At 26.9% G+C, this 57671-nt stretch carries 52 protein-coding genes, 7 tRNA genes and 2 rRNA genes (2 of these 61 cut by a window edge); 24 read left to right on the forward strand and 37 right to left on the reverse strand.

Features of this window, described 5'->3' with window-relative positions; translation table 4 throughout:
• Positions 1-926, reverse strand: the 5' portion of a protein-coding gene (locus PRV_RS02855; RefSeq protein ID WP_022768867.1) for a hypothetical protein. The gene continues 124 nt to the left of window position 1, outside the view; only the first 926 of its 1050 coding nucleotides appear in the window; its start codon is at positions 924-926; the stop codon falls past the left edge of the window.
• A gap of 242 nt (positions 927-1168) precedes the next feature.
• On the opposite strand from PRV_RS02855, the gene PRV_RS00350 reads away from it, so the two are divergent.
• A complete protein-coding gene (locus PRV_RS00350; RefSeq protein ID WP_022768870.1) occupies positions 1169-2614 on the forward strand; it encodes a hypothetical protein in 1446 nt (481 codons plus the stop codon).
• A 90-nt stretch (positions 2615-2704) separates the two neighbouring features.
• On the opposite strand, the gene PRV_RS00355 is transcribed toward PRV_RS00350, so the two are convergent.
• The 16 genes from PRV_RS00355 to PRV_RS00430 all read right to left on the reverse strand — a co-directional run bounded on the left by PRV_RS00355 (position 2705) and on the right by PRV_RS00430 (position 15816).
• Positions 2705-2923: a hypothetical protein gene (locus tag PRV_RS00355; protein WP_144062284.1), complete on the reverse strand. Its 219-nt coding sequence runs from the start codon at positions 2921-2923 to the stop codon at positions 2705-2707.
• Positions 2924-2954: 31 nt separating this feature from the next.
• Positions 2955-3668 (reverse strand): V-type ATP synthase subunit I domain-containing protein, encoded by a 714-nt coding sequence (locus PRV_RS02860; protein ID WP_022768877.1) that lies wholly within the window; start codon positions 3666-3668, stop codon positions 2955-2957.
• A 441-nt stretch (positions 3669-4109) separates the two neighbouring features.
• Positions 4110-5174 carry a hypothetical protein gene (locus PRV_RS00365; protein ID WP_022768884.1) on the reverse strand — a complete coding sequence of 355 codons (1065 nt, stop codon included), beginning with the start codon at positions 5172-5174 and terminating at the stop codon, positions 4110-4112.
• Positions 5175-5276: 102 nt separating this feature from the next.
• Positions 5277-11651, reverse strand: a complete 6375-nt coding sequence (locus PRV_RS00370; RefSeq protein WP_022768888.1) for an ABC transporter permease — start codon at positions 11649-11651, stop codon at positions 5277-5279.
• Positions 11652-11865: 214 nt separating this feature from the next.
• A complete protein-coding gene (locus tag PRV_RS00375) occupies positions 11866-12696 on the reverse strand; it encodes a hypothetical protein (RefSeq protein ID WP_022768891.1) in 831 nt (276 codons plus the stop codon).
• A gap of 45 nt (positions 12697-12741) precedes the next feature.
• Positions 12742-12815, reverse strand: a tRNA-Gly gene (locus tag PRV_RS00380).
• Between the two features lie 30 nt (positions 12816-12845).
• Positions 12846-12933 (reverse strand) — tRNA-Leu (locus PRV_RS00385).
• 68 nt (positions 12934-13001) lie between these two features.
• Positions 13002-13076, reverse strand: a tRNA-Lys gene (locus PRV_RS00390).
• A gap of 48 nt (positions 13077-13124) precedes the next feature.
• A tRNA-Lys gene (locus PRV_RS00395) sits at positions 13125-13199 on the reverse strand.
• Between the two features lie 2 nt (positions 13200-13201).
• A tRNA-Gln gene (locus tag PRV_RS00400) sits at positions 13202-13276 on the reverse strand.
• An 8-nt stretch (positions 13277-13284) separates the two neighbouring features.
• A tRNA-Tyr gene (locus PRV_RS00405) sits at positions 13285-13372 on the reverse strand.
• Positions 13373-13430: 58 nt separating this feature from the next.
• Entirely contained in the window at positions 13431-14123 is a 693-nt protein-coding gene (locus PRV_RS00410; protein ID WP_022768894.1) for a hypothetical protein, read from the reverse strand.
• Positions 14101-14649, reverse strand: coding sequence for a translation elongation factor P (locus PRV_RS00415; protein ID WP_022768898.1), 549 nt, complete (start codon positions 14647-14649; stop codon positions 14101-14103). The genes PRV_RS00410 and PRV_RS00415 overlap by 23 nt, the downstream gene beginning before the upstream one ends.
• Positions 14649-15185 (reverse strand): dUTPase, encoded by a 537-nt coding sequence (locus tag PRV_RS00420; RefSeq protein ID WP_022768902.1) that lies wholly within the window; start codon positions 15183-15185, stop codon positions 14649-14651. The genes PRV_RS00415 and PRV_RS00420 overlap by 1 nt, the downstream gene beginning before the upstream one ends.
• A 55-nt stretch (positions 15186-15240) precedes the next feature.
• Positions 15241-15585: a 50S ribosomal protein L20 gene (gene rplT, locus PRV_RS00425; protein ID WP_022768905.1), complete on the reverse strand. Its 345-nt coding sequence runs from the start codon at positions 15583-15585 to the stop codon at positions 15241-15243.
• 6 nt (positions 15586-15591) lie between these two features.
• The gene (locus PRV_RS00430; RefSeq protein ID WP_022768909.1) at positions 15592-15816 is read right to left on the reverse strand and encodes a large ribosomal subunit protein bL35; all 225 of its coding nucleotides are present in this window, start codon (positions 15814-15816) and stop codon (positions 15592-15594) included.
• 116 nt (positions 15817-15932) lie between these two features.
• On the opposite strand from PRV_RS00430, the gene PRV_RS00435 reads away from it, so the two are divergent.
• Positions 15933-17240 (forward strand): lysylphosphatidylglycerol synthase domain-containing protein, encoded by a 1308-nt coding sequence (locus tag PRV_RS00435; RefSeq protein ID WP_022768912.1) that lies wholly within the window; start codon positions 15933-15935, stop codon positions 17238-17240.
• Here PRV_RS00435 and PRV_RS00440 read toward each other — a convergent pair.
• The 15 genes from PRV_RS00440 to PRV_RS00510 all read right to left on the reverse strand — a co-directional run bounded on the left by PRV_RS00440 (position 17155) and on the right by PRV_RS00510 (position 30498).
• The gene (locus tag PRV_RS00440) at positions 17155-17781 is read right to left on the reverse strand and encodes a sigma-70 family RNA polymerase sigma factor (protein WP_022768913.1); all 627 of its coding nucleotides are present in this window, start codon (positions 17779-17781) and stop codon (positions 17155-17157) included. The genes PRV_RS00435 and PRV_RS00440 overlap by 86 nt on opposite strands.
• Before the next feature lie 64 nt (positions 17782-17845).
• Positions 17846-20227 carry a preprotein translocase subunit SecA gene (locus PRV_RS00445; protein ID WP_022768914.1) on the reverse strand — a complete coding sequence of 794 codons (2382 nt, stop codon included), beginning with the start codon at positions 20225-20227 and terminating at the stop codon, positions 17846-17848.
• Between the two features lie 82 nt (positions 20228-20309).
• On the reverse strand, positions 20310-20516 hold the full coding sequence (locus tag PRV_RS02985; protein WP_144062285.1) for a hypothetical protein: 207 nt from the start codon (positions 20514-20516) through the stop codon (positions 20310-20312).
• Positions 20517-20704: 188 nt separating this feature from the next.
• Positions 20705-20917, reverse strand: a complete 213-nt coding sequence (locus PRV_RS00455) for a hypothetical protein (RefSeq protein ID WP_022768920.1) — start codon at positions 20915-20917, stop codon at positions 20705-20707.
• A gap of 172 nt (positions 20918-21089) precedes the next feature.
• Positions 21090-21818 carry a hypothetical protein gene (locus tag PRV_RS00460; RefSeq protein ID WP_022768924.1) on the reverse strand — a complete coding sequence of 243 codons (729 nt, stop codon included), beginning with the start codon at positions 21816-21818 and terminating at the stop codon, positions 21090-21092.
• A gap of 112 nt (positions 21819-21930) precedes the next feature.
• Positions 21931-22602, reverse strand: coding sequence for a hypothetical protein (locus tag PRV_RS00465; protein WP_022768927.1), 672 nt, complete (start codon positions 22600-22602; stop codon positions 21931-21933).
• Between the two features lie 97 nt (positions 22603-22699).
• Positions 22700-23512 (reverse strand): hypothetical protein, encoded by an 813-nt coding sequence (locus PRV_RS00470; protein ID WP_236608069.1) that lies wholly within the window; start codon positions 23510-23512, stop codon positions 22700-22702.
• A 16-nt stretch (positions 23513-23528) separates the two neighbouring features.
• Complete coding sequence (locus PRV_RS00475; RefSeq protein ID WP_022768933.1) at positions 23529-23951, reverse strand: hypothetical protein; 423 nt, start codon at positions 23949-23951, stop codon at positions 23529-23531.
• Positions 23921-24625: a hypothetical protein gene (locus PRV_RS02865; protein WP_022768937.1), complete on the reverse strand. Its 705-nt coding sequence runs from the start codon at positions 24623-24625 to the stop codon at positions 23921-23923. Before PRV_RS02865 ends, PRV_RS00475 begins: the two co-directional genes overlap by 31 nt.
• Before the next feature lie 183 nt (positions 24626-24808).
• Entirely contained in the window at positions 24809-25633 is an 825-nt protein-coding gene (locus tag PRV_RS00485; RefSeq protein ID WP_022768940.1) for a hypothetical protein, read from the reverse strand.
• A gap of 20 nt (positions 25634-25653) precedes the next feature.
• Positions 25654-26580 (reverse strand): hypothetical protein, encoded by a 927-nt coding sequence (locus tag PRV_RS00490; RefSeq protein ID WP_022768944.1) that lies wholly within the window; start codon positions 26578-26580, stop codon positions 25654-25656.
• Positions 26581-26802: 222 nt separating this feature from the next.
• On the reverse strand, positions 26803-27630 hold the full coding sequence (locus tag PRV_RS00495) for a hypothetical protein (RefSeq protein WP_144062286.1): 828 nt from the start codon (positions 27628-27630) through the stop codon (positions 26803-26805).
• Positions 27631-27639: 9 nt separating this feature from the next.
• Positions 27640-27966, reverse strand: a complete 327-nt coding sequence (locus PRV_RS00500; protein ID WP_022768951.1) for a hypothetical protein — start codon at positions 27964-27966, stop codon at positions 27640-27642.
• A 92-nt stretch (positions 27967-28058) separates the two neighbouring features.
• Complete coding sequence (locus tag PRV_RS00505) at positions 28059-28721, reverse strand: hypothetical protein (RefSeq protein WP_144062287.1); 663 nt, start codon at positions 28719-28721, stop codon at positions 28059-28061.
• Positions 28722-28815: 94 nt separating this feature from the next.
• A complete protein-coding gene (locus PRV_RS00510) occupies positions 28816-30498 on the reverse strand; it encodes an MIP family Ig-specific serine endopeptidase (protein ID WP_022768958.1) in 1683 nt (560 codons plus the stop codon).
• Positions 30499-30639: 141 nt separating this feature from the next.
• Between PRV_RS00510 and PRV_RS00515 the strand changes: the two genes are divergently transcribed.
• Positions 30640-31923, forward strand: a complete 1284-nt coding sequence (locus tag PRV_RS00515; RefSeq protein ID WP_022768962.1) for a hypothetical protein — start codon at positions 30640-30642, stop codon at positions 31921-31923.
• A 7-nt stretch (positions 31924-31930) separates the two neighbouring features.
• Positions 31931-33496 (forward strand): hypothetical protein, encoded by a 1566-nt coding sequence (locus PRV_RS00520; RefSeq protein ID WP_043896025.1) that lies wholly within the window; start codon positions 31931-31933, stop codon positions 33494-33496.
• Positions 33497-33542: 46 nt separating this feature from the next.
• On the opposite strand, the gene PRV_RS00525 is transcribed toward PRV_RS00520, so the two are convergent.
• The 3 genes from PRV_RS00525 to PRV_RS00535 form a co-directional block, all read right to left on the reverse strand.
• Positions 33543-33821, reverse strand: coding sequence for a hypothetical protein (locus PRV_RS00525; RefSeq protein WP_022768970.1), 279 nt, complete (start codon positions 33819-33821; stop codon positions 33543-33545).
• Between the two features lie 5 nt (positions 33822-33826).
• Complete coding sequence (locus tag PRV_RS00530; RefSeq protein WP_022768973.1) at positions 33827-34228, reverse strand: hypothetical protein; 402 nt, start codon at positions 34226-34228, stop codon at positions 33827-33829.
• A gap of 61 nt (positions 34229-34289) precedes the next feature.
• The gene (locus PRV_RS00535; protein ID WP_022768977.1) at positions 34290-35186 is read right to left on the reverse strand and encodes a DUF6856 family protein; all 897 of its coding nucleotides are present in this window, start codon (positions 35184-35186) and stop codon (positions 34290-34292) included.
• Positions 35187-35284: 98 nt separating this feature from the next.
• On the opposite strand from PRV_RS00535, the gene PRV_RS00540 reads away from it, so the two are divergent.
• Entirely contained in the window at positions 35285-35779 is a 495-nt protein-coding gene (locus PRV_RS00540) for an inorganic diphosphatase (protein ID WP_022768980.1), read from the forward strand.
• On the opposite strand, the gene PRV_RS00545 is transcribed toward PRV_RS00540, so the two are convergent.
• A tRNA-Arg gene (locus PRV_RS00545) sits at positions 35780-35856 on the reverse strand.
• A 529-nt stretch (positions 35857-36385) separates the two neighbouring features.
• On the opposite strand from PRV_RS00545, the gene PRV_RS03095 reads away from it, so the two are divergent.
• The 9 genes from PRV_RS03095 to rrf all read left to right on the forward strand — a co-directional run bounded on the left by PRV_RS03095 (position 36386) and on the right by rrf (position 46128).
• Complete coding sequence (locus PRV_RS03095; protein ID WP_022768984.1) at positions 36386-36625, forward strand: hypothetical protein; 240 nt, start codon at positions 36386-36388, stop codon at positions 36623-36625.
• 7 nt (positions 36626-36632) lie between these two features.
• Positions 36633-36959, forward strand: a complete 327-nt coding sequence (locus PRV_RS00555; protein WP_022768987.1) for a thioredoxin family protein — start codon at positions 36633-36635, stop codon at positions 36957-36959.
• A gap of 8 nt (positions 36960-36967) precedes the next feature.
• A complete protein-coding gene (locus PRV_RS00560) occupies positions 36968-38008 on the forward strand; it encodes a hypothetical protein (protein WP_022768990.1) in 1041 nt (346 codons plus the stop codon).
• 14 nt (positions 38009-38022) lie between these two features.
• The gene (locus PRV_RS00565) at positions 38023-39306 is read left to right on the forward strand and encodes a glycine--tRNA ligase (protein WP_022768994.1); all 1284 of its coding nucleotides are present in this window, start codon (positions 38023-38025) and stop codon (positions 39304-39306) included.
• Positions 39284-41221: a DNA primase gene (gene dnaG, locus PRV_RS00570; protein ID WP_022768998.1), complete on the forward strand. Its 1938-nt coding sequence runs from the start codon at positions 39284-39286 to the stop codon at positions 41219-41221. Before PRV_RS00565 ends, dnaG begins: the two co-directional genes overlap by 23 nt.
• An 86-nt stretch (positions 41222-41307) precedes the next feature.
• The gene (gene ruvA / locus PRV_RS00575) at positions 41308-41931 is read left to right on the forward strand and encodes a Holliday junction branch migration protein RuvA (RefSeq protein WP_022769002.1); all 624 of its coding nucleotides are present in this window, start codon (positions 41308-41310) and stop codon (positions 41929-41931) included.
• 6 nt (positions 41932-41937) lie between these two features.
• The gene (gene ruvB, locus PRV_RS00580; protein ID WP_022769005.1) at positions 41938-42897 is read left to right on the forward strand and encodes a Holliday junction branch migration DNA helicase RuvB; all 960 of its coding nucleotides are present in this window, start codon (positions 41938-41940) and stop codon (positions 42895-42897) included.
• Positions 42898-43028: 131 nt separating this feature from the next.
• Positions 43029-45973 (forward strand): 23S ribosomal RNA (locus tag PRV_RS00585).
• Positions 45974-46018: 45 nt separating this feature from the next.
• Positions 46019-46128 (forward strand): 5S ribosomal RNA (rrf, locus tag PRV_RS00590).
• 198 nt (positions 46129-46326) lie between these two features.
• Here the strand turns inward: rrf and PRV_RS00595 are convergent.
• Positions 46327-48324: an MIP family Ig-specific serine endopeptidase gene (locus tag PRV_RS00595; RefSeq protein ID WP_022769009.1), complete on the reverse strand. Its 1998-nt coding sequence runs from the start codon at positions 48322-48324 to the stop codon at positions 46327-46329.
• A gap of 257 nt (positions 48325-48581) precedes the next feature.
• On the opposite strand from PRV_RS00595, the gene PRV_RS03025 reads away from it, so the two are divergent.
• The 10 genes from PRV_RS03025 to PRV_RS00640 all read left to right on the forward strand — a co-directional run.
• A complete protein-coding gene (locus PRV_RS03025) occupies positions 48582-48725 on the forward strand; it encodes a hypothetical protein (RefSeq protein ID WP_022769013.1) in 144 nt (47 codons plus the stop codon).
• Between the two features lie 8 nt (positions 48726-48733).
• Positions 48734-49027 carry a PIN domain-containing protein gene (locus PRV_RS00600; RefSeq protein ID WP_269077122.1) on the forward strand — a complete coding sequence of 98 codons (294 nt, stop codon included), beginning with the start codon at positions 48734-48736 and terminating at the stop codon, positions 49025-49027.
• Positions 49028-49138: 111 nt separating this feature from the next.
• Positions 49139-49390: a 5'-3' exonuclease H3TH domain-containing protein gene (locus PRV_RS00605; protein ID WP_022769021.1), complete on the forward strand. Its 252-nt coding sequence runs from the start codon at positions 49139-49141 to the stop codon at positions 49388-49390.
• A 13-nt stretch (positions 49391-49403) separates the two neighbouring features.
• The gene (locus PRV_RS02910; protein ID WP_022769025.1) at positions 49404-50570 is read left to right on the forward strand and encodes a restriction endonuclease subunit S; all 1167 of its coding nucleotides are present in this window, start codon (positions 49404-49406) and stop codon (positions 50568-50570) included.
• Positions 50571-50612: 42 nt separating this feature from the next.
• Positions 50613-51200, forward strand: a complete 588-nt coding sequence (locus PRV_RS03100; protein WP_022769029.1) for a type I restriction-modification system subunit M N-terminal domain-containing protein — start codon at positions 50613-50615, stop codon at positions 51198-51200.
• The gene (locus PRV_RS00620; protein ID WP_236608070.1) at positions 51088-52455 is read left to right on the forward strand and encodes an HsdM family class I SAM-dependent methyltransferase; all 1368 of its coding nucleotides are present in this window, start codon (positions 51088-51090) and stop codon (positions 52453-52455) included. The genes PRV_RS03100 and PRV_RS00620 overlap by 113 nt, the downstream gene beginning before the upstream one ends.
• Before the next feature lie 106 nt (positions 52456-52561).
• Positions 52562-53053, forward strand: a complete 492-nt coding sequence (locus tag PRV_RS00625; RefSeq protein ID WP_022769037.1) for a restriction endonuclease subunit S — start codon at positions 52562-52564, stop codon at positions 53051-53053.
• Between the two features lie 181 nt (positions 53054-53234).
• Complete coding sequence (locus tag PRV_RS00630) at positions 53235-53735, forward strand: restriction endonuclease subunit S (RefSeq protein WP_022769041.1); 501 nt, start codon at positions 53235-53237, stop codon at positions 53733-53735.
• Between the two features lie 41 nt (positions 53736-53776).
• Positions 53777-56917: a type I restriction endonuclease subunit R gene (locus PRV_RS00635; RefSeq protein ID WP_022769045.1), complete on the forward strand. Its 3141-nt coding sequence runs from the start codon at positions 53777-53779 to the stop codon at positions 56915-56917.
• A 68-nt stretch (positions 56918-56985) separates the two neighbouring features.
• Positions 56986-57671, forward strand: partial view of a restriction endonuclease subunit S gene (locus tag PRV_RS00640; protein WP_022769050.1) — the 5' portion only. It continues 139 nt past the right edge of the window; 686 of the gene's 825 nt are visible here — the first part of the coding sequence; the start codon lies at positions 56986-56988; the stop codon falls past the right edge of the window.

Here is a 57671-nt window from a genome sequence, read left to right on the forward strand (position 1 = left end):
TGTAATTCTTCATAAACTTTTTCTAATTTTTGTCTCAAATTATTTAATTTTTCAATCTCTGAATTAGATTTATTTTGTAAATTTTTTATTCTATTGGCAAATTTCTCTGTTAATAAATTTAACTTAAGAATTACATCATTATTTATGTTTCTGATAGATATTAAATTAATTTCTTTAGATATCAAATTAGTTCTCAATTGTGCATTTTTATAAAACTCTTCAATTAATTCTTCTCTTTTCTTTTTTAATTTTTCTTTGATATCATTTAATGTTTTTTTAGCTTCTAAACCACTTGAATTACTTAAGTTTGAAGAAATTTGTTGTCCCCCCCCATCCGAATTAGAAATTAAACTTGTATTTTTTGGTTCTCAAGCAATTCACGATGGATTTAATTTTTCACAATTTTGTGAATTATTTTTTTCTTTTTGTTCGCTGTGTTCAATTATGCAAATAAATTTGCTTAAAAGCTCCCCTTGACTTGAAATTAATTTTTTAATTTCCAGCAATAAAGAAACTAAATTTTCTAAAAGATTCAATTCAATTAACAAATTTATTTTTTCAGTCGTTTGTTTAGATAATTCCTGAGATATTGAATCTAAATCATTTAAAGTTTTTAAATTTTCTTCATAAAAAGAAATTAATTGTTTTTCTGCTTCAAAGATGGATTGAAATGTTTTTTCAATAATTTCATCTTTAATTTTTTTAAGTTCTTGCGCTTTTTCTTTAGAGAGTTTTAAGTTTTCAAATAATGGATTTAATAAACTCAATTGTTTATTTTCTTCTTCTGAAAAATGTTCTGTATTTTTATTTTCATAGCTAGAAGAAGATTTTTGAAAAAATGTATCTAATTTTGTATTAGTCTTTAGAAAATAAGGAATTAAAAAAGTAGATAGGCCACAAGAACTTGAAAGTAAAGTTCCAATCATTACTATCTTAGAAAGTAGAAAAATTGTTGATTAAAAAATGACTTTATTTAGTTTGATTTTTTGTATCTAATAAGTTAAAAATACCTTCAGATTTTAAAAAAATATAAAATTTTACTTCCCTTATATATTTCCCTTAAATAATTTAATTAATCTAAATTGTTTAAAATTTTGTTTTTCAAATATTCCACTTAGTTTACATGCTTCCAAAATAAACCAGACAAGAATTTTAATTCCTTGAGGTCTTGCGGGGCAAGCTTTGGATTTCTTTAACTGGTCTTTTTTCTTTATTTGGAATTTCTATTACAACTCATGTATTTTCTTGAGGAGGAAATAAATCCTTAAAACCTGCTCAAACAGAAAATAATTATTTTAAAGATGCTTTACATAGCTTAAAACTTGCAGATTTTAGAAGTGATAAATTTGTTAGAACTAAAAATAGTAGTTTAGATAAAAATCATTTAGGAACTCTACAGTATGAGAGCGAAGGCTCTCATACTCCTTGATATTTTGTAACTAAAGACAATCAAATTATTAAGATAAGTCCTAGTCTTCATGGACAGAAGAAAAGAGTAATGAGAGATGGTATTTTCATTGATAAACAAAATGTTTGATTTGGAGTGAGAAATAATAATATAGAGCGGGTTTCGATAGATTCCATTAAGGATGTAAAAATTTATAAAAACTTTTTCAAAAAATTAGATAGAGAAGAATTAAAAACATTACAAAATTGATGAAATAGTAAAAGTGACAACGATAAATGTGAAATTCTAAATATAGTAATTGGTTGTCAAGAATTTAAAGAAATTTTAGGAGATAAAGAACAAAAACAGGAAATAAATAAAATATTAGAGCTTAATATTGAGCAGATTTTAACTTTGTCTCAACAATATAAAGGAAATGAAATAGCGCCATTAAAAGAAATTATAGGGCAAGATAAGGTAATGAATTTCCCAAAATTAAGTAATAATGTTGGCTCGCTTATTGGAGATCCTATAGATAAATGATTAAAAGAATATTTAAGTGGAGAGGCAAAGAGAAAGGAGGAAAGCGGCGAAATTAATCCTTTTTCTTTATTAGCAAGATTAACTATAGGGGATAATGCTTATCAAAAATGTCAATACGATAACAATGAATTAATTAAATACATATATCCTGAATGTTTTGCAGAAATAAAACACGTTAAAAATAAACATATCGGAAATCATAAAAATGAAAATCAAATCATTCCTCATGTAAAAGAAGTTATTAAGGGTGGGATTGTAAAAAAATGATTGTGATTGCCAAGTATTGTAAAATTTTCTAAAAAATTTGACAAAAAAGAAAAAAATTCTGAAAAAGAAGCAAAGCCCATTACTTGAAAAGATTTAGGAGATGCTGGAAATTATACAGCAAAAATTATTAAGGATTGGGAAAAAACAGGAAGAAGTGGAAATTTAATAGATTTAAAATGTCAATATTTAGATTGACAACTTTTAAAACTTTTTAATATATCGGGAGGAGAATCACAAGGATGTCAATTGTTATTAAAGGTTATTTTTAGTGGAAATATTGATGATAAAAGATGATGTCTTTTTGAGATAAATGGCGCTAAAAAATATATTAGAGAATATGAATTTAAATTTTTATCCTCTTTTAATTGATATGATGGCAATAAATTTTGAGCAAAATGCTCATCCTACAATATATAAATAATTTTCAATAAAAAATAATAAAGGGTTTTTAGCCCTTTATATCAAAAAAACTTTAAATAGAGTTGTTGATTTTAATTAATTAGTTTGCTATTTGATATTATTTTTTATTTTTTTATTAATTTTTTTAGCATTTTTAGATTTAACTTCCAATTTTAAATCTATTTCTTGTGCATTTACTAATAGCTCTTCAATTTCTTCATCTAATTCTTTATTTAATAATTCAATAAAAATATTCATTAAGTCATAATAAAAATTATCAATTTCTTCAAAATCTCATTCACGTCGTTTTTTATTCGAAAAAAACATTTTGAGCTCTTTTTGTTTTTTCAATTTTTAATTATTTTATATTTTCAATACAACTGACTTTTTGTTTATTTTCTTGTTTATACATTTCAATATTTTGACATATATTATTTTTTAATATTCCTTCGTAATTTTGAAAAATAGGAACTTTATCTTTTAAATTTTGTAATTTTTTGTAAGTTGTTGTAAGCTGTTTTTGAAGTTCATTTAATTTTTTAATAATTTCATTTATTTCCATTTCTAAAATACGAGATTCTAGCTTAAGAGATGAAAAAAATCTTTCAAAAATACGCATTTTCAACTTTATATCATTGATAAAATTGACGATTCTAAATTCTTTTTTTAAAAATTCTTCGCTCAAATAATTTATTTGTAGTAATTTGTTTATAGCTTTAGAATTTTCTTTCATAATATTTTGTTTAAAATTTTGTAATTTTTCTTTCGCTCAATTTCCTTTTAAATTATTGTTATTTGATTCTTGTTGCCCCCCCCGAAAAGTTTTATTAGTTTCTGTTTCCACTATTTTATATAAAGAATCAAAAAAATTACTTCAATTGTTGATAGCTTTGTAAATACTATTTAATAAATTTATAGAATTTCTTATTGCATTTAGAGTTGCCTCCAACTCTAAATGTTTTTCTTGGTATTTATTTATATTTTCTAATAATTTAGATAAATTATTTTTAGTTTCTAAATTATTTTTGTATAAATCAGAAAGTTCTTTTTCTGACTTTAAAATAGATTCCAAAAATAAATTTATAGATTTATTAATTAAATCTTTAAGTTCTTTAGAATTTTTTAAAGTTTTGGATAATTCGTCATAAAGATTTAATAATTCCTTAAATTTATTTGCTTCTTGATTTTCGAATATTTGTATATTTTGATTGTTAAATTTAGATTCAATTTTTTGAAATAACTTTTTTAAACTATTGTTTTCTAGATTATAAGGGATTAAATAAACAGAAGTCCCAACTATCCCTGTAGACAGGGAAGCTAAGGATACTAACTTAGAAAGTAGAAAAATTTAAATTCACCTAGTAGTTAAAAAATTTAAATTATCTATTAAAAATTAAAGAAAACTTCCAAAACTCAGGAAAAACAAAGATTTAAAAAAATAAAATGCGCGGGGGAATTCTTCCTGAATCCCCCGCAAAATTCATTATACACTATTAATTTAAAAAACTAATTTCTATCTAGATTCTTCTATTTTTAATTGACCCATTTTTTTCAACAAATTAGTTGCAATTAGTAAATTCATTTCATAAAAAACATTATTTAAATTATTTTTATTATTTTTTTCTTTTTTCGCCTCAATTATTCTTCTCATATGTATTTCTCATTCAATCTCAGTATCAAATAATGCATTAAAGGGATTGTCTTCTCATTTTTCTTTCCACCCAAAACTAGAAGCTAATGATTTATCTTTACCTTTAAACAATGTTTTTTCTTTATCTCAATTAATTTCTTTTAAATTTTTTAATATTTTTTCAATATTTTCTTTTTCCCCTTTAAATTCATTTTTTTTAACTTCTTCACTATTACTTCTAATACTTTTATTTAATTTATTTTGTAAATTTATCATATTTTCATGTAAATCTATATAACTTTTTAAAAATTCTTTTAAAGCTATTTTGTGCTCTTTATTTAATTCTGTAACTTTTGAAGATCTATCTCCGTAACATAATTTATATTCCTTTTCTTGAGCAATTATACAAATAGATGATTGAGCGCCTTTAATTTTTTCATCATAATATTCTTTTGTTTTTTTGAAAGCTTGTTCATAATGTTGTTTTTTTGTTTCTAATTCTTTTATCGCTTTTTTAATTATTTCTTCTTGCTTTTCATTAATTTTGCTTATATTATTTTCTCTCTTAACTTCTCTTGTTATTTTTTTTACATTACGTGTAACATCATTGAATTGTTGTTTAATTTCTCGCTCATTACCAGAAGAATCAATTAATAAAACTTCAGAATTATTAACTTGAATATTTATTGTATTTGCAGAAATATTTATTTCTTTTGAATCGTTTAATTTCAAATGATCAGAGTTAATTTGTTGAAATTTAAGTTTGTCTTCTTGAGGAGAAGATTTCAATATTTCATTTTCATTATTGCTGGTTGTTGAAACATTTTCTTTTAACAATGATCGAAACTCTTCTCCTTTTGATTTTCAAACAAAAGGAACTGCTGTAGAATTAGCTCCTACAACGAAAATTGCACTACCCAATAATTTGTACTTCAGGGCCAGAGGCATTTTAGTTTTTAAAAATAATTCTTAGTATTAAAAAATTAAATTTTAAACAATTTTATTTAATATGGATTATTTAGGATTTATAAATTTCTTTTTCTTAAGAATTTAACCTACTAATAATTTAATAGATACAGGAAGACATATTCCTTTAATTTTTAAGTAAGACTTAAACATTGAGAAAAAATAAATAACTGCTAATAGAGCAAATACCCCAGTCATTAATCCATTATTTAATGAAAGGGGTAATAGAATAGATTGATTATTAAATAGCATATTTACATATTTATTTAATATAGAAGGAACTGCACAAGATCCACCAAAAGATGAAATAAATAGTAAGGCAAATAAATAAATAGTAATTGGCATACTATTTTCTCTATTTCCGAAGCCTAATAATTTAGTTGTTACAAAAATACCTTCCAAATCTTTAATTAGAAGATATATAACAGTTATTAGGCTCACTACTAATAGTGGGAAAACAAGGAAAATGAATAAGTAAGAAATATTATCTGTTAAATTACTTAAATTTTTGAAAATTACATCATTTAACACATTGTTGTTCATAACTCCAATAATAGATGAATTCATAGGTGTCGCATATTTAGAAAAAGCTTGAAGAAAATAATTTGCCAAATAATTTCTCGCTTCATCTTCTATTTGACTATCTTCTTGTGCAGTTGATTGCAGTAAATCTTTTTCTTCTACTTGTTCCATGTTTTGATTTTTCAAATCATTTACTTTCGTGTAATCTATATTATTGTTTTCAACTAATTCTTGATAGATTTTGTAATTTCTATCACTACCTACTATTCATTTTGGATCTTTTTCTTTACCCTTTTGTTTGCTTGATTTAAGTGGAGGGGCATAGCTCATAAGATTTCTGAATGCTGTATTTTCTAGTTTTTGTTGTACATTTGTGTAAATACCTGAAACAGAATATGAAGAGAAAGCTAAACTAATTTGTTCAGGTAAATTACCAATATCCAAAGTTTTATTTCCAGCAGTAAAGATTCCATTAAAGCCTGTATGTTCATTTAAGCCAATAATCTTGTTTACATCTTTTTGTGACATGAAAAAAGCTTCTTTAAAGTAAGAATCAAAAATATCAATTACTTTCAATGTATATTCTTTTATTTCTTTATTTTTTCAATGATATTTTGATTCATATTCTTTGGGTTCTTTTGAGGATAATTGAAGATTTGAATTATTTTCAATTAATTCACAAATTTTGTTATTTTTACCATTTCTTTCTGAATTTATTTGGTTTTTCTCTTGTTCATCTTTAGGGAGAGTTTTTAATTGACAAGTAAATCTAGTGTAATGATTATGAGGTTTAAATTTAATTTCATCTCCCACTCTTAAGTTATGTTTTTTGGCTGCAAATCTATTAACAATTATTGGAAATATATTATTATTTCTATTTTGTTTTTTATACAACAAATGATTTATTATTTTTTGATCTTTAAATAATTTGAAATAAGCTCCTCTAACATCCTCTTTTAATCCAATTATTTTTGTTGAAGTGGAAAGTATTTTATTTTTATCTTTTGCAGTCATAGTTCCTTTTGTTCAAGTATATGTTTGATCTCCTTGGGGAGTTTTTGTGGCATCAAAAGTTTGTTGTTGCCCTTCATTTTGACTAGCCTTCTTTAAATATTCACTTCTTCCGTTTATAGAAGAAAAGAAATGAAGTGGTGGTAAATTATTTTTTATTTCTTCTTTGTTTTCAATAGTATGAACTACATTCCCGAAAGTATATTTAATTGGAAGGTTATATTTTTCTCCTGATTGTCCGTTATTTCTTTGATCTGCAAAATCAGCTATAGCAGTAAATAATAGATATAAGAATTCTGGATTGTACATAATAACAATTTCACGATCAACTATTGTTGAATTATTTAGAATAATTATTTTTGATCCATCTAGATAATAAAGTCCATCTTCGAACGCTTTATTATTGCTATTTTGTTGATCTGTTGTTGAATTGCTTCCATTTTCTGATTTATTTAATAAATCTTGCGTCGGGAAGATATTATTTTTCCCGTTTCTTTGTTTTTGTCTTTTGTTAGTTGCTTGACTTTCTCTTCCAATTTCTTCTCCTTTAAAGAAGTAAGTTTTTTTTCCTCTATATTTATCTCCTTGTTTATTTATTAAATCTTTGTAATTTATTTTTCCTTGTTCAGTTTGGGATGAACTTGTCGCTTCGTGTTTAGTCATAAATTTTGAGACAAAGAAGGGTCCATATTTACTTTTGACAATATCTTGAATGAAATTATCATAATTTTCTTCATCTAATTTTTTTAAAATAGGTTGAACTTTTTCTAAATTTTTAGACGTTCAATCTCATACATTGTAATTCAATTTACCAGATTCAGAGTTATATTCAATATTTATATCTAAAAGAATTCTTAGAATAGTTTTTCCTCTAAAGAATTCTAGGGAACTTTCGATGATATCGTAGTCTTTTGAAGAAATTATTCAAAAGTTTTTATATCAATTTAAGAGAGTTTTTAATGTTGGCAAGTGATAAGTTTTTTGTTGTTGCCCATTTCCATTAACTGTAAATGTTTGTCATCCAGATGATTCTGAAGAACTACTATTTCCATTTGTTTTTTTAATGTTTTTTTCGTAAAAATCATTTCAATATTTAAAAATTGGCTCTCCAGTTTCAAAATGTGTGTAAGTTTTTAAATCTGTATTTGTTGAACTGGTTGTTGTTTCTCTTTTCTTTCGTGAATTATCAGATTTTGGATAAAGTTTTCATTTATTGTCTGTTTTTAAAAATGCACCGTAATCTTTTAAACAAGCATGATCACCTTGTTTGCCATTGCTTTCTGTTTGCTGCGTAACAGCACCATGATTGTCACATTTAACTAAATCTGACTTTCCCCATCAACCATTTACTTGGCCATAATAGTTGTCGTAAATATCTTTTAATATTTCAGTTTCTCGATATTTGCCTTTAATTTGATAATGTGTATTATCACTTTCTTTTGTTACTCCAAAAGTTTTATTTTCAAAATTGTTGGTTGTTGGTTGTTGGTTTTCAACTTGCATTAAGTCTATTTCTTTTCCTAAATTCTCATAAGAACTTAAGTTATATTCTCCAGATTCTTTGGTTGGAGTATCTAACTCAAAATCAAATCCATATTTTTTGGTCGCTTCTTCAGCTTTAGCAACTTGCGAAAACTTTCCATGATTGTGGAAGAAAAAGTTTAAGAAGATAAATCCTATTACAGAAGTTGCTGAAAGAATTGCTGATTGATTTAAAGTATTGAACAATAATACTGATCTGAATTTCCAAATGGAGGAAATTTTATATAGTAATCTATAAACAAAGAAATTGAATTTACTAATTTTCATTCCGGAAGTTGTTTTTAGTAGTGCACTAGCATTATCTTTTAGTATTCAGAAAGAGCAGAAATAAGCTACAGGAGCCACCAAAGATAATACTTTAAAAATAAAGTACAAAGTATTTCCTAGATTTAAAGAATTAAATTTAGTATTTAAGAATCAATAAGCGGAAATAATTGAATAAAAGCTTGATTGAGTCAACAATGATAGAAAATATCCTATCATTGTTGCAGCAGCTAAAGGAATTAATGTAAATAAACAAACATTCAATAAAACATCAGTTTTACCCATTCCATTAGCTACAAAATTACTAAATAGATACATATTACTCTTGATATATCTTTTTACTAGGATAATGATTAGAGTAATAACTATTGCATAAATTAATCCGGAAAGAGTATAGGAGACTGCTCCAACTCTTGATTGGAAGGCAGGAATATAGCTACTTCTTAAGCTATAAAGTTGATCATTACCTTTTTCTTCTCCTAATTTAGTTAAGGTATAGTAATCTTTATGTTTATCTAATTTTTGATCTAAGTATTTTTGTAGTTTTTCCATATATTTAATTTGTTCTGTTTTTGATTGAGCTTTAATTACTTCTGGAAAACCTACTGTAATATATTGTTCTTGTCATTTAGTGGAACCTCTTTCTTTTAAATCATTAAATCCAAATTTGTCTACATAAATAACCCCTTCCTTCGTTTTATCTGGTTGAAGAGATATTCAAGATTGTGCTGGATATAACAGCTCAGGAGTTAATCCTAATCCAGTAATAATTAGTTTTTTATCTCCCACATTAATAATGTGTTCATAATTTTTCTGATCGTCAATAAATTCTTTATACCTTTTTTCCCACGTTTCTTGTTCTAATCACAAATTATTAATTATTTTTCTAAATTCTTTATATTTTTCATTTGAAATAGGTTTAAATCCATTAATTCTTGCATATTCTGGTGAGATAACTGTGAAATAAGAGGTAGGTTGATCTATATAACCCACCATTTTGAAATTTTTTAATTCCACAAAAAGATTAGGGAGTATTTGAGCATCTACTAAATGGAATTTTTGATAAGAAGTGAAATTAAATATTATTCTTGAACCGCTAACATTTCAATTATTTTCTTGAATTTCATTCAATCATATTTGAAGTTTTCTGTGATATTCTGGTTGATATTCTTTATCTAATAATTCAGGTATATTTCAAGTATCTCTTCAAGGATATTGCAAATAAGCTACTCATCATTGGAAAGTATTTCTTATATCTTTTTGTTCATCAGTGAATTTAGCTCTAGAAATCATTCTTAACATTGGCACCATTCAAGGAGAATAGAATGGTTGATCATAAACATTTATAAAATCTCTTAATAATTTTTCCTGATCCTCTCTAGCTTCAAAAAGAGGATTACCCTCAACAATAACTAGAGGATTTAATTCTCCTCTTTCTTTTATATCTTCTATAGAGACTACTTTAAATGAGTGTCCTGTTGTTTCTCTATTCTTTAATGATGCAGTCGAATTACCTAAATTTGTTAATTGTATTGATCTATGAATATTGAATTTCAATTTATATTCTTCCCGAGGATCTGGAATAAATTTCATCATTTGATTATCTTGTAAAAGTCGTCATTGATTAACAATATTTGATAAATCTTTTGCTTTTCGTTTAATTTTTCTATCTTTTGCTTTTTCTAATCAAGGGTTTTGCTCAAAAGGTGTTCATAATTGATGATTATTGAAAGTATAGGTAGAATCGTTAGTTTGTTGAATATCTTCTTTAGAAGAAGCTTGAACTAATTCTGTTTGCCCTTCTTTTCTTCTAAATTCTTCTAATATTTTTCTTAAGTCCAAATATTGAGAATTTAGTAATCATTCTTCTGTTTGGATTTTTAATTTAGCTTTTTTTCTCTCTCTATATTTTCTTGTAAATTCGCGACTTTTTAATTCTTGATATTTTTTTCCAGAATCTATTTGTTCAATAACTTTTCCAGAATCCTTAGACATTCCAACCATATCCCCATTTCTAAGAATTGTGTGTAATTGTCGCTTATTAGTTTGTTCTACTTTTTTTCAACATTTGTTAGTCTGTCCTTGTGGTACTGCTCTACTTAGAGGCTTTAATTTTTGATAAATTTTTATATCTCCAAATTCACAAAGATAACCCAACTTTTCTCAAGTTAAATGTCCATGTATTAAACTTTCATCAACATCAAGATCTTGCCTTTTCAAGTCATCTGATGAACTTTTTTTACTTTCAAAAGCTTTTTCTTCTTGTTGGGTGTTTGTAGCATTTCTTTTAGATCTAGAAAGAGAAATAGTATCTCTACGCTCTCTTGATTTGACTTCTGTAATTTGCGGAATCTCATCAAAAACTCCTCAAGCTGAATTAATTTTTACAGTCTCATATCCTTTTTCTTTATTTTTTTCTTGAGCTTTAGAATCAGCCCCAGCAATTGCAATTACTAAAGAATCTTTGTAATCTGTATTTTCTTCGCTATGATAGGCTTTGAGGTAATCTTGTATCATTCTTCCTAAAAATTCATTTGAAATGTCCATTTCTTCTGTATAATCAGCACATTCTTTTCTAAATTTCAAATTATCTCTAGGTATTAGAGAGGCGGTAGATAAGTTTCCATCCTTCACTAAAGCAGCGTCTCAAATACCCTTGAATCTTATTTTCGGTCTAAATCAATAATTAGTGTAAATAGATTTAATACCTTTCATCGGGACACAGTAATCCCCAGCATAATTAGCTTTAGAGTCCTTTAATTTACCCATTCGTTCACTGGCTAATTGATCTTTATAGTTAACAAATCATCCTTGTGGGGTTAAATAACGAATTTCTATTTCTTTGGGACCTCCTGCCTCAATTTTTTCATCTTGAATAGTTACCGAAACTGGAACAGTAAAACTTGAACCTCCCGAATAAATATCAGGACTACCAGTTTTTATAAACATATCATTTTTAGGGGCAATAGAATAAGGTTTTATAGAAGAATCTATTATTTCTTTTATATTGTCTGTAGAAATTTGCACAAATGCTGAACAACCAGCAAAAAAGGTTATGACAGCAGTAGAAAAGAAATTAGTTTTTATATGATTAATTACTGTTTTAGAAAGTAAAAACATTTACTTTCTGAAAAAAATTACAAATTAATTAAAATTTTCCCATTTTAAATTTATTTAATTCATTGTAAAATTTATTCTGCTGTAGTTGTCGGGGAATAATAGCCTAAACCAGGTCAGGCCGCAATGGAGCAGCCTTAAAGGCTACCCCTATGTGCTATAGCCTAATTTATAGAGAAAAAACTAATTTTTATAGAAAAGACTTTTAAAAAACCTCTTATCTTCTACTGCAACCTAAACAGTAATAAAGTACAAATCTTGATATATAAAGAGCCATTTGCATTAATTGAGCCAAAATTTCAAATACAAAGAAAACTTCTCATTTTTTCGTAACAACAGCATCTTGTGGATCTAAATATCTAACCACTGTCTTCATTCTGTATAAGGATAATATAGGAGAAGTAAATATAATAACACCGCAAAGAATAAGAAGTGCAAAATGAGCGTAACCTGAAATTTTTTCATATACACTACCCATTATTAAACCAATCAAGCTTATAAGGAAAAGTATTAAATAAGCGGAATAGCAAAAACCTAAGAATTTATATAGACTAACAGCTTTGGAATGTTTTTTCATGAAAAAACCTATAGAAGCTGGAATTGAATAGACTATCAAGGTCATTCCGAAAATTGACAAACCAACTCAAAGATTTGCATGTTGATCGCTACTACCTCCAGATATATAACTAACACCTTTTAATAACAAAAGGAAAATAGTTCCGTAACTAAAAAACAATGAAATATAAGCATTTCTTACAAAGGGAGTTCTTACATCTAAGGGATTATTTTTGTACTTAGGAAAATAATAAAACATAAACATTAGGCCAGAAGCAATGGCAAAAATTCCTAAAATTCCTCAAAAAGCTTCAGCCCCACCGAGATGTGTATCAAATTTAGATACACTCGCCAAAATTGAAACAATTGCGCCAAAAGCGGCAAATCCTAATGCAGCTTGAGAAAATACCTTTTTTATAAAACCATATTCAAAAGAGGTAAGATCCTCTCTTAAATATTCTCTAAATAAACCTAAATTGAAAATTGATTTCATATTAACTAATTATTAAATACTTCTTTAATTTAAATAAATAAAAAATGGAGCAACCAAGGGGAATCAAACCCCTATCCTTTGCTTGGAAGGCAAATGTTTTATCACTAAACTATGGTTGCAATTACCCTAAAAAAGACGGATGCATAAACTGGTGCTGGGAGAGAGACTCGAACTCACACGCAGGACCACTGCACGGGGACTTAAATCCCGGGCGTCTACCAATTTCGCCACCCCAGCTTTTTTCATAAAAAATTCTAACTAAAAATAATATTATACTAATAATTTAAAGATCTTATTTTGTAATTTGGTGACCCACCTGGGATTCGAACCCAGGACCCTTTGGTTAAGAGCCAAATGCTCTGCCGCTGAGCTAGTGAGTCCCTAAAAGTAAGTTTAAAAATATTTAAGAATTAAATTCTGACAGTACTTGGTGATTCACCTGGGATTCGAACCCAGGACCCTTTGGTTAAAAGCCAAATGCTCTGCCGCTGAGCTAGTGAATCCTTGGCTGGGCTGGAAGGATTCGAACCGTCGCATCATGGAGTCAAAGTCCATTGCCTTACCGCTTGGCTACAGCCCAAAAATTAATGGTGGGCAAGGAGGGATTCGAACCCCCGTAACCTAATAAGGTATCTGATCTACAGTCAGACGCGTTTAACCACTTCGCTACCTACCCTATTTATATATCTCCTCTTCTGTAAGGAAATACAGGAAAACTAAATTTTATTTTAAAATTATTTATCCATAATTACTTCTTTTTTTGTTAAGTTAGAGAAAATTTTCTCTAACTTTGCATTAAATTCTCTTAAATTTTTTAATCTTTCTTTAAGAGTTATTTTTCCAATCGCACTATAAATTCTTTTATAGCCTTGAAACCAATTGAAAGAAGAATTTAGTTTAAAAAACACTAAAGTTCTATAAGAATTTTTAATTATTTCTCTTAAAGACTCAATAGAGTCTACAAAATACACTATAGATTCATCACTTTCTTTTAAGAAATTCCTAGCAGGAATTTCTCTAAAGAGCTCTATCGAAGATAAGAAGAATTCTCATCAAGCCTTTTTGGAGTGTAAAGTACATATTCTAAAAGATTTTCTAGTTTGATAATTTTTTTCATAAAAATTAGAAATTAAAAAAGCTAAATAAATGGAAAAAAAAGAAAAATATGGACAATAGACAACAACTAAAGAATTTTTAAAACCTAATTGTTCTTTATCAATTAATACATCTTTTTGGGGAAATATTTGATAGAGAAATCAATATACCCTTTTTAAAAAAAAGTATCTAGAGGAATATTCCTCTGATCCTTTGTATTGTTTTCTATGTCTTAAAGAATATAGGGAAAATAATAAAAAAATAAGACAAGATATGGGAAATAAAGGTATTATTAAATACCATCTTGATTTACTTTGAGTGATATTTTCCATTCGCGGTTGAAATTCAAACACTTTCCCCTACTTTACAAAATAAAGGAACTAAACATTCAAAACCTGTTTTAAATATTGCTTTTTGAACTTCACTATTCACGGGAATTAACTCTTCTATAGTTAATTTCATCTTTTCGGGCAAAATAAAATCAATTAAATTTTCTTCATATCAGACTAGTTGAAGAGAACATCCCTCTTCTAGAAAGGATGATAATTGAGCATAATCAGAAGATAATAAACTATATTCTTCATAAGTTTCACTATCACAAAACTTTAAATTTTGTCCCTCTTTATGCGTAAATATAGCTTCTCTTTTACTAAGAATAGCTCTTTCTAATCTTTGATTAGAAAGTTCCTCAGTAATAATAGCTTTAGTATATAGATTTTTTAATTTACATTTAATTAAACCGCCCCTCATTGCTGTTTTATTAAAAGAATGGTCTAACACCAAATGAGGAACTCCTTTTCATAAAACAGTTTGACCAGCTCTTAATTCTCTAGCTTCTAGAATTCTATCGCTAGACATTAAGAATTACTTTCTAAACGGTCAAAATTTATTTTCCATTTAGATAAATAATTTTCTTTAATTTCTTCCCCCTTTAAATTCATTAAAACACTAATTCAAGACAATCAACCTAATCATTCCTTAAAGTTTTTTTCTTGAATGGCCTCATGAATGGAAGCCATTCAACTGTAACTTATATGTAATAATTCTGTTCTAAGTTTATTGTCTTCTCTAGCTAAAACATATAAATTACTTCCTCCTTCCCTAGAAGTGCCTAATATGCACTTCTCGGCTTCTTCCTCTTTCTTATAAATTAAACATAAGGAAAGAGTGAAATGAACAATATCAATAAATTCTTCTTTTAAATTTTCTAGTTTAATCTCTTTTTTAGTTCAATATTTGAATAAAAGAGTTTCATTCAGAAATTCAAAGAATTCTACAACTAAAGCAGTTTTTCGCGCCAATAAAAGACTAAATTCATCTAAAGAAGAAAATTGTTTTTCTAAAACTTTTTCATCTAATTCTTTTTGATATTGAAGTAATTCTGATAACTTCAAAATTTAATTTATTAAATAAAGGACTTTAAAAGCCCTTTTAAGGTATAAAAACCAATTATTTAGAAATAGTAGAAATTAATTTTTTAAATTGTTCTGGATTAGTAATAGCCAATTCAGATAATACCTTTCTATTTAGCTTTATATTAGCTTTTTTTAAAGCATTAATTCCTTGAGAATAGGTAATTCCAGCCCCTCTAAAAGCAGCATTTAATCTCAAAATCCAAAGTCTTCTATATTCTCTTTTTTTATTTCTTCTATCTCTATAAGCATATTGATCAGCCTTAAAAATTGATTGTCTAGCAACCCTATAACCAATATGTCTATGACCTCAATATCCCTCAGCCCTCTTTAATATTTTTTTTCTTCTACGTCTAGTAGCAACACTATTTGTAGCTCGCATTTCTAACTACTTCTTATTATTGGAATGAATAAGATAAGCTGTTATCTTATATTGTGCTTCATTAAAAAGAACACTTTTTCTAGCTTTTCGTTTTTGTTTGGTAGTTTTCGCAGAAGCACAATGAGATCTATGCGATCTTTTTCGTTTTATAGCCCCAGAACCTAGAATAACAACCCTTTTAGCTAAAGATTTTTTAGTCTTATGTTTAATTTTTTTAACCTTTTTTTTCATTTAAATACTGAAAATTAAATATGAATAAACACTATTAAGGCGAATTTTATTTTTTAATTTTAAATTTAAAGGAAATTTTGTCTCTTTAATTTATTTAATTAACTAAATAAATTAATTTGTTAAGTACTAATTTTTCTGCAAATTGTGAAAATCATTTTCTTGAAAAATGATTTAATAAAGGGCCCAAAAGTAAAGAAAAATCTACTCCAATATTATTAATTCTTCTTAAAAAAGCTTATAAATTTAATAAAAAAAATTTAGTAAAAATATGATCTTGCTTTTTTATATTATTTGTAATTCTCAATATTTTATATATACAACCTATAGAATGAAGCAAATTTAAATTAATTTTTAATGAAGTTAATACTAAAAATAAATCTTTCACTGCTGTATTTATTTTTGGCATTTTATTTTTTGCAATCAATGATATTTTTCTCAATAAATTATCTTATTCAGGAAGAATTTTTCAAAAAGATAAGAAAATTTCTTTTATAGAATGATTGAAACTTCATTCTATTTCATTTTTAATAAGATCTGTCACTCCTTTTTCTATAGGTTCAGAACCTTATATAATCTGATGGCTTAAAAAAAGAGGAATACCTTTGAGGCGAGGAGCCTCAATAGTTTCAGCTTTAACTATTAGTTGATTTTTATCTCAAGGAATAATTACCTGACCTTCTTTTATTTATCTGAATCTTCAAGGTAATTGAACTAAGAATCAACCAGATTTGAAATATTATTGAATGATGGTTTCTGGTTTACTAATAGATTTCATTTCTACTGCTTTTGTATTTTCTATTAGTTACAGCAAAAGAGTTCATTATTTCTTTTCTATTACTAAATATAAATTCAACGCTTTATTTAGAATTCCTAATACTTTAACAATTTTTGATATCAAATGAAAATATTTAAGTAATAAAAAATTTAAGAAAAATTTCATAAGAACTTTTTTTAATATTGTCACTTTTAGAGCAATATTTGTTTTCACTATTCAAAATATTCTTAATTATTCTTTATTCGCCCTTTTTAGTTCTTCGATCAATAATAATTGAAGTAATTTTTTTAATAATTTCCATATTATTAATATTTCTACTACTTCTAATAATTTTGTTCCTACTCCCGGATCCGAAGGATCTATTCAATTTACTATAGATAAGATGAATAAATTATTTTCTTTAAATGGAGGATCTCAAGTGGAAAATGGAAAAACAAGTGAAAATTCAAATAAATTAAATGAAACTATTTTTTTGTGAAGATGATCTCAAAAATATCAACCCCTCCTATTAAGTTCTTTATTTTTATTTATTTATTACTTAAATTTTTGAATTAAAAAAAGAATTAATAAATTTCACTTAAAGAAGAGTATTTGCCCAGAATTAACTTCTTGATATACTGTCACCTACTCTTTAACCCCGAAGAACTAATTTTTAGTTTTTTACATATTTCTGCTTTTTTAATTCCTCGAGATTTTAAATCTCAAATGAGAGCATATTGAATATTTTTACTTTTTAGGAATTCATAGATTTTATTAGTTTTTTCCTTAAATGAAAGATCTTGATAAATATCTAAGGAATTTTTCACCATTTCTATTTCAGTTTCTCTGCACCATTGTTGATGCTCTTTAGAAATAAACTGTCAATTGAAATTCTTTTTTAATTCGTGTAAAGTTTGAAACTTAACTAATTGATATAAATAATTTTTAAAAGAAAGAGAGCTTTCGCTCTCTAACCTGTAACTATTTATTGCTTTTCAAAAAGCTAGGAATACATAACTTTCTACTTCTTGAAAAGATCAACTAATTAAATTGGAATAAACATTATTATTTAAGAATTTTGCAGCATATTTACAAGTGGCAGGAAAATATTTAGATAGTACATGATTAAAAGCTTCTTGATCTTTATTATTTTGGAATTTCTTTATATATTCCAAAATTAATGAGTTTATTTTGATATTTTCTTTTTTCATCGAAAGTCATTATATGAGTAAAACGAGATTTTTTTAGTACCATATTTGTGCTTTGCGAGTTCAATTAATTTATTAAATTATTCCTAATATTTTTAACAAATTCTTCTATTTCTGTTTTACAACTTTGAGAATTTAATAAAAATACTTCTCTAATAATTGTTGATCTACAGTTTTCTTGCAAATCAACAAAAATTTTTTCCATTTTTTCAATAAAAATATTTAAAGGAGATTTATGTTCTAGTGATTGTAAATTAATTGTTGTTCTTATTTTTTCTGAATCTTCCAAATGTTGTTCTCAATATAAATCAATAAAGTGAATCATTATTTCTTTTAAAAGACTATTGATATCTATATTGACTAATTTAGTTTTTTTAATCTCCCAGAACTTAAAAAATACTTTATTTAAAAAACTTTCTATATATTCCATTGATTTATTTTTGAAGTCTTTTTCTTCAAATAATTCCATTTCAAAATAATATTCATTTAGTAAAGCTATAAAAGATTGGATTTTCTCTTCAGAACTATCTATTTTTTCAAAAATATGATTCATTCAAGTTTTTAATTGCTTTTCGATCATATTTTCAAAAATTTTTTGGTTTTCAGTAGATAAAAGAATAAATTTTCTTTGTTTGTAAATAATATCTTGCTGAATAGAAAGAATTTCGCTGTACTCTACTAAATTCTTTCTATTATCAAAAGAAGCATATTGAATTCGCTTTTGTAAAGTAGAAATAGTTTTTGAAAGAAAAGGACTTTCAAAATATTCTTCTTTCATTTTTTTAGAAACTTTTTCAAATTTATCAGCACCAAATCTCTTGAAAATAGTATCTTCAAGAGAAATAAAGAAAACTGATTTTCCAGGATCTCCTTGCCTTCCAGAACGTCCCCTTAATTGGTCATCAACTCGCTTAGACTCATTTTTTTCACAAGCTAATACATAAAGACCGCCTAACTCTCTAACTTCAGGAGAGATTTTTATATCTACTCCTCTACCAGCAATATTAGTAGCTATAGTAATAGCATGTTTTTGTCCAGCTCTCGCAATTATCATAGCTTCTTTATAGTGATTTCTAGCATTCAAAATTTCACAAGGAATTCCTTCTTCTTGCAATTTTGAATAAATGTATTCAGATTCATCTACTGAGCTAGCACCAATTAATAGTGGTTGTCCCTTTAAATAATGGTGCTTAATTTCGGCAATGATGGCTTTAATTTTTATTTCTTTATTTTTGAAAATCATATCGGGCAAATCGACCCGTTGAATTTTTTTATAAGTTGGTATTTGAACAACTATCATATTGTAAGTCTCTGAAAGCTCTTTAGCTTCAGAAAAACCAGTACCTGATAATGCTGAAATTTTTTTATATTTTCTAAAAAAAGTTTGATAGGTAATTTTTGCAGATACTTTACTTTCTTTTTCTACTTCTATTCCTTCTTTAGCTTGAATAGCTTGTTGAAGACCATAACTATAACTTCTATCTGCTAATATTCTTCCAGTTCATTGATCAATTAATTTAATTTGATTATCGTGCACTATATATTCCCTTCCATTTTCAAAAACAAAATTAGCTGATAAAGCATTATGAATTTTGTTAATTAAAGCAGAATTATTTAATGAATAAAGCTGTTTTAATCCTAAAATAGATTCAATCTTCTTGACTCCTCTACTGTTTAGATATACAGATTTACTTTCTCAATCAATTTTGTAATCAAGTTGATCTAAAAATTTAACAGCTTGATCAATTTCAGAATGCCATCTAAAACCATCATCTGTCGGCTTTGAAATAATTAAGGGGGTTCCAGCCTCATCAATAAGAATGGAATCCCCCTCATCAATAATTGCATAACTTAAAGGAGGCAATACTATATCATTTGAATTTGTGGCCATATTATCTCTCAAGTAATCAAAAACTAATTCTGAATTAGTTGTATAAGTAACATCACATTTAAACATCTCTCTTTTCAAATATCTAGAAAGAGCAACACTATTAAAGCCAACAGAAAGACCTAAAAAATTTAAGGTCTTTCTACAAAATTCAGCATCTCGTTTTACTAAATATTCATTTACTGTAACTACATGTAATCCTTTTTGTGCTAAAGCTAATAAATAAGCAGCTAAAACAATAACTAATGTTTTACCTTCTCCTGTTTTCATTTCAGCAAAGTTCCCTTCATAAATAACAAGAGCTCCTAAAAGTTGTGTATGGAAAGCATAAAGATTATGAGTTCTAAATACTGCTTCTCTAACTACAGCTAAAGCTTCAGGAACTAAATCGGATAGTTCCTCCCCTAGCTCTATTCTTTTTAAAAAATATTTAGTTTTTAGTTTTAATTGTTCATTAGTTAAAGATTTAACTTCATCAGTAAATTCTTCTACTTGTAAAAGAACTGTATTAAGTCTTGATAGAGTAGATTCTGAAGTACTTAATAATGTTTTTAATCCCATTTACTCGAACAATTAAAATTTTGTATTCCCCCTTTTGGGAGAAATCTTATAAATATTTAAATTTTTTTAAGTTTCTAGAAGATTATTTTTCAGAACAACAGCATTTACAATCGCTTGAACTTTCTTTGCAGCAACAACATTCATCTTTACATGTCTCATTAGAACAACAATTCTCTTTTTTGCATTTTTCACAACAATTTTTATTATGGCAGCATTCTAGACAATCTTTTTTACATGTATTTACATTTTGAGTATTATTGCCATTTTTAGTGAAATGATAAATTGCCAATCCTATTATTGGAGTGGAATAGAAGAACATATATGCAAAAGTTTTGAATATTGATTTATTGATAATAATTTATTGCTTATTTTCAAAATATAGATAAATCAATAAGTATTCTTTCTCAATAATTTTTTTAATATATCTAATCTATTAAATTTTTATAAATTTTTTTGTTTTTTGAATTAATCAAAAATTTAATTTCCCTCGCAGCAACAACATTCCGAAGAACAATTTTCTTTTTGCGCGCAACATTCTTTTTTGCAATTTTCAGAACATTTATCTTTGCAAGATTCAGAGCATTTTTTACATTGATTTTGTCCATTACCATTATTAGAATGATTGCCTGAAGCAAAATGATAAATAAAAAGACCTATTACAGGAGAAGAATAAAAAAAGATATATGCCAAAGTTTTAAAAACAATTTTGAAATTCTTAATAAATTAAATTTTTGTATTTTTTTTATTTAATTTATAAAAATAATTAATATTTCCCTAAAAATAGGGAAATTTAATTATTTTTTAATACTTCATTTATGAATACTAATTTCAAAAAATATATCAAGCAATTAATTAATAATTGTTATTTGTCATAAAAATTTAAGTTGAGAGTATCACTGCAATCTCTTCATCAATTTAAAAATATTTTTCCTGTTCAAGTATTCTTTCATAATGAGCATTTGTAAATTGAATACATATTTTTCTTATCTAGTTTAAATTTTTTAGCCTTCCCATTAAGTTGAATTTGTTTGCTTTGCAATTTATTAGCAATTTCTCCTAATTCTTTAGTAAACTGAACAAATTCTTTCACTCCATGTGAAAATTCTTTTGATAATTGTTCCCAAAATTGATTTATATCCCCTTTTCACTCTAATTTTTCAGTATTAAAAAATTTTTTTAATAATTCAAATAATACTGATCATTCAATCTCAAATAAATCTCGGTATCATCATCCAAAAAGTGATACAGTTCCATGAAATATATTATTTCAATTTTCTTTAATTTCTGCGCTTTTACTATATAATTTGGCTCAATCAAGCTGGACTAATTGCTTGATAAATTTAATAAAATCTTCAAAATATTTTTTAATTGATTTCAAAAAGATAGTATACAAATGAGTTGTTTTTTCTCAAAAACTAGACGCTGCAATAGTATTTTCTAATTGCTGATTATTGGAATTAATTTGATTAAAGGTGAATAATTTTTGAAATTTTTTTCTAATTCCTTCAAAATTATTGGAAACACTTTTGTAAGCTAATTCTAAACTAGCTACACTAGCTATAATAGTGCCCCCCCCGCAAGGGCACAGCAAGTGTAAAGTTTAGGTTTGGTTAAAAATCCAGAAAATCAAAGTTTAGAATGAAGCGTTCAAAACATTAATTTATTGCTTCTTTAAATAAATAATTAACGAATTTGATTAAAAATTATTCAAATTTAGAAGAACAAGAATGTCATCAATTTATAAATAATCTTTCTGCAAAATTATTGTTTCATATAGAACATTCATAAAATTCATTTATATTTTGTTCAGTTAATTTAAGAATTTTCTTTTCTTGTGATTTGTTTTTCTTTTTAGTTATTTTTTGCACTTCTTCAGTAAATTGGCCAAATTCTTTAATTTCAAATTTGATGTTTTCGGATAAATCATTCAAAAAAGTTTTTATATTTTTAAATTCCGTTCATTTGACATTATCTGTATTAGTTAATTTTTTTAATAATTCAAATAGCGCTTTTCATTCTATTGTAAATAAGCCATTTCACCATTCTTTAAACAAAGAAGAAATGTTTTTGTAAATTCCGCCTAAGTTTTGCGCAACAACATCAAACTTACCATAGAATTTTTTTCAATCAAACTCCAATAAAGCTTGTAAAAATTCAATAAATTGTTTAAAGTATTTCTGAATTATTGTTGTAATTAATTCAGATATTGCAGAAAAATTTAGTCATTCATTATTTGTTTTGGGTGTCGTATTATTTGATGCAAATAATTCTTTTAGATTTTTTCCTAAAAAGTTAATTCCTGAGGATATATTATTATTTTTTATTTCTGAACCTATTATTCCCGCTGCGATAGCGCCCCCCCCAATATGGCGCAAAAAGTATAGATTTTAGGTTTTGATAAAGCTCCAGAAAATCAAAGCTTAGATTGTAATGCCCAAAAAATCATTTAAAAAATTTCTTTTATCGTGTTAATTAGTTATTTTCTTCCATAATTGAATTAGTTACTCAAGGAGAACTATGAGATCAAGCTAACATATTTTGTCTACTTAATTTTCTCTTCTCTCTATTACTATTATTAATATTTTTTTCTTCCGATTTTCTTAATTCATCTATATTTCACAATAAAAAAAGAAATCCTCTAAATCTTGTTTCAAATTTTTTTGTTTCTTCTAAAGCTTTTTTTCATTTGTTTGAATCGATTCAATTTTGATAAAAACTGCCACCATTATCTCCACCTCAAAGAAAATTTCATGTTTCTACACCAAATAAGGCATTAAACAAAAAATATAAAAAAGTTCCAAATTCTACCTCAAATATGTTTCTATATTTAAAGCCCAGTAAAGTTAAAGCCCCATTTCATAAACTTCTAGAATCAAAATTTATTTCTGAACCATTAGGTTTTTGTTCATGATTGTTGTTTTTTAAATTTTTGAATAAAGATTCTAATGATTGCCAAGGTTTTTTGAAAATATCGAAGATTGGTTCAAAATATTGGCTTACTATTTTAAAAACATTTTTAATTTGTTGAGAAAAAGATCCAAAAAAATTATTTGGACTCTCATTATCTAATTTATTTTGTTGATTATTTTGCAAAAATAACCCAGCAACACTTCTATAAGCAGATGAAAAGGCAGAAGATATTTGTTGACTTGATAATTCACTTGTAGTAAGACTTAGTACAATGCCCCCCCCAACAATTCCAGCGCAAGAAATAATTAGCTTACTGGGGGTTGACAAGCCAATCATCTTAAGACCATTTTGCATTAACATCTTTTGAAAAAACATAAAAACTAGTTAGTTTTTATTTACTTGAAACACAAATATCTTTATCGCTATTTTGTGAATTATTACATATAGCATTTTTTAGTAATCCTTCAAAATATTGAAAATCAACTACATTTATTTTTAGTGCTTCTCATTTTTGATGAATATTTTGAAGATTTTTATTAAATTCATTTAATTCTTGTGAATTTTTATTTATTTCATCTAATGTCTTTCTAGAGTTCAATTTAAGAACAGAAGTTTGTATATTTGTGAGAAAAATATCAATTTTTAAAAAATTCAAGAGAATTGTAAGATCATTTTGATTATTTAAAAAAGATTTTTTTAATAACTGATTTTGCGAAAAATAAACTTTTAATTTTTCGAGTTGAGATGAAAGATTATCTTTAATTTCTTGTAATGTTTTCTTTGCTATTTCGCCCTGAGAATTAGTTGATTTCAATTCTTCTGTGGATTTTTGATTATCATCGCCCCCCCCGAATTGGATGATTTATTATCATTTTGTTCTAACTTAAAAACTGAGTAATTATCTTTTTCTCAATTTAATTCAATCGATTCGCAGCTTTGTTGTTCCTTTTCCTTAGATTGCTGATTAGCAGAATTTATTATGCAAACAAATTTATTTAGAATATTACCTCATTCTTCAACCCTTTTATTAATTTGAGATAATATATTAATTAAATTTTTAAAAACTTCAAATTCACCAGTTTTTATAAGATTTTTTTCTGATATTTTAGTTAATTCATCAAAAGCTTTCATTAATTGCTTTATGATATCTATATTTTTTTCATAAAGCTTAGTTAATACCCCTTCTTTCTCCATAATAGATTGAAATAACTTTTTCATTTCATCATATTTAAGATTTTTAAATTCTTCAGCATTTTCTTTGTACTTTTTTCAAGTCTCGTGCAAAGATTTAGTATTGTCTAATTTTGTTTTTTCTTCCGATTTAAATTCATTTATTTCTCTACTATCGTAAATAGAACTGCCAGCTTTAAAGAAATTTTTTAATTGTTTTTCGGGAATATTTAAGTTATAAGGAATTAAATAAGACAATAATCCTGCAGTTCCTGAAGTTAATAAAAATAAAGTAATTAATTTTGATAGTAAAAACATATTTAATTAATTTCTAGAAATTTAATTGCACTCAATTGTGTAATTATTGAAAATGTTTTTCGGAATTAAAGATATAAAAAAATTAATTAAATTTTTTTAGTTTTCAAATAAATTTAAACTTTGCCTATATTTGGGCAAAATTAGAGCGAAATAAAGGTTTGTAATGAGTTTATTAATATAAATTTACTTTTTTTGTTGATCTTGTTGCTGCCCCTCTGGAACTGAATTAATTGCTCAAGGGGCACTATAAGCCAAGGCAAACATATTATTTCTACTTATTTTTTTTCTTTTTAATTCTTGATTTGGTTTTTTATGGTTGTTTGTTTCTAATTCTCCCAATTTATTTATATTTCATAAAAGAAAAAGAAATCCTTTCATTCTCTCCTCAAATTTTTCTGTTCCTTTCAAAGCATTTTTCCATTTGTCTAAATTAATTCAATTTTGATAAAAACTTGCGCCATGATCTCCTTTTCACAAAAAGTTTCATTTATCTAAGTCAAATAAAGCATTAAATAAAAAATATAAAAAAGCTCCAAATTCTACTTCAAAAATATCTCTATATTTAAAACCTAGCAAAGTGAAAGCCCCATTTCATAAACTTTTAGAATCAAGAGTCATTGTTGGAATTTGATTCCCTCCATTACTTGAATTTTGTTGTTCTTTTAAAGTTTTGAATAAAGATTCTAATGATTTGAAGGAACCTGTGAAGATATTAAAAATTGGTTCAAAATATTTTTTTACTATTTCAAAAACACTTGTAATTTGTTTTGTAAGAGACTGCAGAAAATTATTTTGATTATTACTTTGATCTTTTTCTGAATTTTTAGGCTGAAATAATCCAGCAATGCTTCTATAAGCAGATGAAAAGGCAGAAGATATTTGTTGACTTGATAATTCATTTGTAGTAATACTCAGTACAATGCCCCCCCCAACAATTCCAGCACAAGAAACAATTAGCTTACTGGGGGTTGCAAAGCCAATCAGCTTAAGACCATTTTGCATTAACATCTTATGGAAAAACATAAAAACTAATTAGCTTTTAATTTTATCGGCGAGAGACGATCTGCAATCTCTTGAAAGAAGTTAGCTATTTCAAGCAATCAATTAGATTGGCCTGGTATAGGCAAAACAAACATATTAAATAAAGAACCTCATTCATATATTATTCTTGCCAATTCTCCTGGCTTAGTATTCATATAACCTCTTATCATATCTTTTGTAATCGCAGGATAATTGCGATTATTAAAACTTGATTGATTACTGAAAGCTCCGCCAATAATTAAACCACTACTATTTTTAAAGTTAGATAAGTCTTTAATTAATTTTGAAAAATCTTTAACTTTTTGAATAGCATTTTTTGGATTTTTCAAAAATTCAGATATAAAAACAGATAAAGCTCCTTCTTCAGCTTTAAAGGGAGAATTCTTATCAATACCAGATAATACTTCCATAAATTTTTTAGTAGATTGTAAACTTTCCCCTTTAAATAAATTAAATAAAGCTTCTCTTTGATCACTTTCAATAAACATTTTTAAAAATTCTCGAAAATGCATAATTAAATTTTTAAAAACTTGCAAAAACTGTCAGATTCAATCTTTTAATCTGTGAATATTTAAAAATAAATCTTTTAGAAATCAAAATGAATCCTTTATTGATATGCTAACGTGCGGTAAAGAATCTGAAAGAACTTTATAAGATTGTTGAAAAAATTGTGATATTGGATTTCAAATTTGATTGAAATTTCAATTAGAATTTTCTTGTTTAGCTTGATTTAAATTATTTTGAGAAAAAATTTCTTTTCCCAGTGCTTTAAATTTTGATATTATTTTCAAATTAACTTCTGGATGAGAAATGCTAGCCACAATTGCTACTCCGATTACAGAAGAAGATAAATATAAAAGTTTTTTATGGGTAATTCCGGTCGCCCATAATCTTGTTTGAAGTTTTCAAAACATGCTTTAAAAATTATTTTTTATTTATAAATATTAAAGTAATTATTTAATTTTTTAAAATTTTAGGGCCCTTCTAGGCCCTAATTAAAAGGCTTTAGAAAAAAGTTAAATAATTAATTCTCATAAAAATATATCTGTAAATTGAACATTTTTGAAATATTTAGATAGCTGATTTTAAATCTAAACTATATTATTTTTTGAATTATTTGAAAATTTTTTATAAATTTATTTTTTTTCCTTCTGTTCTTGAAAAATTGAATCAGTTACTCAAGGAGAGCTATAAGTCCAAGCAAGCATATTTCTCCTACTTAATGTTCTTTTTGGTTTTGGACTTTGATTGCTTTTAGAATTAGTTTTTTCAAATTCTCCTAGTTTATTTATATTTCATAAAAGAAAAAGAAATCCTTTTAGTCTTTTATCAAATTGATCATCTTTAGTGAAAGCTTTCTTTCAGTTTTCTAAATTAATTCAACTTTGTAACAAATTTTTATTATTTTCTCCATTTCAGAGAAAATTTCATTTTTTCAAGTCTAATAAAGCATTAAATAAGAAATATAAAACGGCACCAAATTCTACCTCAAAAATATCTCTATATCTAAATCCCAATAAAGTTCAAAATCCATTTCATAAACTTTTGGAATCAAAAGTTATTTCTGGAGAAGAAGAACTTTGACTATCGCCATTTTGCTGTTGCTTTAAATTTTTAAATAAAGCTTCTAATGATGTTCGAGGTGTTTTGAAAATATCAAAGATTGGTTCAAAATATTTTTTTACTATTTCAAAAAAATCTTTAATTTGTTTTCCGAAAGATTGAAAAAAATTATTTTGACTATTTTCTAATTTTTTTTGATTGCTTTGCTGAAATAAACCAACAAAACTTTTATAAGCAGATGAAAAGGCAGAAGATATCTGTTTATTTAGTACTTCACTTGTAGTAATGCTTAATACAATGCCCCCCCCAATAATTCCAGCACAAGAAATAATTAGCTTACTGGGGGAGGCAAAGCCAACTAATTTAAAACCAGTATGAATTAACATTCTCGATAAAAACATAAAAATTAATTAATTTTTTATTGTCTTATCATTCAAAACACAAATATTTATATCATCATTTTGCGAATTATTGCATATAGCATTTTTTAGTAATCCTTCAAAATGTTGAAAATCAGTTATATTTATTTTTAAATCTTCTCATTTTTGGTAAATTTTTTGTAGATTTTTATTAAATTCATTTAACTCTTCATATTTTTTATTTATTTCTTTTATTGTTTTTTCAGAATTGAGTTTAAGCGCTGAAGTTTGCGCATCTGACATTAAAACATTAACTTTTATTAAAAATAAGGCATTCATTAGAATTTTTTGTTTTGTTTCTAGAGATTCTTTTACCATTTCATTATTAAGAAAATAATTTTTTAATTTTTGTTGTTCTTCTATAAGTTTTGATTTAATTTCTTGTAATTGTTTTTTGACTTCTTCTCCCTTTAGAGTAGGTTTATTGGATAATTGTTGTGTATTAACACCCCCCCCGCAGAATGTGAATTTTGATTATTTTTCGAAAGATTTTCTAAAGTTCACTCTTCATTTTGTTGTTCACATGCTTCATTTTGTTGTGTCTCTTTATTTGAAATATCTATGATGCAAATAAATTGTTTTAAGATATTACCTAATTCTTTAACTCTTTCATTAATTTGTTTCAATAAGTTTGCTTTATGTTTGAATTGCTCTAGTCATGCAGTTACTGATATATTTTCTTTTGACTGTTCAGCTAATTCTTCAAAAGACTTTATTAATTGATTTATAACCTCTATGTTTTTTTCATAGAGTTTGTTTAATTGTTCTTCCGAATTGAGAATAGATTGAAATAATTCCTGAATTGTTTTAAATTTAAGTTCTTTAAGTTCTTCTGCACTTTCTTTATATTTTTTTCAATCAGTATGAAGAGATTTAGTATTGTTTAATCTTTCTGTCTCATTTGTTTTAAATTGATTTATTTCTTGATTATCATAAATAGATTCGCCTGCTTTAAAGAAATTTGCTAATTGATTTTCGGAAGAACTTAAGCTATAAGGAATTAAATAGGATAATAAGCTAGTAGTTCCAGAAGTAAACAAAAATAAAGTAATTAATTTTGACAGTAAAAACATATTTAATTAATTGTTAAGGTGCTAATTTTCCCCCTATGGGGAAAAACTATCGTTTAATTATTAAAAATATCTTCTTGAATTGAAGATATAAAAATTAACTGAATTTTCAATTCTTTTTATTTTTCAAATAAGTTTGAATTTCAGGACTATATTTTTCTAGTTGAGTTCTATATGAGGAAACATTACTTCCAGTTCCAGCAATTAAGTCAAAACCAGGCAGAATTATTCTTCCATCTTTACCTATTACTCAATTACCTCTTACAGGCTCAATAAATCCATAATTAAGTCCTTGATTAAACATTCTATATAAACCTAAGAATTCTCCGTTTTGATTCAAAACCATACTTCCTGAAGCGCCTCTACCTAAAAATGCATTATCTATTAGATAGTTATATCCCCAACCAGACAATAGTTTTCCATTTCATGATACTTTAGAAGCATTTGAAACTTTATCTACAGAAGTCATATCTACGTGTCCAGGAATAATTTCTCTTTGACTATTCAATAAGTTATATTCGTGCGGGAAATAACCATTATTTCTGAAAAAAGTTAATTTACTTTCAGAAGGAATTACATTGTAATGTTGATCTAGGTAACTCTCATTAACTATTCTGAATTTATGATTCATAGAGAATGAAAGATTATCTGCAACGCTTCCTGGATATCCTCCCATAAAGAAACGATCCTCAGATTTAGCCAATTTTTCTGGATCATATTTGCTCATTAATTCTGGAACAAAAAAATTAATATATTTTTTGTTTGTTTTGGAAATATTATCTTTGTAATATTTTTCAAATACTTTATTAGTTATAAATCTTGCTTGTCTTTCATTAGCAAAATTAACCTCTAATACTCCAAAATCTTTGAAATAACTATTATTCTTTATTTCATGGCCTGAAACAGTATATCTAGGTCCCAAAAAGTCCACTGCAGCATATACTAATTTAGGTTCTTTTACAGTTGTGGTGAAAATTCTCGGAGCATCATAATTTTTTCATCTATCTCAAGTTGGAGCCAATCCTAATCATTGATAGAAAGGATTATTTCGATAATAACTTCAATTTCCTGAATGAGTTTTTAATAGAGATGAATATAAATTATTCTCTCTATCTCTATCATTAATATCTTCTTCAGTGTACAAATTCAATATAGATTTATTATTGAGAATAGAATCTTCGCAAGAATCTAGTTTATATCTATAATTTCTAGATCTAGTAGAAATATGATTTGATATTGAATTTTCAGTAATTGGTAAAGAAGTGTTATATGGATTATTTTTGAATCTAAATTTATTAATTACATGTAAATTTGTAGCTATAAACCATTTTGTTGGATAAGTTTTATTATCTTTTGGTAATTCAAAATCTAACAATCATCCTGTACCTGATTGGCAAGGCATTGCTAATTTCACAGTATGATCTTTAATCATTTTGTAAATTTCTTTAGCAGTGTCTTGATGACTTATTTTCATGAAATTTATTCTTTTGGTAAAGCCTAAATCTTTATCAAAATCTCAATATCCTGTTGTAAGATTTTTTAATTCTTCTTGGGTAAAGTAGTTATTACCTCTAGAAATGGTTGATTTAGCATTGTAAACTTTGTTTTCATTGGTATTTACCGATGTTCCGCCAGACGACATCTTATCTAAGTGGTAAAAATATCCATCATCAACAAATTTTCCTGAAGACATAGCTCCATAAATTTGATGACCACCAAGACCAACACCAAGAACTAAGAAAAGTTTTACTCCATTAATAATTAAAGGTAAAAAAGCCATCTACTTAATAAATAACCAAATTATTGTAAAAATTAAAGTATATATGAAAAAGCATTATAAACCATTTAAATTATAGATTAATAAATTATAACTCAGTGTTAGCAATTTTTTAATAAATTAATGTTCTCAATTTAAAAAATAATGGCAGCTAGAATTCCATTGTGAGTTATCACTACAACAGTATTTTCATCTATCTCTGTTCCAATAATTAAAAATGTTACTTTTAATACCAATACATCCAATCAAATACATAATTATTTCTTTAGATTGCCTTTATTTAGTAAAGATAATAAAGATAATAAAGCCCTAATTAATGAAGACAAAAAAAGAATAGAGGGATATTACAAAAAGTATTATCCTCATACTGCTTTTGTTAATGAAGTAACTAATTTTAGTTCTAAACAAATAGAAGGGGAAAATAATCCTAATTTTTATATTCAAGTACAAAAAGGAGAATATGACAAAAATAGAGAATTAGAGTGATTAAAAGCAGTTAGATTAAATCAAATAACTATTGATAAATATTATGAGAAAAAAGCTTTAGATTCTTCTTTAAAAGATGATGATACTTTTAAAGAATTAATTAAGGTGGAAAATTTATTCCCTGAGCGTTCTAAGAGCGCACAAAATGCTTTAAATCAAGAAGCTATAGATTTATTTCTGAAAAATGTAAAAATTCCAATTGAAGATATCAAAAGACTAGTTTATTATCCTTCAGAAAGAACAGGAGCTAAAAGATGATTTGTATGACTAGATAAAGATCTTTTAAAGCTTAAATTAAATTTAGGCTTTCATATTTGATTTTTTAATCAACCCTTTTTAAAAGGGAATGTTTCAGTTAAAAATTTCTTTAATTTAAGTAAAGAAGAGAGTGAGAAAATTAAAGAAAAGATTGAATCACTATATAAATTACTAACAGAAGAAGAAAAGAATTTTTTCTCTCTTTATTACAGTCATTTTTGAATAATGAAGAAAAAAGATAATAAAGAACTTAAAGCTCAAGAAATAACTTCTGAAGAGATAAATAAAATGTACCATTTATTGAGCGAAAAAGAGGAAAAAATAGATATTTTTAGAGATCATTTATTGCAAGTGATTGAAGGGGGAGATAAATTAGCTTTTGAATCATTTTTTCCAAATTATATTACTTATGCATCAGGCCCTGATGCTTTACATACACTAGAAGTGGCAAATGAATTTAATAGTAATGTAAAAGTTACTATTACTCCAGATAGAAGAATAAATAAAGCTTGAAAAGTGAATGAAATATTAGATTTATTCAAAAATTACAGTATTAAAAATTTCACTTTAAGAACTACTGATAATCAAAAAGACCAATGACCAATATCAATATTTTCAAAAATTGGTGGAAATAATTTCCCAATTATTAGAGAAGAGTATTTTACTCAAAAGAAAGTAATTTAAGAAGATAGTGGAGGGATTACTCCCTTGCCTATTATTTGTATTCTTTTTGGTTTTTTTTAGTTGAACTAGATATAAAATACCTGGCCTTGTTACTTCCGCTTTTTTATCTATTTCTTCTTTTTCTATATATAACTTATTTATATTAGGGGGTCTTCCTTTAAATAAAGAAACAATTTTTGGTGTAATATCACTCATTTTCTTTTCCCATTTAAAAGTAATTAATTTCTTTAAGTTATTGCAGAAATTTTTGTTTTTAAAAATTTATACCTTTAAAGTAGCTATTTCATTAGCTAAGAAAAAACACAATATTTATCTTTATGAATTAGCTTTATTTCTTCTAATTCCTGGTTCTATTTTTATATTTTTATTACCTAACACTCTTAAAAATTTAGCTTTACTAATAGTATTAGGAGTATTTAGTATTTTTGCTTTATGATGATTATTTTTTAATTTTTATTTACCCAAATTAATCTGCTCTTTAGAGCATAAAAGAAAATTAATTTTTCCAGAAAGACAGTGGAGAAATATAAAATATTCACGAATTCTAGGCAATGAAGAAGAAAATGAATCAATAATAAATGGCCCTGTTAAAAGAATTAGAAGAAATTGGGCACCTTTATTAATGTTTTTAGCATTTCTGGGTTTGTTAATCTCTCTCTCAACCGCAAATTTAAATTATCCCGATTTTTTTAAAAATAATCAATTACTTTCCTTTGATCAAAATAATTTTTCAACATTACAAGATACTTTAAATAATTTGAAAGCAAAACCATTACAAGATATTCCCAAAAATGTGCAACAAAATACCTCAAATAGCTCTTCTTTGTTGTACTATCTTTTTCCAGAAGGGGTTTCTTTAGATAACTTAATTTCACAATTAACTAATGGAAAAAAACAACAAAATGAACAATCATCAACTGCACAAAATTATACCCTACAAACTACTGAAGCTTTCTCCAAAATGCCAGATTTAAAAGCTACAGTTAAGTTGTCTTTCCTGTCAATAGTACCTTTATTTATATATATATGATGTAGATTTAAAGCAATCAATGCTTTAGCTTTTATTATTTCCTCTATATCTTTATTTGGCATTAACTATTTCTTATTATTCTCAACAACATTAAAAATTTCTAATTTAATTCCAGAAATTTTAATTATCAGTTTCATAATATTGTTGATTTCTTGAGCTAATTCTCTTTCTTTTTCAGGAGCACTTTCTGGAGATATTAGTAAAGTAGAAAATAAAAAATTATTTTTAAGAGTTCAAGCCAATAGACTGAAATGAATGATGAGGCAAGGAGGCTTTTATTATCTTCATTTATTATTAGTATCTTGTGGAATTTATTTATTTTTTAGAGAATATGATATAGCATATGCTATATTCCTACTTGTTTTATTTAGTTGCATTACTTTATTATTTTTCTCATCTGTTTCTTGTTTTTGATTGGAGAAGTTTAGTTTAATGGTTGGCAGAAATTATGCAAGATTATATGGTATGTTTAATAGAGTTAGAGAAAGAAATTATGAAAGTCAAGCTGAAGAAGAAAGAGTTATAGGAATTAACTCTAATTAGCTTATTGTTTTAAAAAAGGGCTTTTGGCCCTTTTTTATAACTTCCCTTAAAAGAGAGTTATTCTATTTTTTGGCCAATTATTCAATATATTTCTTTGTAAATCTATTTGCGGAGATAAAAAACATTCAGGATTTTCATAAGTAAAGCAATTTTCATGTGATTTATTAATAATGTTTTCTGGAGGTGTTCTTTTTCAATATCTATTAATCAAATCAATTATTAAATTGGAAATGCTCGTGAAAGTTAAAATTCCCGTAGCTATTCCCATTAGGGAGGAAGCACCCCCTTGGGTCTGTTTCTTTTCTGAAAGAGTTAATTTTCTCATATTTTTTAAACCATTCAGGGAATTCCAAAAGAAATTCCACTTTTGTAATAATAAGGAGAAAATCTAATCATAGGTCTAAAAGCTTCTGATGCATAAGCATAAAAATCTCTTCTGCTATTTGAATTACTATTTATATAGTTATCTTGAGAATTAGATATTCCCGATGGGTTAAAAAATCTTGAAGAGATTTTACCTACTGAATAATTTTTTCTATTAGCAAAAAGAGAATATATTTCTTCTCCTAAAGAAATAATTCCCGGAATAGCTGATAAAGATAATAAAGAAATATTATGCAATTTAGTGTTATAAGTATTTATTTTGGATTTTGCAGAAGAAAAAGGAGAAATTCTTCTCCTTCCGGCTCCCCCTACAATTTGTTTTTTCTCACTTTCTGAAAGTTTTTTCATTTTCTTAATTTTTTCATTCTATTAATATTCGATTTTTTTAAAAAGGAATAAAAAATTTTAATTAATCATTTGTTCAGATTACATTTTTATTGAATATGTACTCTAAATGCTTGAAAAGGTTATATCTAGCTACAATACTTTGATAAGGAGTATCTGAATCTTGGGCTTTAGCTTTTTCATCAACTTTCTTTTGATCTTTCTCTAATTCTTCAATTTTGTCTACATTCAAGATAAAAGGATTTCCATCCTTATAAATAATTATTGTTGGAATACCTTGTTGTTTTTCTCCAAAATAATAATGTAGAAGAGAAAGTATTTTTCTAGCTTTTAAAGCTGATTTATCATATCTAACGTAGTCTCCTTGAACTTTTCCCTGACTTAATAAAGTTTCATGTCATTTAGTTCATGGAAAAGTAGCTAAATCATCATTATTTCTATTGTCTAAATTGGGGATTTTATCACTAAAAAAAATAAATTTAATTTTTTTTAATTTATCTTTAGTTTTTGCCAATGAATAAGTTTCATAAAAAACACCACTCTTATAAATATTTTTATGATTTCCTATTCAATTTCCCGGAGACTCTCTACCGCTATATAAAAAGTCTGTACAGTGCGGGCATGCATCCGAACCAAAATAAAGAACGTAATTTCCATTATTGTATTTCTTAGTCCCTTTAATTAGCTCTGCATCAGAATGTTTAACTGTAGGTAATTCATCGAATTTATTTATTGATTCATCATCAGTATATTGATTTTCTGAACTATTGTTATTTGACGTAATTGAAAACTGATTATCTGTGTTCATGGCGTAATGTTCAGGCTTAGGATTAAATTCTTTGAATGAATATTCAGTATATTTATCTCCAGCAAGTATTGTTGGGATGCTAATGGCTCCAGCCCCTATGGAGCTAAAACTTAAAATCAAAAGAGCTTTAAGTTTTCCTAAACCTAAAATCAAGTTAGTTAGAGGATTTCATTAAATTTAATTAATTTTAAGTTTTTATATATAACCCAATAATTGGCTTTGTTGTTATATAAAAATTAATTAAGTAGGAATTGTCGGAGAATATTGTTGAATGTTTTATTGAAATATCAAAACATTCTAATTTGAAATATGAATTTAATAATCAAAAGTTGAAATTGGATAGAGTTCTTTTTGGCTCAGAAGTTTATCCACATAATTATGGGTTTATTTCTGACACTCTTTCAGAAGATGGTGATCCTTTGGATGTAGTGGTATTATCTAATTTTTCTTCAACTCCTGGAACTTATTTGGATGGAAGAATTTTAGGAACATTAGAAATGATAGATTCTGGAGAACAAGATTGAAAGGTAATTGCAATAATGGATTCAGATCCAAGACTTAAACATATAAATTCTTTGGAAGATGTTCCAAAACATTGAAAAGATGAATTAATTAATTTTTTTGAAAATTACAAAAAGTTGGAAAATAAAAAAGTTTCTTTAGGTTCTTTTTTATCTTTAGAGAAAACTATTTCTTTAATTAAAGAAGCTAAAGAAAGGTGAAAATCTAATCAAAAAAATTTATAATGGCGCATCTAATAGGACTCGAACCTATACTCTTTTGATCCGAAGTCAAATGCTTTGTCCAATTAAGCTATAGATGCATAATTCTTAAGAACTAAAATCTCCAGAAAGATTTTACTTCCAGATACACTTTCCTTCGTTCAGGAAAGTGTTGATCTCTTTTTTGAAAAGATTCATAATGAATTTAATATTTCTCTTCGAACAGCTATTAGAGAATTTACAGAATATCATGTATACTCTTGTAATTATTTAGGTCTTGCCGCGGATCCTAAAAACTTATCTCTTTATTATCAATTTAATTACGATTCTGAGAAAAATTTAGCTACATTAGAAAAAATTTTCTTTGTTTCTCCTGAAGCTAGACATATCCTAACTCATAATTATTTATTAGAAATTGATTCTTATTCAAAATCAAAAGTAAAGAAATGTGCTAATAAATTTAAGCAACAAGTTAATTCAAAATCTAGTTTATTTAAATTTGAAAATAGTTTTAAAGGATTAACTTTTTTCTCAGATTACAACAAATTAGAAAGTTTTAAGGCTAAAAAAATATTATTAGATTATTCTTGATTAAGAGAACAAAATAAACAATTATTACTTCTTAAAAATTTGAATAATAATTATGAAAATGAATTTCTTAAAGAAGTAGTAATTAAATTTGATTTATCATTTTTGACAAAATCCCATTTCTTTGAAAATGATAAATATGCTAGCTTTAAAAGTATTTTGCCTCCAAATTTAATTGTGGAATTGCCTTTAACAATAGAATATGAATTAGAAAAAGTTCCCGAGTCTTTAAGAAAAGAACAAATGATCGGTCTTTCTAATTTAAAAATGAATATTTCTTAGTTAGTTTATGTTAATTAATATTCAATCAGCAGAGGAATTAGAACTACTTCTTTTAGGACATGAAGTTGTTATAGATTTTTATGCTGATTGATGCCCCCCTTGTAGGCAATTAATGCCTATTCTTGAAAAAATATCTGATAGTCAGCCTTTTATGCATTCCATAAAATTTGCTAAAGTGAATATTTCTGGTCTTCCTGAGCTAGCTAAGAAATATGAAATTTCTTCCATTCCCACTTTAGTATTTATTTCTCAAAAGCATAGCAAAACAGAAAGACATTCAGGTTTATTATCAGAAGAAAATTTAATTGATGCATTAGAGAAGTTTTTCTTCTAAATTAAAGAATGTCTAAAGATAGCCTCCCCAGCGGAGGTACTATTCTCCTGTGAGCTTTTTCAGCATTAACAATATTCACTGTTTTATTAGGATGTAAAAAATTATTTTTTAGATTATGATGTCAAAAAAATTATTTGATATTCCCAAGTTTAAATATCAATACTATTTCAAGTATTGCAATGATTATTGCTGCAAATACAGCAATAATATTTGCAATTATTTTTCTTACTCATAATCTTTTAGGAGTTGTCTTTCAAATTTATCCGGGAAGTAGATTATTAATTGAAACTATATTAATAAAGATAGGTGGTAGTCTTTATGGTCCAGTAATAGGTATGTTAATAGGTCTTTTAACAGACCTATTAACAGTAATTCTTACTTCATCAGTTTTTAATTATGGATATTTATTGGCAGCTATTTTTAATGGCTTTTTAGGAGGTTTTATTTTTATGCTTAGAGATACTAAAAAATCTAGAACAAAAGTTAAATATTGACAAAATTCAATATTTATTATTTGCTTATTAATTGGAACAGGAATTGTTTTTTCTTTCTTCTTTGAAACTGTTAAAGCCAAAAATATAGCAAGCGGAGGAATTGCACTAAATATTTTTGGAAAAGATATTAAATCTCCAGCTTGAGTTTTTGAAGCCTTTCTCTCCACTATTGCTGGCTTAATAATATTTGGCTTAATAGGTAGTTTAGTGCTTTCTGATGAAAGAGTTTCAGTGAAATACTGCGAAAAAGCTAAAAAATGAAATATTATTTGTAGATTAATAGCATTGAATTTCATTTCTTATATTTTGGTAGATCTTATTACCCTTCCATTATTTGATATAAAAATATCTACATTACCTTATGAACAGTTTTTTGTAATGAGAAATATAGCTTTAATGCCAGCTGTCACTTTCTCTACTTTTATAGTTTGAAAAATTTTCAAACTAAATGAAAAATTGCATTTTACTTCTTTTAAAGAAAAAACAGTTCTTCCGAGTAATTCTTCAAGCTCTTCTTTCCCTAATATTCAATGTCATCCTAATTTAAGTTACTAATTTAATTTTTTAAGTTGTCAGAGATAGAAAAATATTTAATTGAAAAAGGATTTTTATATCCTAGTAATTCTATATATGGTAAATTAGAAAATTCTTGAGATTATGGTCATTTAGGAGTTCTTCTAAAAAATAATCTAAAACAAGCATGAATAGATTATTTTGTTACTAAAAGTTCAAATGTTCTACTCTATGAAGGAAATATATTAACTTCTAGAGAAATTTGGGAGGCTTCTGGGCATCTCAAAAATTTTGAAAAAGAATTGATTGAATGCAAAAATTGTAATAAAAGATATGAAGTAGAACAGCAATTATTAAATAAATGTAAATATTGCGGTTCAAGCGAATTTTCTGAAGCAAAAAAATTTCAATTAATTTTTAAAACCGATAAATATTATTTAAGACCTGAAACTGCTCAAACTATTTTCGCTAATATTAAATTAATTTCTCTGAATTCCAAGCTCAATCTACCTTTTAGTGTAGCACAAATAGGCAAATCTTTTAGAAATGAGGTGACCCCTGAAAAAACTATTTTTAGAACTAAAGAATTTGAGCAGTTAGAATTTGAAGAATTTACCTTTCCAGAAAAAGCAGAAGAAACTTTAAAACAACAAGTAGAGCAAATTAAAAAATTTTTAGTAGAGAAATTGGAATTTCCTACTTCTTCTTTTTCTTTTGAAAGTGTTCCTAAGGGAGAATTACCACACTATTCACTTCAAAATTATGACTTACACTACAATTTTGAATTCGGCAGAGAAGAATTATGGGGAATAGCAAATAGAGGTAATTATGACTTAAGCTCTCATCAAGAATATTCTGGAGAAAAACTTCACTTTCAAATAGAAGATAATTCTAAAGTAATTTTGCCACATGTAATTGAACATTCTTTAGGACTAAATCGTTTAATGCTTGCATTAATAAATGAGAAGTTATTGAATATTGGAAATAAAAAATGAAAAACTCTTTCATTACCTATTTTTTTATCTCCCTACAAATTTGCTGTTTTACCTTTAACTAAAGAGCAATTAAAAGATGCTAATAAATTATTTAGTTATCTTCAAAAATTTTCTTTCTCAGTTATTCTTTCGCACAAAGGTTCGATTGGAAAAAGATATAGAGAGCAAGATGAAATAGGTACTCCTTATTGTTTAACAGTAGATTTTGAGAGTGGCAATTGAGAAGCTCTTTCTTTTTCTTTAACTTTAAGAAAGAGAGATAGTGGAGAACAAATTAGAATTACAAAAGAAAAATTACGAGATTATATTCTTCTCGCTCTAAATGTCTCTAAAGAGCTTTGATAAATCCAAATATAAAGTAAAAGAAATTCTTCAAAATTATCTATCCCTCGAAAAGAGGGGTAGAAATTTTTGAGCAGTTTGTCCTTTTCATGATGATACAAGCCCTTCTTTATCCATCTCAGAAGAGAAAAATATATTTAAATGTTTTTCTTGTGGAGTGGCAGGAGATGGCATTTCTTTTATTATGAAAAAAGAAAATATTTCTTTAAAAGAAGCTTTATATAAGGCTCACATTCTTTTAAAACTACCTCTTGAAGAATTAAATAATATACATTTTGATTCACAAGAACTTTTATTTAAAAGACAACTTTTAAAATTCAATGAATTTTTATTAGATTTTTTTGAGAGCTCCCTTCATTCTAAGGATGGGAAAGAAGCTCTAGAATATTTAAAAGAAAAAAGAAAATTAAGCGCTTCTATAATAAAAGAAGCTAAATTAGGTTTTGCTCCCACTGGAGCAAAACTTTTAGCTTCTCTAGAACAAATTAAAAAAATTTCTCATGATTATCAATTTATAAATGAAGGTTTTTTATTAAAAACAGGAATATTTATGAAAAATACTAATAATTCTTTAAATAGTATCTTTCCTATTTTTCAAAATAGAATTATCTTTCCTATTTTTTCTAAAACTTCAGAAATAATAGGTTTTAGTTCTAGAAAATTAGAAGACTTAAGAGATAATAGTCCTAAATATATTCATTCACAAGAAACTGCTTTATTTAAAAAGACTAATTTACTTTATAACCTACAAGATTTAACAAGAGTTAATAAAGAAGACTTTATTTATCTGTTTGAGGGTTTTTTTGATTTATTGGTAATGAAATTATTAAAGCCCAATAATATTTGTTTGGCTTTATTAGGTAGTGAAATATCTAATAATGGCTTAAAGCTTCTATCTTCTCTATCTAATAAAAAAATAGTACTAGTTTTAGATAATGATAGAGCTGGCAAAAATGCTACTCTCAAATTATTTCAAAAATTATTAAAAAATGAATTAAATCCTTATATTCTTCCTATTGAATATGGAAATTGCAAGGATTTGGCTGAAATGTATGCTACTGATAGCTCAATTGCCTTACCTGAACCCATTCTTTATATTGATTGAATTAAAAAAAATTGAAGAAATCTTTGAGAAAAAAAGGAAAATATTACAGATATTATTTCAATTAATCAAATAGTAGATTTTTTGTTATCTGGTTTATTTCAAAAAAATTCTAAAAGATCTAGAATATTTTTATTTCCGGAGCTTAATTATGAATTTGCAATTTCTCAACTTTCAAAAATATTTGATCTCTATCAATTAATTGAAAAAACTTCAGAAGAAGAGCAAGCAATAGAAAAACAAAAAAAGAAATATATAGAAGCTATTAATCTTAGTTCTATTCTTTCTAGAGAAGATAGAGGATGAATTAATAACTATTCAGGAGATGAAGATGTAGCTTCTAATGATTTAGTTCATCAATATTCTTCAATCTTAGAAATTATTGAAGAGTGTAAAAAAGATTATCAAAAATTATCTATTCTTGCAAAAGAATTTTCAAATTGAGAGAGCCCTTTATTATTTCAATATTTTGAAAACTATCAATTAAATTTCACTGACAATGAAAATTCTTTTTTAATAAAAATTAGAAGCTCTATTGAAGACTTAAAAGATCATTTATCTTTTGCTCTAGAAGAAGAACAAATTAAAACACTTGAATTAAATGGAATAATAGATTTTTTAGAGCTTTATTATTGCTTAGTAATTTCAGTAATAAGAAGGGTGAAAAATTATATAGTTTCTTCTTCAACTATGGGCTTTCCAGATAAATATGATCTAGTAAATCAAATGGAAAGTGAAGAATTGGAATTAAAAAAAGATATTGTGAAAATATTTAAAAAATTATTAGAGTTGGAAGAAAAATTTAAAGAAGAATAAGGGAGGAAATTTTTTAGCCAGTTCTCTGGCTAAAAAATTTATTACTTTTTTAAAAAATTAGATATTAAATAAATGAAAGCTATTTTATGCATTATCTTAAAGCTCAAATTATTTCAATTCATAAAAATTATGTCATTGCTGAAAATAACAATATTGGTTACAAAATATATTTAGCAGAAGCTAATTCTTTAAAGGAAGGAGATAATTATTTAATTTATCTCTTTAAAGAATTTAAGTTAGATAATAAAAATCAAATAATTTCTCATTTATATGGCTTTCTAACTGAAAAAGAATATGAATTATTTAATAATTTAATGACTATTAAAGGAATTGGTTGTAAAACTGCACAGACAATTTTGACAAATGATTGAAATATGATTTGTATTTTGGCCGAACAGGAAGAGAGATTGAAACTAGCTGAATTAAGAGGATTCAATTTAAAAACAGCTAATCTTTTTATTTATGCTCTAAAAAATACTAAATTTCTAAAAAACTCCTTTATTAGAAATTTTGAAAGTCTTTGTATTAAAGAAAATAATTCTTCCTATATGGAAGATGAAATAATTTCTTCATTAATCAAAATTGGATATACATTTGAAGATATTAAGCGAGCCTTAGTAATTATTAAGGAGAATAATTCTCAATTAAATGATTTCAATTCAATAATTAATGAATGTTTAAAAGCAATTTCACAATTTAAATATCATTAATTCAGCATGAAATTAGATATTTCAAATTTAAGACCCTCAAATCTAAATGAATTCATTGGAAAGCCTGAAATAATAAAAAGTTTGAAAATTGGAATAGAAGTAGCTAAAAAATTAAATAAGCCGTTGGAACATACTTTACTTTATGGCCCGCCGGGAGTAGGTAAAACTTCATTAGCTCACATAATAGCTAATGAAATGAAAGTTAATTTAAAAATTGTTCCTTCGACAAATATTCAAACTCTACCTGATTTAATAGGGGTTTTAAATTCATTAAATGATTTTGATGTTTTATTTATTGACGAAATACATAGTTTGAAATTGGAATATTCAGAAATGTTATATTCAGCTCTTGAAGATAATGTTTTGGATTTATTAATTGGTAAAAATTACAATTCTAAGACAATTAGAGTAAATTTGCCTAAATTCACTCTAATAGCAGCAACAACTAATTTAGGAGCTTTACCAAAAGCTCTAGAAGAAAGATTTGGATATATCTTTTTTATTGATTGTTATAGCGAAGAAGAATTAATTACTCTAATTAAAAGAGTTCTTAATTTATGGAGGCTAAATCTTAATGAAGAAGAAATAACAACAATTGTTTCTAATTCGAGGGGAATTCCTAGAAATGCTAATAGAATATTGCGAAGAGTTTTGGATTATAAAACTATTAATAATAAATGTGAAATTCAAGAAATTATTAAAGAATGCGGTTTTGTTTATATGGGTTTAACTGAAAGTGATATTAAATATTTAGTATTTTTAAAAAATAGTTTGAATTTCACTTCAGGAATTAAATCTATAGTTCAAGGAACTAATATAGATGAGTCTACTTTAATAAAGAAAATAGAACCTTATTTAGTTTGAAAAGGCTATATTTCTAAAACTAATAAAGGTAGGATTTTGACAGAAAAAGGAGAAAAAATATTGAGTAAATATAAAAAATGAAAAAGTAGAGCAAATAATTAGAACTTAAAATAAAGAGGTAACTTGTTAAGTATTTTCCGAAGCTAAAAATGCTTCTGATCAGGGCTGACATGCGTTTTTAAAGTTTTTTGACAATTGATTAAGAATTAATAATTTATAAACTAAAGATTCTCAATTAAATTATTAAGGGCTAGTAAAGGATTTCTTGGAAATGATAGGCGATGAAGGACGTGCAAATCTGCGAAAAGTATCGGGGAGTCGATTAGAGACCTTGATCCGGTAATCTCCGAATGTGGAAACACAGTAGAAACTAATCTTTCTACTATTGTTGGGTGAATTAAATAACCCGACAAGGCGAACTCGGCGAAGTGAAACATCTCAGTAGCCGGAGGAAAAGAAAACGAAGCGATTCCCTCAGTAGTGGTGAGCGGAAGGGGAAAAGGCTAAACCGAAAGATCTAGACGAAATTTCGGGGTTGTAGGACCTCGATAAAGCTATTTTGAAATGTAGTGGAAAATCACTGGAATGTGATGTTATAAAGGGTGATAGCCCCGTACATTAAACATCGAGAAAAGCTTGAGGTATCCTGAGTAGGGCGGGACATGTGAACCCTGTTTGAATCTGCCCCGACCATGGGGTAAGCCTAAATACTAATCATTTACCGATAGTGAATAAGTACTGTGAAGGAAAGATGAAAAAGAACCCAGATATGGGAGTGAAATAGAACTTGAAATTACTAGCCTACAAAGAGTCGAAGCACATTAATGTGTGACGGCGTGCGTTTTGAAGTATGAGCCGGAGAGTTATTGTAAGTTGCAAAGTTAAGCCGTGAAAAAGGTGGAGCTGGAGCGAAAGCAAGTCTTAATAGGGCGTTAAGTAGCTTACAATAGACCCGAAAGGGGACGAGCTATTCATGAGCAGGTTGAAATTTGGATAAAACTAGATGAAGGACTGAACCGACTGTCGTTGAAATGATAGCGGAGGACTTGTGAATAGAGGTGAAATTCCAATCGAGTTCCCTGATAGCTGGTTTTTGTCGATATAGTTTTAGGACTAGCGTCAAATAAATTGATAATTGGAGGTAAAGCACTAAATCTATAAGGGCACTTCGCTGTGTACTAAATAGAATTAAACTCTGAATTCCAGTTATTTTACTTTGGCAGTGAGACTATTTGGGATAAGCTTTATAGTCGTGAGGGAAAGAGCCCAGACCAACAAATAAGGTCCCTAAATTAAGCTAAGTGGAAAAGGAAGTCAAAATTCATAAACAACTAGGATGTTGGCTTAGAAGCAGCCATCATTTAAAGAGTGCGTAATAGCTCACTAGTCTAGTTTTTTGGCGCCGCAAGTACAACGGGGCTAAGCTTAATACCGAATTTTTGGATTTAAGATTTAATAATTTTAAGTGGTAGACAAATGTTGTATAAGGGTTGAAGTTTGAACGAGAGTATAAATGGACTTTATACAAGTAAGAATTCCGGCGTAAGTAACGAATGAAAGTGAGAATCTTTCTAGCCGATTGATCAAGGTTTCCGGGGCTAGGTTCGTCCTCCTCGGGTTAGTCGATCCTAAGGTGAGGCCGAAAGGCGTAGCCGATGGACAACAGGTTAATATTCCTGTACTACCTTAGATTGTCAACGGGCGGACAAAAGAGGTTAAAGTAAAAGGATTATTGGATTTCCTTCTAAGTTTCGAAGCAAGTCGAGGCTGAAAATCACCCCGACATTAATTGCAAGAAACGAATGCTATTTTTGGTAGGGATATCAGGAAGAATTACTACCAATCTCTTTTCGCGAAAAAACTCTAGACTTAAATCTAAGGTATTCGTACCGAAACCGAACACACGTGATCAAGGAGAATATCCTAAGGCTAGCGAGCTAACTACAGTTAAGGAACTCTGCAAATTAACTCTGTAACTTAGGGAGAAAGAGTGCCCCAGAAGGAATCTGGGGCCACAGTAAAGAACGAGGGCGAACTGTTTAACAAAAACACAGCTATATGCAAAATTCGAATATGAAGTATATGTGGCGACACCTGCCCGGTGCCAGAAGGTCAAAGAAGGTTGTTAGGCTAGCTTCGGCTAGCCAAAGCTTCTAACTTAAGCCCTGGTGAACGGCGGCCGTAACTATAACGGTCCTAAGGTAGCGAAATTCCTTGTCAGGTAAATTCTGTCCCGCTTGAATGGTGTAATCAGCTCTTGACTGTCTCGACTGTAGGCTCGGTGAAATCCTGGCGAGAGTGAAGACACTCTCTTGCCGCTACGGGACGAACAGACCCTATGAAGCTTTACTGTAACTTGATATTGTAAAGAGTTTTTGATATTAGAGAATATGTAGGAGACTAGGAAGATGATGCGCTAGTATTGTTGGAGTCGACAGTGGAATACTACAATTTCAATGACTTTTTGCTTACATATTGCCATAAATCTGGTGTATGGACAGTGTTAGGTGGGCAGTTTGACTGGGGCGGTTGCCTCCCAAATTGTAACGGAGGCGTTCAAAGGTACACTTAGCGCGAATGGAAATCGCGCAGAAAGGGTAATACTATATGTGTGCTTGATTGTGAGACAAACAAGTCGACCAAGTAAGAAATTAGGATATAGTGATCCGGTGGTTCCAAATGGAAGGGCCATCGCTCAACGGATAAAAGCTACTCTAGGGATAACAGGGTAATAATCTCCAAGAGTTCATATCGACGAGATTGTTTGCTACCTCGATGTCGACTCATCTTATCCTGGGGGTGAAGCAGCTCCCAAGGGTTCGGCTGTTCGCCGATTAAAAAGATACGTGAGTTGGGTTCAAACCGTCGTGAGACAGGTTGGTCTCTATCTATAGCGGCTGAAGGAAATTTGAGAGGATTCATTCCTAGTACGAGAGGACCGGAATGAACATACCTCTGTTGTACCAGTTGTTTTGCCAGAAGCATTGCTGGATAGATAAGTATGGATTAGATAAACGCTGAAAGCATCTAAGTGTGAAACTAACCTCAAAAAAATTTCCCTCTTTAAGTGGAACTTAAAGATAAGCATGGTGGCAGACTACCACCTCGATAGGCTACAAATGTAAGTACAGTAATGTATTAAGTTAAGTAGTACTAATTATGCGAAAGATTTAATGAGAATCTTTAAAAATTTATTATTTAATTCTTAATTATTGTTATTTTGTGCAGTCAGGATACTATGGTGGAAATACCTATATCCATTCCGAACATAGCCGTCAAGCACCATAGGCTCAATTTGGCCTTAGGACAAGAGCTTCTTTGAGTTGACTGCACTATTTATTTTTCAGACATTTTTTAATCTAAAATAATTTTTTTCTTTATTACTTAGTTAATTATTAAAAGAGAGTAAAAATACTCTTTTTAATAAATTAAAAAAAAGTTAAGAGATTCTAAATAAATAGTAGAGTTAACAACATTTCTAATTTTTAAATCAATCAATTAGGCCTAAAAAAGGCCTAATTGATTAAAAAATTATTTAGGATTTATTATTCAGTTTTCTTTTTGACTTAAATAAGTTTTAATTTTTCCATATTTTTCCAATTGAGTTCTATAAGAAGAAATATCTCCTCCTTTACCAGCAATTAAGTCAAAATTAGGAATAATTACTCTACCTTTGTCATCCTTAACTTGACTTCCTCTTATAGGTTCAACAATACCATAATTAATAAAACTTCCTGTATATCTAGTATAAAGACCTAAAAGAGCGCCATCTTTATCCAATACCATACTTCCAGAAGCTCCACCACCTAAAAAAGTATTGTCTAATACATAGTCATAACCTCAAGTAAACAAAGATTTACCATTTCAGAATAATTGTGTTTGTTTATGGTGTTGTTTATGCTTTTCTGAACCAGAGTGTCCTTTAATAACATCACCGTGTTGATTGGTTAAATTGTATCCTGTTCAATTCTCATGATCGTTGATTTCCTTAAAGTAAGTTAGTTTACTGTGAGTGGGAGTTATACTTCCTACATAGTTCTTATCATATTTCTTTTTGTATTTTTGATTCATAGAAAAAGATATTTCTCCATATCTATTAACTCCTGTAGGATATCCGCCAATAAAGAAATGATCTTCATTTTTATTTAGTTCTTCAGCGCTATATTTGCTCATTAGTTCAGGAGCAAAAAAGTTAATTGATTTTTCTGGAACTTGAGCTCCTGAATTTTCAAATACTTTATTTTTGTAGTACTTCTCAAATAATTTATTTGTAACTTTTTTAGCTACTTCTCCGCTTTCAAAATTAACTTCAATCACTCCAAAATCCTTAAAATAATCCATTGTTTCTTTATCATTATCAAGATCTTTTTTAACTCCAGCAAAATTTATTGCTGCATAAACCAATTTAGGATTATTAATATGAGCTTGATAAATTTTTGGAGATCTTACAGGAGATTTATTTCCTGCATTTTCATTCATTTGTATATATATAGGATGATTTTTATAGTAATCATCTTCCCTAGAACGATATCATGAAGATTTTTCTGAATTAGGAGCTTCAGTTATATCTTCCTCAGATAAAAGATCTAAAATAGGAATTTCTTTACTTAAGAATTCAACACATTTTTTACCTCATTTTTCATTCTTTTTTAAGTATTCACTTAAAGTTGAATTAGTGATTGGCAGAGAAATGTTATATTCACTTTCGGCGAATCTAATTTCATTAATTACATGTAAATTGGTAGCAACAAATCACTTTGTAGGGTATTTATTCTCATCTATAGGTAATTCAAAATCTAAGAATCAACCTGTTCCTGTTGAACAAGGTGTAGATAATTTAACAGTATGATCTTTAATCATCTTATAGATTTTTGCATCTTCTTTTAATTGATTTGTATTTTTTATTAAATCAATATCTCCTGAACTAACTAAATTATTCCTGTAATCTCAGTAATAAATTTCATTTTTACTTTCTTCCATATGCTTTCTTTCTTGATCGGAAATTTTTTGTTTATTTAATATAGGGTTTGTCGTTCTATTGCTATAAACTTTGTTTCCTGAGCCATTAGGCCCGACTCAATCACCTACATTATTTTCAATAATAGTTTGAGGCATTAATTTTTTAGGTTGAACTGAAATTGTTTGTTTGTTCTGAGAAACAGCCTTAATTCCAGTAAGTTTTAAAACTTCCTTTTCTTTGTTTTCAGTATTAAGTTCTGAATCTAAAGAAGATGAGCTTTCTTTAGGAGTTAAAAAAGATTGAGAATCGTCTTTTTGATTATTTGATAAAGAATTTTCAGATATATTTTCTGCAATAATTGTTGATATATCAGTATTTGGCTGAGTCGCAAAAGATGAATAATCTTTATCAATTTCAGGAGAAAGATAATTTGATAAATCTGCTTTTCTGTTGGGCAAGTTTGAATTATTAACAAATCTATAGACTTCATGCCCAGAATAACCAATCCCACTAGCTCCACCAACTGAAACGAAAAGAAATTTTAAAAGATTTGGAAAATTAACTGGCAAAATTATTCCTTAACTTATTTACTTAAAAAGTATAAAAGCGGAATTAATTATAAATGAAAAATATATACTGAAATACTAAAAAAAGTAATTGTTCATTCTTCTTGTATCATTCAATAACTATTAATAAAAAACTTTAAAAACTGAGCAAAGTTCAAATAATTTTTAGTTTTTAATTTTTCTTTATTAGTTAGTTATATAGATATATTTTTTTAGAATACTAAATTTTGTATTTATAGATAAATATATATGACTAATATATGAATTTAAAAAAAGTAGTAATGATTATTGATGGTAATGCTATAGCTAGAAAATGTTTTCACGCTGTCATTTCTTCAAAGAAAGATAAAAAATTTTCAAGAAGAAATGATTCCCCCCCGATAAAGAATTTTTTAAACTTTTAATTTCTCAAATTACAAATTTTATGGCAAGAAAAAATTATTTAAGAAAAATAATTGTTTTTGACAGAAAAGATGGAGATAATTTTAGGAAGAAAATATTTTCGGAATATAAGGCTAATAGGGATTTAAGAAAAGTAGATGAAAGTTTTTATTATTGAATTGAATATTCCAAAAATAAACTCAATAATTTAGGTTTTGAAATATATATTCCTGAAAATGGATATGAAGGAGATGACCAAATAGGAACTATTGCTAAGAAATTTTCTGAAAAATTTTTTTTATGTTGAAATTTTTACTATTGATAAAGATCTTTTACAACTTGTAAATGAATTTATTTCTATTTATTTATAGTCAAGAAATCTTTTTTAACAATTTTTCACAACTTAAAAAATTTTTCTATTTTAAATGATGGTATTTTGCCCCATCAAATTCCATTATTTAAAGCTTTAGCTGGAGATTCTTCAGATAATTATCCTGGAATTCCTAATGTTGGTGAAAAAAGAGCCGTAGCTTTAATAAAGCAATTTGGAAGTGAAGATAATTTTTTAAAAAATTATCAAAATATAAAAGATTCAAAAATAAAAATTTCTATTTCAGAAAATATAGAAAAACTGAAGTTGTATCTTGAAATAGCCAAAATTAGAACAGATTTATCTTTTTCTTTATAGAAAATAATTAATTATGTCTCAGTGGGAATTAACGACTTTAGATAAGTTGGGAAAAATATCATCTGGAAAGTCATATTGCAGAAAATATGAATTTAATCCTAAGTTACACGAAGAATCTATTTCTTTCGTTGGAGTTAAAGAAGTTGGTCAAAGTAGATTGCATATTTTGAAGTGTAATAGATATTATTTTTTAAACAAACTTTCCTTAATGAATAACAAATTATTTTCAAAAAATACAGTTTGTATTTCTATTTATGGAAGTTATCCTGGGGATGCAGCATTATTAAAAAACGATTCTTTTTTATCTAATTGCGTTTTTGCCTTTTCTTCTTATAAAAATATTTCTAATCCCCAATTTATTAAGTATTGTTTGGAATTATCAGAAAAAACATTTTCATCTATTTCCGCGACAACTATTATCAAAAAGGCTTTACCTATTTACAAATTACTTTCTGTCAAATTTCCTTGCCCCCCCCACGATATTCAACAAAAAATAGGAGATATCCTTTCTGCTTATGATGAGCTAATAGAAAATAGTGAACAACAAATAGAAGTGCTTCAAAATATTAGAACTTCTATTTTTAAGGAGTGATTCATTAATTTAAGATTTCCTGACAGTAATTTAGTAGCTTATTGACCAGAGAGAAGATTTCCTAGTGATTGGAGATATCAAAAACTTGAGGAAGTTGCAAAAATTGAAGTGGGAAAAGAATCTGCTAATAATGCAGTAAAAAATGGAAGATATCCGTTTTTTACTAATTCCACTAAAGATAAATTAGCGAGGACAAACAAATATTCTTATGACACTTCCGCAACTTTAATTAATTTTGGAGGAAGCGATTTTAGAGCCAGATTTTATAGAGGTAAATTTGAGGCAAGTGATTTTTCTTATATTGTCTTATCTAAAGACAAAAATTTAATTTTTTTAATTTTTGAAGCCATAATGTTTATACTCCCACAAATATATAAATGCAGCGTAAACTATAAAAAATTAAAAAAACAACAATTAGAAGGAATAAAAATCATAATTCCTGATAGCAAAACATTAGAAAAATTCAACAGTATTTGTGAAAATATTCAGCTTAAGATTGAAAGCTTAAGCATAGGAATTGAAAAACTTGAAAGAATGAAAAAAGATTTACACAAAATGATTTTTAGTCAAAAAATAGAAATTTTTTAAATCGTTGTATTAAGTTTTAAAAAGGAGAGTTAAGTAAGAGGTATGTCAACTTTAGAGCAAAGATTATGAAAAGCTTGTGACAATTTAAGAGCTAATTCTAGCCTTAAAGAAAGTGAATTTTGTATGCCTGTTTTGGGAATTATATTCCTTAAATATATGGATACAAGATTCAAAAAAGCCAAGCAAAAAATTAATCAAGAGTGTTTAGAAAGAGAAGGAATAGTGCTTCCCGAGGAGGAAGATGATTATAAAAGATTAGGAGTAATTATGCTCCCCCAAGAAGCACAATATAGTTGAATTCTTTCTCTACCTGAAGATATTTCTTCTAAGGAATTAAAAGACATAAATGGTCAGCCCTTAAATAGCTTAGGAGAGGTTTTAGATAATTCTATGATGCTAATAGAGTCTAAAACTCAAAAATTAAGTAGGATTCTCTACAGGGAATATAATCGAATGCCCGATAAATTACTTAAAGGATTATTAGAAATTTTTGATCATGAAGATATCACCTGAGAGGATGACAGATTGGGGGAGAATTTATGAATATTTTCTTGAACAATTTGCTTCTTATGTGAAGGGTGAAGAAGGTATCTTTTTCACCCCTCCCTCACTAGTAAATATGATTGTTAACATCTTAGAGCCCGCAAAAGGAACGGTTTTAGATCCAGCCTGTGGAAGTGGTGGTATGTTCATTGCAATTAAACAATATATGGATAAACATAACTTAAATTGCAATGAAAATATAACATTTTGGGGTCACGAAAAAGTAGATCATAATGCTAGATTATGTTTAATGAATATTTTTATTCATCACTTAGGTAGCGGGAAGATAGCTGGGGGAGATGATGCTAATACTTATTATGGCGATTACTGAGGATTGAATGGTAAATGTGATTATGTTTTAGCTAATCCTCCCTTTAATATTGCTAGAGTTAATGCTAAGGCTGCTGAAGATGCCGGAAGATTACCCTTTGGAACTCCCCAAGTCAGCAAATTAGAAATAAAAAATGCTAACTTCCTATGAATTTCTTATTTCTATTCTTATTTAAATGACACTGGTAAAGCTGGATTTGTAATGCCATCCATTACTATGAGTGGTACTGTAGATAAGGAAATAAGAAGTAAAGTAGTAGAAACAAAACATATAGATTTATTAATTAATGTTGCTCCTAAATTTTTTAAGAACAAATTTAAGGGAGACTGTTGTTTATGATTTTTCAATAAGAAGAAACCAAAAGAATATGAAAATAAAGTATTATTTATAGATTCTTCAAATTATTTTGTTCCTGTAGATGCAGGACATAATACTTGAAATGAATGACAATCTAAAAATTTAATTTCTATTGTTTGGTTGTATAGAGGACAAATAGAAAGATATAAAGAATTGATAAATGAGTATAGAGAACAATTGAAAAATTATGCAAATAAATTTTCAATATTAGTTGAACAAGATAATTATTTGAAAGCTTTCAAAGATAAAAAAGAACAACTAATAAAAGATAGTGAATTTGAACTTTCAAGTACTATTAATAGAAAAGAAAAAATGAAATTAAAGCAAGAGTGAGAGGAAAAACATAATGATTTTGATAATGCAATTACTATTGCAAAAGAATTTAATTGAATTTATTCCAAATTTGGCGAGGGAGAATATAAAGATATTCCTGGTTTTTGTAAAGTAGCTGAAATTGAAGAAATTAGAGAAAATGATTATTCACTAGTTCCTGGCGTTTATGTAGGTCTTGAAGAAGAAGAACTAGAAGATCAAGAAACTTTCTTTAAAAGGATGGAAAACATGCATCAAGAATTAGATGAACTAGAAAAAGAAGCTACAGAATTAATGAGTCGAATTAGAAAAAATAAATCTTTATGAATGAAAAGCAGTTAATATAGGGAGAGACTAACAAATCTTTTACAAAATTAATTAGTTTTCCTTTTCTCCCCTAGGGGAGAAAAAAACTAAAAATTCTTTAAAAGAGAAGAGAAATTTAATTGTGTCACTCCCTAAAAATGAGTGGAAATTAACAACTTTAGATAAGTTAGGAAAAATATCATCTGGAAAGCCATATTCCAGAAAATATGAATTTCATCCTAAGTTACATAAAGAATCTATTTCTTTCGTTGGAGTTAAAGAAGTTGGTCAAAGTAGATTGCATATTTTGAAGTGTAATAGATATTATTTTTTAAACAAACTTTCCTTAATGAATAACAAATTATTTTCAAAAAATACAGTTTGTATTTCTATGTTAGGGAACTCACCAGGAGATGCAGCATTATTAAAAAATGATTCTTTTTTATCCACTAGTGTTTTTGGTTTTACTCCATATAAGAATATTTCTAATCCTAAATTTATTAAGTATTGCTTAGATTCTCAAAAAGAAAAATTTGCATCTTATTCCGCTACAACCACCATTAGAAAGGCCTTACCTACTTATCAATTATTTTTAATCAAATTTCCTGCGCCCCCCCCAGGGTTCAAGGATTAATTGGAGATATTCTTTCAGCTTATGATGAGCTCATAGAAAATAGTGAGCAATAAATAGAAGTGTTTCAAAATATTAGAACTTCTATTTTTAAAGAGTGATTTGTTAATTTAAGATTTCCAAATAATAATGGATTAAGTCTTGATGACTTAATTACTGTGGGGGGGGCTGAAATGTTGAAAAATTGAGTGATATTGTCTCAATTAAAAGAGGAGAAGTTTCAGCTAAGAATTCTATTAAGGAAGGAAGATATCCATTTTTTACTGCTTCTAAAAATAGTCCAGAAAGAATCAATAAATATTCTTATGACACTAATGCCATATTGATAACAATAACTGGACATTTTTTATCTTTTCTATACAGAGGAAAATTTGAAGCTAGCGATCATTGCTTTGTTTTGCAAGTCAAAAATAAAAATTTATTCTATTTTTTATTCGAGCAATTAAAAATAAAACTTCAAATTTTGCATAAAGAAGATTCAGGAATATTAAAAACTCTCCGGATACAAAGACTGTTAAACCTAAATTTTCCGATTCCTGATGATACGATTTTAGACAAATTTAACAATATTTGTGAAGATATTCAGCTCAAAATTGAAAATTTAAATAAAAGGGTTGAAAGTTCTGAAAATGTTAAGAAACATTTACTTAATAAATTATTTAGTCAAAAAATAAGAGTTAATTAAAAATTTTTATTATGTCTTTTTCAAATAAAGACATTAATTAAATGAGTCAATCACAACAAATAAAAAATATAGGTAAATCTCAATATTCTGAAGGAGAATTAATTGAAAAAGATGCTCTCAGATTACTTGAAGAAGAGCTAAATTGAACTGTTATTAAAGATAATAGAAATAATAAAGCTTACAGATGGAATAATAAAACACCGATTTTATCTGAAATTCTCTGCGATTCTTTAAAAAGATTAAATCCTTGAATTAATGATGAACATACTAGAGAAGTTATTTCAATTCTTGAAAAAGATATTTTTAGTAATTTTGATATCAGAATTAATAGAGATAAATACTACTTAATAAGAGATGGAGTTGATGTAAGTTTAAAAGAAATTGGAAATAATAAGAAGAAAAAAATTAATCTTATTGATTTCAATAATCCAGAAAATAATACATTCACTGCTGTATCGCAATTAAAAATTAAAGGTTATTATTCTGAAGATATTGGGATTCCAGATGTATTGGGATTTATAAATGGAATCCCCCTTCTATTTATAGAATTTAAAGCTAATCACATCGATCCAAAAGAAGGTTATGACGAAAATTATCAAGATTATTTAGAAAAAATACCACAAATATTTGCATTCAATGCTTTTTTAGTTTTTTCTAATGGAGATAAAACTAAGATTGGCGCTGTTGGAAGTAATTGAGATTATTTCAGTAATTGAAAAAGATTGAAAGAAGAAGATGAAGGAAATACTGATATTTCCATTTTTTTGAGGGGAGTATGTGACAAAAAGAATTTTTTGGACTTATTTCAAAATTTCATAATTTTTAAAAAAACTGAAAAAGGGTTAATAAAAATAGTTGCGAGAAATCATCAATTTTTAGGAGTTAATTTAGCTTTCCAAAGTTATGAAAAAAGAAAAGAGAAAGAAGGTAAATTGGGTACTTTTTGGCATACACAGGGAAGCGGCAAAAGCTTATCCATGTTATTTTTTGCAGAAAAAATTAAGAGAAAATGCGGAGGTAATCCTATTTTCATAATTCTTTGCGATAGAAAAGATTTAGAAAGTCAAATTTATGAAACATTTTCGCAAATTGGAGTTTTAGATTCTAATCGAGATTGCAAAGTTGAGAGCAAAGAAGATTTAAGAGAAAAATTAAAAGCAAAACACAGCTATGTTTTCTCTTTAATTCACAAATTTCATAATGCTTCTTTAACACCTATTGAAGAAGATAGAGAAATAATAATTATTGTTGACGAAGCACATAGAACACAATATGGTAGCATGTCAGTTTCTATGTATAAATTTCTTCCTAAAGCATCAAGAATAGGATTTACAGGCACTCCTCTCCTTTCAAGAGAAGAAATAACTGCAAGATATTTTGGGGGATATATTTCCACTTATGATTTTCTTAAAGCTATAGAAGATGGGGTAACAGTACCTCTATTATTTGAAAATAGGGCTTGCAAAATAAAGAATATTGTAAATCCAGAAATTAATGCAGAGTTTTATAGAGAATTTGGGGATTCAAAATTACCTTCAGATTGAAACCACAAAAAACAATTATGAATGAGAGAAGATAGATTAAAAAATAATGCTAAAGATTTTGTATCTTATTATTCTGGAGCAGAAAGAATGTTTATGGGAAAAGTAATGTATGTTTGTCTAAATAAGGTTGCATGCGTATTAATGAAAAATTATGTACAAGAATATTGAAAAGAAGAAATAGAGAGATTAAAAAAATTAAAACAATCTCTTTCTTCTGGCTCTAATTCAGAGGAAAAAGATGAAGAAATGCAATCAATTGAAAAAAAAATTATTGAGATGGAGAAAACTGAAATGGAAATAGTATTTAGTGAAGGAAAATTAGATGAAGAACAAATATATGAATATGACACTGATATAGAAATTTCAAAAAATATTAGTGAAAGAGAAGCATCAAAAAGATTTAAAAATAGAAATGGAGATCCAGATGGCAATTTAAAAATTGTTTTTGTATGTGCTATGTGAATGACAGGCTTTGATGTTCCATGTTTATCTTTTCTTGTGCTAGATAAACCACTTAAAGCACATACTTTAATGCAAGCAATTGCTCGCCCAAATAGAGTAGATATAGAAAAAGATAGAGGTTTTATTCTAGATTATTTGAATTGTTTGCCTGCACTAAGAGATGCTCTAAAACATTGAGGCTCAGTGCATGGAAAAAGTTTTTTCGAAATAAAGGATGCTTCAGAAATGATAAAGGATATTAAAGAGTTAGTTCTTAATATAGAAATGTTTTTGCAAAGCAAATATGTTTCCTTAGCTCTTCTTATTAGTAGTTCTCCTGAGAAAAAAAGAATAATGTTGAGGGAAATCAAAGAAAAACTATTATTTGATTGAACTAGAGAAAAAATTAATGAAAAATGTGAAAAATTATTTCATGAGCTCAAATATGTAGTTAAAACTGATTTATTACTAGATATTTATGAAAAAGCTGATGCTATTAGAGCTATTCACAGAACTTTAAATGCTGGTAATGAGAATAAAAAAGATACATGACAATCTACATTAACTAGATTACTTAGAAAATATATAAGGTCCGATATAAATCGAGAGAATTTACTTAAGGTAATAAATGAACAAGATATAAAAGAAGTAAGTAAATTAGTAACAAATTCAAAGAAGATAAAACAAATCACTTTTGAAGATCTCAAAAATGATTTATATATAAAAATTCAAAAGAATTGAGAAGATAATCCAACAACTATAAATTTTTTTAAAGAATATAACGAAATGATTGAAAAATGAAATGAAGATATCGATCAACAAGAACAAATTTTTGAAGATTTAGTTAATTTAGGAAAAAGAGTGGAAGAGGAAACTATTCGTTTTAAAAGAGAAGGATTTTTAAATGTTCAGGAATTAGTTATTTACGATATTTGCAAAACTAAATATAATGGAGATCTTCAAAAATTAAAGATTTTCAGTGTGGAGTTTCTAACCATTATGAAACATTATTTAAAAAACACTTTTGAACCTTTTAACAAAGATACAACAATATCAGAAATTAAATATAGAATTAAAAAAATTATTTTTCAAAAATTTCCTATTACTTTAAATTGGGAAGATATTCAAAAAATAAGAGATGAACTTTATGAATATTTAAAAAAAATATTTTTTGCAGAGTGAATTTCTGAAAAATAAATAATTAAGTTAAATGATTCTATTTTTTCTCCCCAAAAGGGAGAAAAATTTTTAAATTAATTTAATTTATGACGGAAAAATTTGACGATAATGAATGAAAATTGGTAACTTTAGATGAGTTAGGTAATTTAAAGACAGGTAAACCGGCCCCAAAATTAAGTGAAAAAACAAAAATTTTATTTGAAGGGGGCACAATTCCTTTAATTGGTTGTGAAGAAATTAGTAAAAGTATATTATTTATTAGAAATTGCAATAGATTCTATAATTTTTTTGGCTTAAAAATAGGAAAATTATTTTTAAAAAATACTGTTTGTATTAATCAATATGGATCGGGATGCGGGGATTCAGCTTTATTAAGAAATAATTCTTGCTTAACAAATGCAGTTCATGGATTTAATTCTTTTAATAAAGTTTCAGATTGTAAATTCATTAAATATTATTTTGATTTACCTAGCTTTAAGAAAAAAATAATTTCTCTATCGAATGCGGTTACAGCTCAACCAGGACTATATTTAAATAAATTATTAAAAACCAAGATTTTAATTCCTTCCTTCATTATTCAGCAAAAAATTGGTGATATTCTTTCAGCTTATGATGAGCTAATAGAAAATAGTGAGCAACAAATAGAAGTGTTTCAAAATATTAGAACTTCTATTTTTAAAGAGTGATTTGTTAATTTAAGATTTCCAAATAATAATGGATTAAGTCTTGATGACTTAATTACTGTGGGGGGGGCTGAAATATTGAAAAATTG

Origin of the sequence: Mycoplasma parvum str. Indiana (assembly GCF_000477415.1) — a bacterium.
Lineage (GTDB): Bacteria > Bacillota_I > Bacilli_A > Mycoplasmatales > Mycoplasmoidaceae > Eperythrozoon_A > Eperythrozoon_A parvum.